This window comes from Aequitasia blattaphilus (genome assembly GCF_024721305.1).
Classification (GTDB): Bacteria; Bacillota; Clostridia; order Lachnospirales; family Lachnospiraceae; genus Aequitasia; species Aequitasia blattaphila.
The window spans coordinates 57,306-114,976 of sequence record NZ_JAMXOD010000011.1; the positions used below are offsets into that span (position 1 = coordinate 57,306).

General features: G+C 39.1%; 60 protein-coding genes and 1 other annotated feature (2 of these 61 cut by a window edge). Of the genes, 49 read left to right on the forward strand and 11 right to left on the reverse strand.

Features of this window, described 5'->3' with window-relative positions; translation table 11 throughout:
- The 15 genes in view from fliR to NHH15_RS08950 are tightly spaced (at most 41 nt apart) and all read left to right on the forward strand, a layout consistent with a single transcriptional unit that may run on beyond the window.
- A protein-coding gene (fliR, locus tag NHH15_RS08880) for a flagellar biosynthetic protein FliR (RefSeq protein ID WP_262066306.1) crosses the window boundary here: on the forward strand, positions 1–243 show its end. Its footprint begins 504 nt before the window's first position; only the last 243 of its 747 coding nucleotides appear in the window; its start codon lies off the left edge, out of view; it ends in the stop codon at positions 241–243.
- Between the two features lie 16 nt (positions 244–259).
- A complete protein-coding gene (gene flhB / locus NHH15_RS08885; RefSeq protein ID WP_262066307.1) occupies positions 260–1,321 on the forward strand; it encodes a flagellar biosynthesis protein FlhB in 1,062 nt (353 codons plus the stop codon).
- 3 nt (positions 1,322–1,324) lie between these two features.
- A complete protein-coding gene (gene flhA, locus NHH15_RS08890) occupies positions 1,325–3,385 on the forward strand; it encodes a flagellar biosynthesis protein FlhA (RefSeq protein WP_262066308.1) in 2,061 nt (686 codons plus the stop codon).
- 15 nt (positions 3,386–3,400) lie between these two features.
- Complete coding sequence (locus NHH15_RS08895; RefSeq protein ID WP_262066309.1) at positions 3,401–4,189, forward strand: sigma-70 family RNA polymerase sigma factor; 789 nt, start codon at positions 3,401–3,403, stop codon at positions 4,187–4,189.
- On the forward strand, positions 4,170–4,919 hold the full coding sequence (locus tag NHH15_RS08900; protein ID WP_262066310.1) for a flagellar hook-basal body protein: 750 nt from the start codon (positions 4,170–4,172) through the stop codon (positions 4,917–4,919). Before NHH15_RS08895 ends, NHH15_RS08900 begins: the two co-directional genes overlap by 20 nt.
- 22 nt (positions 4,920–4,941) lie before the next feature.
- Entirely contained in the window at positions 4,942–5,652 is a 711-nt protein-coding gene (locus tag NHH15_RS08905; protein ID WP_262066311.1) for a flagellar hook-basal body protein, read from the forward strand.
- A gap of 4 nt (positions 5,653–5,656) precedes the next feature.
- Positions 5,657–6,265 (forward strand): chemotaxis protein CheC, encoded by a 609-nt coding sequence (locus tag NHH15_RS08910; protein WP_262066312.1) that lies wholly within the window; start codon positions 5,657–5,659, stop codon positions 6,263–6,265.
- A complete protein-coding gene (locus NHH15_RS08915; protein WP_262066313.1) occupies positions 6,258–6,740 on the forward strand; it encodes a chemotaxis protein CheD in 483 nt (160 codons plus the stop codon). The genes NHH15_RS08910 and NHH15_RS08915 overlap by 8 nt, the downstream gene beginning before the upstream one ends.
- A gap of 12 nt (positions 6,741–6,752) precedes the next feature.
- Positions 6,753–7,700, forward strand: a complete 948-nt coding sequence (locus tag NHH15_RS08920; protein WP_262066314.1) for a chemotaxis protein — start codon at positions 6,753–6,755, stop codon at positions 7,698–7,700.
- Complete coding sequence (locus tag NHH15_RS08925; protein WP_262066315.1) at positions 7,660–8,859, forward strand: EAL and HDOD domain-containing protein; 1,200 nt, start codon at positions 7,660–7,662, stop codon at positions 8,857–8,859. The genes NHH15_RS08920 and NHH15_RS08925 overlap by 41 nt, the downstream gene beginning before the upstream one ends.
- A 12-nt stretch (positions 8,860–8,871) precedes the next feature.
- Complete coding sequence (locus NHH15_RS08930; RefSeq protein ID WP_262066316.1) at positions 8,872–9,639, forward strand: ParA family protein; 768 nt, start codon at positions 8,872–8,874, stop codon at positions 9,637–9,639.
- A 1-nt stretch (position 9,640) separates the two neighbouring features.
- A complete protein-coding gene (locus NHH15_RS08935; protein WP_262066317.1) occupies positions 9,641–10,168 on the forward strand; it encodes a late competence development ComFB family protein in 528 nt (175 codons plus the stop codon).
- A 41-nt stretch (positions 10,169–10,209) separates the two neighbouring features.
- A complete protein-coding gene (gene fliD, locus NHH15_RS08940) occupies positions 10,210–12,579 on the forward strand; it encodes a flagellar filament capping protein FliD (protein WP_262066318.1) in 2,370 nt (789 codons plus the stop codon).
- Positions 12,580–12,594: 15 nt separating this feature from the next.
- A complete protein-coding gene (locus NHH15_RS08945; protein WP_262066319.1) occupies positions 12,595–12,960 on the forward strand; it encodes a flagellar export chaperone FliS in 366 nt (121 codons plus the stop codon).
- On the forward strand, positions 12,957–13,310 hold the full coding sequence (locus tag NHH15_RS08950; protein WP_262066320.1) for a hypothetical protein: 354 nt from the start codon (positions 12,957–12,959) through the stop codon (positions 13,308–13,310). Before NHH15_RS08945 ends, NHH15_RS08950 begins: the two co-directional genes overlap by 4 nt.
- On the opposite strand, the gene NHH15_RS08955 is transcribed toward NHH15_RS08950, so the two are convergent.
- The gene (locus NHH15_RS08955; RefSeq protein ID WP_262066321.1) at positions 13,274–13,900 is read right to left on the reverse strand and encodes a C39 family peptidase; all 627 of its coding nucleotides are present in this window, start codon (positions 13,898–13,900) and stop codon (positions 13,274–13,276) included. The genes NHH15_RS08950 and NHH15_RS08955 overlap by 37 nt on opposite strands.
- A gap of 74 nt (positions 13,901–13,974) precedes the next feature.
- Between NHH15_RS08955 and NHH15_RS08960 the strand changes: the two genes are divergently transcribed.
- Genes NHH15_RS08960 through NHH15_RS09005 form a run of 10 tightly spaced genes read left to right on the forward strand, consistent with a single transcriptional unit; the run spans position 13,975 to position 21,427 of the window.
- Entirely contained in the window at positions 13,975–14,727 is a 753-nt protein-coding gene (locus NHH15_RS08960; protein WP_262066322.1) for a cell division ATP-binding protein FtsE, read from the forward strand.
- The gene (locus tag NHH15_RS08965; RefSeq protein ID WP_262066323.1) at positions 14,699–15,829 is read left to right on the forward strand and encodes a nucleotidyltransferase family protein; all 1,131 of its coding nucleotides are present in this window, start codon (positions 14,699–14,701) and stop codon (positions 15,827–15,829) included. Before NHH15_RS08960 ends, NHH15_RS08965 begins: the two co-directional genes overlap by 29 nt.
- Positions 15,830–15,885: 56 nt before the next feature.
- A complete protein-coding gene (locus tag NHH15_RS08970; RefSeq protein ID WP_262066324.1) occupies positions 15,886–16,197 on the forward strand; it encodes a flagellar biosynthesis anti-sigma factor FlgM in 312 nt (103 codons plus the stop codon).
- Between the two features lies 1 nt (position 16,198).
- Positions 16,199–16,594 carry a hypothetical protein gene (locus NHH15_RS08975; protein WP_262066325.1) on the forward strand — a complete coding sequence of 132 codons (396 nt, stop codon included), beginning with the start codon at positions 16,199–16,201 and terminating at the stop codon, positions 16,592–16,594.
- Between the two features lie 12 nt (positions 16,595–16,606).
- Entirely contained in the window at positions 16,607–18,160 is a 1,554-nt protein-coding gene (gene flgK / locus NHH15_RS08980; protein WP_262066326.1) for a flagellar hook-associated protein FlgK, read from the forward strand.
- A gap of 10 nt (positions 18,161–18,170) precedes the next feature.
- Positions 18,171–19,166 (forward strand): flagellin N-terminal helical domain-containing protein, encoded by a 996-nt coding sequence (locus tag NHH15_RS08985; RefSeq protein WP_262066327.1) that lies wholly within the window; start codon positions 18,171–18,173, stop codon positions 19,164–19,166.
- A gap of 6 nt (positions 19,167–19,172) precedes the next feature.
- On the forward strand, positions 19,173–19,601 hold the full coding sequence (locus NHH15_RS08990) for a DUF6470 family protein (RefSeq protein ID WP_262066328.1): 429 nt from the start codon (positions 19,173–19,175) through the stop codon (positions 19,599–19,601).
- Between the two features lie 14 nt (positions 19,602–19,615).
- Positions 19,616–20,032, forward strand: coding sequence for a flagellar assembly protein FliW (locus NHH15_RS08995; protein ID WP_262066329.1), 417 nt, complete (start codon positions 19,616–19,618; stop codon positions 20,030–20,032).
- 3 nt (positions 20,033–20,035) lie between these two features.
- Positions 20,036–20,266, forward strand: a complete 231-nt coding sequence (locus tag NHH15_RS09000) for a carbon storage regulator (RefSeq protein ID WP_262066330.1) — start codon at positions 20,036–20,038, stop codon at positions 20,264–20,266.
- 42 nt (positions 20,267–20,308) lie between these two features.
- Entirely contained in the window at positions 20,309–21,427 is a 1,119-nt protein-coding gene (locus tag NHH15_RS09005; RefSeq protein WP_262066331.1) for a linear amide C-N hydrolase, read from the forward strand.
- 70 nt (positions 21,428–21,497) lie between these two features.
- On the opposite strand, the gene NHH15_RS09010 is transcribed toward NHH15_RS09005, so the two are convergent.
- From NHH15_RS09010 to NHH15_RS09025, 4 genes are read right to left on the reverse strand one after another with little or no spacing between them, the layout of a single operon-like run.
- The gene (locus tag NHH15_RS09010) at positions 21,498–22,313 is read right to left on the reverse strand and encodes a GDSL-type esterase/lipase family protein (RefSeq protein ID WP_262066332.1); all 816 of its coding nucleotides are present in this window, start codon (positions 22,311–22,313) and stop codon (positions 21,498–21,500) included.
- Positions 22,314–22,317: 4 nt separating this feature from the next.
- Complete coding sequence (locus NHH15_RS09015) at positions 22,318–23,466, reverse strand: DHHW family protein (protein WP_262066333.1); 1,149 nt, start codon at positions 23,464–23,466, stop codon at positions 22,318–22,320.
- Positions 23,467–23,477: 11 nt separating this feature from the next.
- Positions 23,478–24,854, reverse strand: coding sequence for an MBOAT family O-acyltransferase (locus tag NHH15_RS09020; RefSeq protein WP_262066334.1), 1,377 nt, complete (start codon positions 24,852–24,854; stop codon positions 23,478–23,480).
- A complete protein-coding gene (locus tag NHH15_RS09025) occupies positions 24,854–25,348 on the reverse strand; it encodes a DUF4358 domain-containing protein (protein WP_262066335.1) in 495 nt (164 codons plus the stop codon). The genes NHH15_RS09020 and NHH15_RS09025 overlap by 1 nt, the downstream gene beginning before the upstream one ends.
- A gap of 133 nt (positions 25,349–25,481) precedes the next feature.
- Here NHH15_RS09025 and NHH15_RS09030 point away from each other — a divergent pair, with 133 nt between their 5' ends.
- The 6 genes from NHH15_RS09030 to NHH15_RS09055 all read left to right on the forward strand — a co-directional run bounded on the left by NHH15_RS09030 (position 25,482) and on the right by NHH15_RS09055 (position 31,600).
- Positions 25,482–25,736, forward strand: a complete 255-nt coding sequence (locus tag NHH15_RS09030; RefSeq protein ID WP_262066336.1) for a pyruvate formate lyase family protein — start codon at positions 25,482–25,484, stop codon at positions 25,734–25,736.
- Positions 25,737–25,818: 82 nt separating this feature from the next.
- Positions 25,819–27,207, forward strand: coding sequence for an asparagine--tRNA ligase (gene asnS / locus NHH15_RS09035; RefSeq protein ID WP_262066337.1), 1,389 nt, complete (start codon positions 25,819–25,821; stop codon positions 27,205–27,207).
- 17 nt (positions 27,208–27,224) lie between these two features.
- The gene (gene vanR, locus NHH15_RS09040) at positions 27,225–27,917 is read left to right on the forward strand and encodes a VanR-ABDEGLN family response regulator transcription factor (RefSeq protein ID WP_262066338.1); all 693 of its coding nucleotides are present in this window, start codon (positions 27,225–27,227) and stop codon (positions 27,915–27,917) included.
- Positions 27,907–29,043, forward strand: a complete 1,137-nt coding sequence (locus NHH15_RS09045; protein WP_262066339.1) for a sensor histidine kinase — start codon at positions 27,907–27,909, stop codon at positions 29,041–29,043. Before vanR ends, NHH15_RS09045 begins: the two co-directional genes overlap by 11 nt.
- On the forward strand, positions 29,040–30,098 hold the full coding sequence (locus NHH15_RS09050) for a metallophosphoesterase family protein (RefSeq protein ID WP_262066340.1): 1,059 nt from the start codon (positions 29,040–29,042) through the stop codon (positions 30,096–30,098). The genes NHH15_RS09045 and NHH15_RS09050 overlap by 4 nt, the downstream gene beginning before the upstream one ends.
- Entirely contained in the window at positions 30,095–31,600 is a 1,506-nt protein-coding gene (locus tag NHH15_RS09055) for an ATP-binding protein (RefSeq protein WP_262066341.1), read from the forward strand. Before NHH15_RS09050 ends, NHH15_RS09055 begins: the two co-directional genes overlap by 4 nt.
- A gap of 44 nt (positions 31,601–31,644) precedes the next feature.
- On the opposite strand, the gene NHH15_RS09060 is transcribed toward NHH15_RS09055, so the two are convergent.
- The 4 genes from NHH15_RS09060 to murC all read right to left on the reverse strand — a co-directional run bounded on the left by NHH15_RS09060 (position 31,645) and on the right by murC (position 36,324).
- Positions 31,645–32,829 (reverse strand): ribose-phosphate pyrophosphokinase, encoded by a 1,185-nt coding sequence (locus tag NHH15_RS09060; protein WP_262066342.1) that lies wholly within the window; start codon positions 32,827–32,829, stop codon positions 31,645–31,647.
- A gap of 12 nt (positions 32,830–32,841) precedes the next feature.
- Positions 32,842–33,813: an ATP-binding protein gene (locus NHH15_RS09065; protein WP_262066343.1), complete on the reverse strand. Its 972-nt coding sequence runs from the start codon at positions 33,811–33,813 to the stop codon at positions 32,842–32,844.
- A 13-nt stretch (positions 33,814–33,826) separates the two neighbouring features.
- Positions 33,827–34,804 (reverse strand): DnaD domain protein, encoded by a 978-nt coding sequence (locus NHH15_RS09070; RefSeq protein ID WP_262066344.1) that lies wholly within the window; start codon positions 34,802–34,804, stop codon positions 33,827–33,829.
- Between the two features lie 140 nt (positions 34,805–34,944).
- Positions 34,945–36,324: a UDP-N-acetylmuramate--L-alanine ligase gene (gene murC / locus NHH15_RS09075; protein ID WP_262066345.1), complete on the reverse strand. Its 1,380-nt coding sequence runs from the start codon at positions 36,322–36,324 to the stop codon at positions 34,945–34,947.
- A gap of 194 nt (positions 36,325–36,518) precedes the next feature.
- Between murC and NHH15_RS09080 the strand changes: the two genes are divergently transcribed.
- Genes NHH15_RS09080 through spoVG form a run of 3 tightly spaced genes read left to right on the forward strand, consistent with a single transcriptional unit; the run spans position 36,519 to position 39,226 of the window.
- Positions 36,519–37,793 (forward strand): glucose-1-phosphate adenylyltransferase, encoded by a 1,275-nt coding sequence (locus NHH15_RS09080; RefSeq protein ID WP_262066346.1) that lies wholly within the window; start codon positions 36,519–36,521, stop codon positions 37,791–37,793.
- Positions 37,790–38,908, forward strand: coding sequence for a glucose-1-phosphate adenylyltransferase subunit GlgD (gene glgD, locus NHH15_RS09085; protein WP_262066347.1), 1,119 nt, complete (start codon positions 37,790–37,792; stop codon positions 38,906–38,908). Before NHH15_RS09080 ends, glgD begins: the two co-directional genes overlap by 4 nt.
- A gap of 30 nt (positions 38,909–38,938) precedes the next feature.
- Positions 38,939–39,226 (forward strand): septation regulator SpoVG, encoded by a 288-nt coding sequence (gene spoVG / locus NHH15_RS09090; protein ID WP_262066348.1) that lies wholly within the window; start codon positions 38,939–38,941, stop codon positions 39,224–39,226.
- A 95-nt stretch (positions 39,227–39,321) separates the two neighbouring features.
- Here the strand turns inward: spoVG and NHH15_RS09095 are convergent, their stop codons facing one another.
- Entirely contained in the window at positions 39,322–39,948 is a 627-nt protein-coding gene (locus NHH15_RS09095; protein ID WP_262066349.1) for an RluA family pseudouridine synthase, read from the reverse strand.
- A gap of 105 nt (positions 39,949–40,053) precedes the next feature.
- Positions 40,054–40,262, forward strand: a binding site (T-box leader).
- A gap of 89 nt (positions 40,263–40,351) precedes the next feature.
- Between NHH15_RS09095 and proS the strand changes: the two genes are divergently transcribed.
- The 10 genes from proS (at position 40,352) to NHH15_RS09145 (ending at position 52,059) form a co-directional block, all read left to right on the forward strand.
- On the forward strand, positions 40,352–41,791 hold the full coding sequence (gene proS / locus NHH15_RS09100) for a proline--tRNA ligase (RefSeq protein ID WP_262066350.1): 1,440 nt from the start codon (positions 40,352–40,354) through the stop codon (positions 41,789–41,791).
- Positions 41,792–41,887: 96 nt separating this feature from the next.
- On the forward strand, positions 41,888–43,252 hold the full coding sequence (locus NHH15_RS09105) for a CCA tRNA nucleotidyltransferase (RefSeq protein ID WP_262066351.1): 1,365 nt from the start codon (positions 41,888–41,890) through the stop codon (positions 43,250–43,252).
- A gap of 18 nt (positions 43,253–43,270) precedes the next feature.
- Positions 43,271–45,004 (forward strand): phospho-sugar mutase, encoded by a 1,734-nt coding sequence (locus NHH15_RS09110; RefSeq protein WP_262066352.1) that lies wholly within the window; start codon positions 43,271–43,273, stop codon positions 45,002–45,004.
- A gap of 167 nt (positions 45,005–45,171) precedes the next feature.
- Positions 45,172–45,450 (forward strand): HU family DNA-binding protein, encoded by a 279-nt coding sequence (locus NHH15_RS09115; protein WP_262066353.1) that lies wholly within the window; start codon positions 45,172–45,174, stop codon positions 45,448–45,450.
- Between the two features lie 72 nt (positions 45,451–45,522).
- Positions 45,523–45,762 (forward strand): RNA-binding S4 domain-containing protein, encoded by a 240-nt coding sequence (locus NHH15_RS09120; RefSeq protein ID WP_262066354.1) that lies wholly within the window; start codon positions 45,523–45,525, stop codon positions 45,760–45,762.
- A gap of 220 nt (positions 45,763–45,982) precedes the next feature.
- Positions 45,983–46,306: an FtsB family cell division protein gene (locus NHH15_RS09125; RefSeq protein ID WP_262066355.1), complete on the forward strand. Its 324-nt coding sequence runs from the start codon at positions 45,983–45,985 to the stop codon at positions 46,304–46,306.
- The gene (gene tilS / locus NHH15_RS09130) at positions 46,275–47,627 is read left to right on the forward strand and encodes a tRNA lysidine(34) synthetase TilS (RefSeq protein ID WP_262066356.1); all 1,353 of its coding nucleotides are present in this window, start codon (positions 46,275–46,277) and stop codon (positions 47,625–47,627) included. The genes NHH15_RS09125 and tilS overlap by 32 nt, the downstream gene beginning before the upstream one ends.
- Positions 47,628–47,638: 11 nt before the next feature.
- A complete protein-coding gene (hpt, locus tag NHH15_RS09135; RefSeq protein ID WP_262066357.1) occupies positions 47,639–48,169 on the forward strand; it encodes a hypoxanthine phosphoribosyltransferase in 531 nt (176 codons plus the stop codon).
- A gap of 18 nt (positions 48,170–48,187) precedes the next feature.
- Positions 48,188–50,002: an ATP-dependent zinc metalloprotease FtsH gene (ftsH, locus tag NHH15_RS09140; protein ID WP_262066358.1), complete on the forward strand. Its 1,815-nt coding sequence runs from the start codon at positions 48,188–48,190 to the stop codon at positions 50,000–50,002.
- 17 nt (positions 50,003–50,019) lie between these two features.
- A complete protein-coding gene (locus tag NHH15_RS09145) occupies positions 50,020–52,059 on the forward strand; it encodes an alpha-glycosidase (protein WP_262066359.1) in 2,040 nt (679 codons plus the stop codon).
- Positions 52,060–52,061: 2 nt separating this feature from the next.
- On the opposite strand, the gene map is transcribed toward NHH15_RS09145, so the two are convergent.
- Positions 52,062–52,877 (reverse strand): type I methionyl aminopeptidase, encoded by an 816-nt coding sequence (gene map / locus NHH15_RS09150; protein WP_330639183.1) that lies wholly within the window; start codon positions 52,875–52,877, stop codon positions 52,062–52,064.
- A 105-nt stretch (positions 52,878–52,982) separates the two neighbouring features.
- On the opposite strand from map, the gene NHH15_RS09155 reads away from it, so the two are divergent.
- The 5 genes in view from NHH15_RS09155 to NHH15_RS09175 are tightly spaced (at most 20 nt apart) and all read left to right on the forward strand, a layout consistent with a single transcriptional unit that may run on beyond the window.
- Positions 52,983–54,059 (forward strand): 6-phosphofructokinase, encoded by a 1,077-nt coding sequence (locus NHH15_RS09155; protein WP_262066360.1) that lies wholly within the window; start codon positions 52,983–52,985, stop codon positions 54,057–54,059.
- A 20-nt stretch (positions 54,060–54,079) separates the two neighbouring features.
- Positions 54,080–55,642: a DNA polymerase III subunit gamma/tau gene (gene dnaX / locus NHH15_RS09160; RefSeq protein ID WP_262066361.1), complete on the forward strand. Its 1,563-nt coding sequence runs from the start codon at positions 54,080–54,082 to the stop codon at positions 55,640–55,642.
- A gap of 1 nt (position 55,643) precedes the next feature.
- The gene (locus tag NHH15_RS09165) at positions 55,644–55,985 is read left to right on the forward strand and encodes a YbaB/EbfC family nucleoid-associated protein (RefSeq protein WP_262066362.1); all 342 of its coding nucleotides are present in this window, start codon (positions 55,644–55,646) and stop codon (positions 55,983–55,985) included.
- Positions 55,972–56,568 (forward strand): recombination mediator RecR, encoded by a 597-nt coding sequence (gene recR, locus NHH15_RS09170; RefSeq protein WP_262066363.1) that lies wholly within the window; start codon positions 55,972–55,974, stop codon positions 56,566–56,568. Before NHH15_RS09165 ends, recR begins: the two co-directional genes overlap by 14 nt.
- Positions 56,565–57,671, forward strand: partial view of a DUF5711 family protein gene (locus NHH15_RS09175; protein WP_262066364.1) — the 5' portion only. Its footprint extends 126 nt past the window's final position; the window shows 1,107 of its 1,233 coding nt (coding positions 1–1,107); it begins with the start codon at positions 56,565–56,567; the stop codon falls past the right edge of the window. Before recR ends, NHH15_RS09175 begins: the two co-directional genes overlap by 4 nt.

Here is a 57,671-nt window from a genome sequence, read left to right on the forward strand (position 1 = left end):
GTTTTGGCAGTAAAGCTTGCACTTCCGATTATTGTATTTGAATTTTTGATGGAAATTGGGGTTGGTATTCTGATGCGTATTGTTCCACAGATTAATGTTTTTGTTATTAGCATGCAGCTTCGAATTGCAATGGGAATCCTGATTTTGCTCTTTATGATTTCACCGATTGGAAACTATTTAAATGGAGTAATTGATGATATGCTTCGCGGGCTAAATGATGTGCTTGGAATGTTAGCGGCATAAAAAGGAGTGATGATTTATGGCAGCAGAAAATAAAACAGAAAAAGCCACTCCGAAAAAAAGGAAGGATGAACGGAAAGAAGGAAACATCTTTATGAGTAAGGATGTTGTCAGCGTGGTCTTTATTTTTGGATCCTTTTATGCATTACGAATACTCTTTCCTTACACCTATGAGAATCTGAGCCACATTACAAAGAGATTCATCTATTTATCAGGAACGATGACGGATTTAAATCAAGATAATATTGGAAGTCTTGGGCAAGAGTTTTTGACTGCTGCAGCCCAGGGGATTCTGCCTATCAGCTTCGTCTGTTTGGCCATTGGTGTTCTTGCATATGGGGTACAGACAAGATTTATCTTTGTGGGAAAGAGTTTAAAGCCAAAGTTTTCCAAGCTGAATCCTGTGGAAGGCATTAAAAAAATGTTTGCCTTGAAAAATGCAGTGGAATTGTTGAAAAGCTTGATTAAGACAGTGATCTTAGTAGCCATTCTTTATTCCATATTAAAGGATAGTGCAATCAACGTAGTTCGCACGATGGATATGTCAATACAAGACGGAGTGAAATATATGTTTTCTATCATGATGAGCATGATTTTCAGAGTCTGTATATTTTTTGCGGCAGTTGCATTTTTGGATTATCTGTTTCAGCGATGGGATTATGAACGAAAAATCATGATGACCAAGCAGGAAATAAAGGAAGAGCATAAGCAGGCTGAAGGAAACCCAGAGGTAAAGGGAAAAATTAAAGAGACACAACGCCAAAGAGCACGAATGCGAATGATGCAGGCAGTTCCAGATGCAGACGTTATTATAAGGAATCCGACGCATTTTGCAGTAGCATTAAAATATGATCAGGACAAAAACAGAGCCCCAATCGTTCTGGCAAAAGGAAAAAATGAACTGGCTTTTCGAATCATTGAAGTGGCTCAAGAAAATGGAGTCACCTGTGTGGAAAATAAACCATTGGCACGAGGCTTGTATGCTGAAGCAGAATTAAACCAGGAAATACCAATGGCCTACTATGGAGCGGTAGCAGAAGTTCTCGTATATGTATTGAAGTTAAATAAGAAGTTGAGGTAAAACATGAAAAGATTAGCGAACAACGCTGTGGCAGTATTTGTAATCATTGCTGTCTTGCTATTGATTATACCTTTGTCGCCCTTTTTTCTGGACGTCATGATTATTATAAATATTACAATATCGATGGTCGTTCTTCTCGTTAGTATGAACATTAAGGAGCCTTTGGAATTTTCCATTTTTCCATCCCTGCTCTTGATTACCACACTGTTCCGCATTGGGATTAACATATCATCAACGAAGAACATTTTATCGAATCAAGGCCAGGCAGGTGCAGTGATTAAGTCTTTTGGTGATTTTATTCTTCAGGGAAATGTTATTGTAGGTTTTGTCGTTTTCATTATTATTGTTTTGGTACAATTTATCGTTATTACAAAAGGTGCAGAACGTGTTGCAGAGGTTGCAGCCAGATTTACATTGGATGCGATGCCAGGAAAACAAATGGCAATCGATGCAGATTTAAGCGCGGGACTAATTAATGAGGAGGAAGCCAGAGCACGGCGTATTAAAATTCAAAGAGAAGCCGATTTCTATGGAGCTATGGATGGTGCAACCAAAATTGTTAAGGGCGATGCAGTAATGTCGATTATTATTACAGCCGTTAACTTAATTGGTGGATCGATTATCGGTTTGCTGCAGTCAGGAATGGAAATAGGACAGGTTCTGCAGCTTTACTCAATAGCAACGGTAGGAGACGGACTGGTGTCTCAGATTCCAGCGCTGTTAATATCGACTGCAACAGGCATGATCGTTACCAGAGCAGTAGCAGAGGGAAGCTTAAACACAGATGTCACAAAGCAATTTCTGGCACAGCCCAGAGCGTTAATCATGACAGGAGGAGTGCTTCTGGTTCTCTTATTGGTACCGGGAATGCCGAAAGTCCCTTTGGCAGTTGGAGCAACAGCTCTGATTTTGTTAGGGTACCGACTGAGTAAAAAAATGGAAGAAGAGGTCATTGTTCAAGAAGCAACTTCAAATCGGGCCGTGGAACCTTCCGGGGATGTTCCAGAAGAAGAATACTTTAGAGATATTAATAATATCTATTCATTAATAGAGGTAGAGCCCATTGAAATGGAGTTTGGCTACAGCTTAATTCCTTTGGTGGATGAAACCAGCGGTGGCAAGATGATTGACCGTATTGTTATTTTCAGACGACAATACGCTCAGGAAATGGGATTTGTAATTCCATCCGTTCGGTTAAGAGATAGTGTGAATCTTAATACGAATCAATACGTCATTAAAGTACGGGGAGAGGAAGTGGCCAGAGGTGAGATTTTGGTAGATCATTACCTGGCGTTAGAACCCACAGAACCAGGAGGAGATATTGATGGAATTGAAACCTTAGAACCAGCCTATGGTATTCCAAGTAAATGGATATTGCCAGAAAACAGGGATATGGCTGAGGCCTATGGATTTACAGTAATTGACCCGTTATCTGTTATGGTAACCCATTTATCAGAAACAATTAAGCAGCATGCCTATGAGCTGTTAAATAGGAAAGAAGTAGTCAACTTATTAGAAAATACGAAGGTGCAGGCACCTGAATTGGTAGATGAGGTTATTCCGGGATTCATCTCCCATGGAAACTTCCAGAAGGTATTGGTAAGCCTTATAAAAGAGGGGATTCCAATTAAAGACATGGAAACCATTTTAGAAACCATTGCCAATGGAACTGTTCCCGGGGAGGATATTTTAAGCACAGTGGAAAAGATTCGAGGTGCATTAAAGAGAACCATTACAAGGAAATTCTGTGAGGGAGGCCAGCTTCGAGTGGTTACCTTAGACTCGGAACTAGAAAAAGAGTTGATGTCGAGTCTGGCAAAAAATGAGCAGGGAACATATTTGGCAGTAAAGCCAGATGTGATGCAGCGTCTTTTGAGTCAGTTGGGAGAAGAGGTTAAAAAATTCCAGGAGTTATCTCAGGAGTCTATTGTACTGACAAGTCAGGTTATACGAGCACATTTGTATCAGCTTTTGGAACAGTTTTATCCATCCGTACACGTTTTGGCTTTTAACGAAATTGCCGGAAATGTACAGATTCAAGCGATAGATAATATAACAATGTAAGAAAGGGGGAGTTACATGTTAGAGCTTTCAAACGAAGAAGTATTTGCACTGTATCGTCGTACCGGTAATCTGGAACTGAAACAGGATTTGACCATGCGATATCTTTATATCGTACGAAGTATTGCAATTCAGATGCGGGATGTTTATGCAGGATTTAGTCAGCTGGAAGATATTATTAATGAGGGTGTTTTGGTATTAATGGGAGCGATTGATCGATATGACGATAGCAAGAATGCGAAATTTGAAACTTATTTATCCAGACGAATAAGAGGCATGGTTATTGATTTGGCAAGAAAGCAAGATTGGGTTCCCCGCTCTGTCCGTAAAAAGCTGCGGGATATTGAGCTTGTGGGAAATGCCTTTTACAGCGAAAATGGACGGATGCCTACGACCCAGGAATTGGCAGAGCTTATGGAGATTGAGCCAGATAAATTAGTAAGTATTATGGGGAATACAAATTTATCAGCAATTCTTTCATTGGATATGATGATGGAGGAAAAAGAGGAACAACACAGCCGGACTCAGATTGTTTCAAATAATGCGTCAGAGCAGCCGGAAGAGAGTTTTCTCAAAGGAGAGATGAAAGAAATACTGAAAAGTGGAATCCTTTCCTTAAAGGAGTCTGAGCAACTTGTTATTTCACTCTACTATGAACAGGAACTTAACATGAAGCAGATTGCTGAAGTGATTGGTGTAAGTGAACCCCGTGTGTCACAAATCCATGGAAAAGCAATTGAAAAGCTACAAAAGTATATGGCAGGCACTAAGCAGGTAAGGAGGGAATATGTTTCAGGGGTTTTATAATTTAACGGCAGGAATGCTTACAAGAACCAGGAATCTAAATGTAATCAGCAACAATATGGCAAATGTATCAACGCCAGGATATAAAAGAGATCAGTTCGTTGCCACAACGTTTCAGGAAGAGATGATTTACCGTAGTGGGAATAATATTAAAACAGGTTCGGTGCCTTTGGGAACTATGAACCGTATTGTAACGGCAGATCGTAATTATGTGGATTACACAGAGGCAGGGTTTAAAGAGAGTACCAGTGCTATGGATTTCGCATTGAGTGGAGAAGGATTTTTTTGTATACAAGGAGCGAATGAGACCGTCTACACTCGAAATGGTTCTTTCTCCTTAGATGGTGCAGGATATCTTTGTCTTCAAGGAGTGGGAAGGGTACAAGGAGAAAACGGAGCTATTTATCTGGGAACCGATAAAATAAATGTGGATCGAAACGGAAATATATCAAATCAAAGTGGTCAGAACTTAGGGAAAATAAAAGTGGTTGACTTTGAGGACAAAGAAAACACCTTAATAAAGCAAGGAAATGGGGTGTTTCGTGGAACAGGGGCAGAGCAGCAGGTATCCACCTCCATTGTTCAAAATGCCTTAGAACATTCCAATGTAGAAGTCGTTTCCGAGATGTCAGAAATGATGAGTGCCCAACGTTCGTTACAAAGTAATGCCCAGGTTATGAAAATGTACGATCAGCTTATTCAAAAGGTAGTAAATGATTTAGGAGTAAATTAGAGAAATACGGAGGAAGTGATTTATGGATACATCGTTTTATACGGGCATTAGAGGTGCCAAAACCCAGCAGGAAAAAATGAATGTTATTTCAAATAATATTGCAAACGTAAATACATCAGGTTTTAAATCAAAGGATTCCGTCTTTCAGGATCTGATGTACTACAATATGCGGGATGCACAGGGCAAAAATGTTCATTTAGCAGCAGGAGCAGGGGCTCTTCAAAGTCATGTAAATACAAATTTTAGTGGTGCAGGTTTACAAGTCACCGGAAATGGGACTGATTATGCAATTGTTGGAGAAGGTTTTTTCTGTCTGCAGGAGCCAACAACAGGAGAAATAACATACACTCGGAACGGGAAATTTTCACTGTCTCAGCGAAGTGATGGATTTTATTTGGTTTCTGATTCTGGGAAACTTGTGCTGGGAAGCAACAGACAGCCGATTACCGTAAATAATGGGGAAACTTCATCTGAACCTGGGGCATTTACTTTTCAGAATACAGATGGAATGGAGAGTATTGGAAATAATGAGTTTAGAGCAATCGATAAAAATGGTGAGCCAATCTTAAGCGTAGAAGCCAAAATAGAAAAGGGCTATCTGGAACTGTCCAATGTAAATCTTGCAAAGGAAATGGCCGATACAATTGAAGCATCCAGAGCCTATTCGTATGTTTTAAAGATGGTGCAGACTGCAGATGAGGTTGAGCAGACAATTAATGGTTTAAGGGGATAAATGAATGGATATTAATGAAAAGACGTTAGATGTTATCAAAGAAGTCGGAAGCATTGGAACGTCTCATGGGGCAACGGCTGTTTCTTCTCTGTTACAGCAAGAAGTAAAAATCAGCTTGCCGGATGTATGTTTTTTGGATTTTAATGAGGCACTGCAAGCAATTGGTGATCCAGAGGAAGAAATTCTTTGTGTTCTTTCAGAACTGTCTGGTGATTTTGAAGGAATGATGCTATTTCTCATGCGTAAGGATCTAATTAATCAAATTATTGGTCCTATGTTGGGAAGAGAGATTAGTAACTATGAGGAATTGGATGACTTGTCTTTATCTGCACTGACCGAAGTTGGAAATATAGTTATTTCAGCATATATAAATGCTTTGGCTGGGTTGTCTCAAATGGATATTGGTGTTTCAGTACCTGCCATATCAAGAGAGATGTTAGGAGCAATCTTAAGTGTTCCAATGACTATGCTGGGATATGAGATGGATCAAATAATGATGGTTTCAGGAACTTTTATTATTGAGGGCACCGTTTTGGATAGTAGTTTTATTATGGTGCCAGATGCAAAATCTCTGGTGAAACTTACAAATCAATTGGTATCAAGCTATGAATGAGGAAGTGAAAGTGGGAATTGCCGATATGAAACTTCTGGAAAAGGAAGGGAGCTTGATTACCTATGCTTTAGGATCATGCATAGGAATCAGTTTTTATGATCCCCAGATAAAGCTTGCATCTCTTTTACATATTTTATTGCCGGAAGCACAAAATTTAAGCGAGACACAGGTCTATAAATTTGCAGATACCGGCATACGGAAAACCTTGAAAGAATTGCAATTGAAAGGTGGAAATAAAAGGCGGTATTTGTGTAAGCTGGCAGGTGGAGCAGAAATGTTTAAACTTTCGGGAAACAGCCCAGTTGCAAATATAGGACAGCGAAATCTGGAGAGCGTCTGTCACATTTTACGACAGGAAGGAATTTATATTGCCGCACAGGAAGTGGGTGGAAATATTGCAAGAACTATGATCCTAGAGGCAGAAACAGGAGTGGTAAGAATCAGAACCCACGGAGTAGATGAGATACTTATATAGGAGGAATGAAACATGGAAAAAGCAGAAATTTTATTAGAAACCGGAACCAATGAAATTGAAATAATGGAATTTACAATTTACGACGAATTATATGGAATTAATGTGGCAAAAGTAAGGGAAATCATGCGGGCAGATAGGGTCAAGGCAATACCTCACGCTCATCCCTCCATTGAAGGAATCTTCAAGCCCCGAGATGTACTTCTGACCGTAATTGACTTGCCTCATTATTTAACAGGAAGAGAAACCATACAGGATAATCAAGATATTTTTATGGTAACGGAGTTTAATAAAATTAACATTGCTTTTCGTGTGAATTCTGTGGTGGGTATTGAACGAATCTCATGGGAAGATATTAATAAACCGGATACAACCCTTGCAAGTGATGAAGATGGAATTGCAACTGGAATTGCGGAGATTGGAAACAAATTGGTTACCATTCTGGATTTTGAAAAGATTACCGCAGACATTGCCCCGGAAACAAGTATACAAAGTGAGAATGTGGAAATATATCATGGAGATGAGCGTCATAAACATCGCTTACTTTTAGCAGAGGATTCGGTGCTGCTTTCTAAACTAATTGTAGATTCTTTAAAAAAAGCAGGTTATACAAATCTGGTTAAGTTTAATAATGGAAAAGAAGCATATGAATTTTTGGAAGAGAGTAAAGGCAGTGGAGAAATGCCAGCGGATCTTCTGATTACAGACATTGAAATGCCTAAAATGGATGGGCACCGTTTGACGAAACTTGTGAAAGAAGATCAGTGGCTTAAAAAGCTCCCAGTCGTAATATTTTCTTCTTTGATTACACCGGAAATGGCAATTAAAGGGAGAGAAGTAGGTGCAGATGAGCAGCTTTCTAAGCCGGAAATTGGACATTTAGTAGAAGTTGTTGATGAATTACTGCAGAGGGGACAGACGGATGGAGAGATGTGTTGTACGACGGACAATAAAAGAAGCTGAGTCAGGAAGAATCTTTGGTTATGAGATAAATATTGAAGAAGGAAGTAATGAGTCAATTGATTTGATTACCGACTTTATGATGGTTAATAGTAATCGATTTATCAGCGATAAAATGACCATTATACCCTTTGAGTCAGAAGAACTTCTAAGGAATACCGTTCATTTGTTTCAGGCTGAGAAAACCATTATATGTCTTGGAAAGGATGTTCGGGTTACAGTGGCGCTAAAGGAGCTTGTGGAGGAATTAAAAAGGGAAGGATATTTTTTCTCTACCAGTGTAGATTCTTTTGGTAAAGAGCATGTTTCTCTGGCATTCTATATAGACTATATCGGTGTAGATACAAGTAAGGAAAAGGATTTGCAGCTTATCCGTGATATACACCTTTTAGGGAAAAAGTGTATTGCAGAAGGAATCGAAAGCAAAGAGCTTTACCGTGCAGCAGTAGATGCCGGCGCGGATTTTCTAGAAGGTGGATTTATTGCAAAAACCTTAGTTAAAAAAGTAGATAAATTCAAGTTTTTAAAGGGGAATTTTTTTCAATTTATGATTGAGATACTCAATGAAGAGCCTCGTATATCGGTTTTGGAGAAAATTGTAAAGCGTGATGCAGGGATGACGTATGCTCTGCTTCGAATGGCAAATTCCTGCTATTTTGCTTTGCGAAAGCGAACAGAATCCATCCAACAATCCTTAGTCATTATTGGTCTGAAAAAATTAAAGCAGTGGTCTTATATGATGAGTCTTAGACAAAACATTGATGATCCGGCATCGGAAGAGCTTTTAAAGCTTTCATTTACAAGGGCAAAGTTTGCTTCTGAGTTAGTGCATTATATGAAAGGATGTTCTGTCACGTCGGGAGATGCATATATGATAGGAATGTTTTCGACAATGGAGTATATGGTTGACGGAAATATGGAAGAGATATTAGATGGACTTCCGCTGAATGATGATGTGAAAATTGGTCTGATTGACAAGAAGGATGTCCCAGGAGATATCTATAGACTAATTATTAGCTACGAAAGGGCTTACTGGAAACAAAGCAAACAATTGGCAAAGGATCTGGGATTACCAGTCTATTTATTGGCTCAGATTTATATAAATTGTATTGAAAGCGTAAATCAAATTTGGGGAGAGCTGATGGTAGAATACAAGCGATAGGAGGTTGTAGAAGTGGCAAAAGTAATCGTATTGACAAATCAAAAAGGTGGTGTTGGGAAGACGACTTCTTCGGCTGCACTGGTTGCGGGATTGCAAAAATGTGGAAACCAGGTTCTGGCGATCGACTTGGACCCACAAGGGAACTTAGGGTTTAGTCTTGGTGTAAATATTGAAGATGGACACACAATATACGAAGTCTTAAAAGGTGAAATTGCACCGGGAGATGCGATTCGTCATACAGAAGATTATGGAGATATTATCACTTCAAATATCCTTCTTAGCGAAGCGGAATTGTTTTTAAAAGGCGAGGATCGTAAGCTGCGGTTAAAGAAAGCATTGGAAACCCTGAAGCATCGCTACGATTATATTATTATTGATACGCCACCTGCGCTTAATATTTTAACAGTTAATGCATATAGTGCAGCAGATGAACTGATTATACCAATGGCAGCAGAAATTCTAAGCCTGGTAGGCTTAGTGCAGCTCAAAGAGACAATTCAAGCCGTGAAGGAATCTATAAATCCCCGTTTACATGTATTGGGAATTCTCATGACAAAGTTTTTCAAATCAACAACTCTTTCCAAGGATGTATTGGATATGGCAAGCTCTGTTGCAGGTCAAATTGGAACGATTGTATTCGAAACAAAAATTAGAAACAGTGTAAGGGTTGCAGAGGCACCTGCACACGGGATGAGTATTTTTGACTATTCACCAACTTCAAACCCCGCCCATGATTATCGGGTGTTTGTGGCTGAGACCGTAGAAAGGATGGGAGCATAAAATGCCAAAGAAAACAAATAAAACTGATCACGTATTGAACTTATTATCAACAGGAGATGATGGTGGACAGACGGAGGAGAGCGTGGTGACAGTAGAAAAAGAAAGTAACCAGGAGGATTTAGCGGAAACCATAAAAAATACGCTGGAGCAGGAAGCAAGTGTGGAAGAAGCAGAAGTTCCCAAACCGACACCAAAGAAAAGTAAAATCACAGAAAAAGAGTCAGTTCAGGAAAAAGAGCCAAAAGAAAAGCAAGAGGAGTATAAGGTAATTAATGTGATGGATATTCTGGTGAGAGAAAAAGTCCGCTATTATATGCAGACGATGGAAATGTGCAATTGTTCACGCTGTACAGTGGACGTTACGGCCTTAGCTCTTACAAAACTTGGGGCAAAATATGTTGTTGCAAAACAAGAGGAGGTATCTCCCCTGCTAAATTTCTATTCCCGTAAATTTGAAGAAGAAATCACAATAGAAGTTATGAAAGCATGTAGTCGGGTTATGGAATCACCTCATCATGTCGATAAATAAAATAAAAGTATAAAAATATACTGGGAAAGGGGAATTTTATTATGGCGTCAATAGGTGGATTAAGCTCATCAGGTATGGGGAATAGTATTGGAGGCTTTGGAGGTCTTGCCAGTGGTCTTGACCGGGACTCGCTTATCGAGGGAATGACATATGCAACAAGAGCTAAAATTGCTGCACAACAGGGAAAAAAGCAAACAGTATTGTGGAGACAAGAGGCAGTTAGAAGTATTACCTCAAAAATGCATGAATTCACAAATAAATTTATCTCCCTTACGTCTTCCAGCAGCTTACTTTCCGGAAAACTTTTTTCTAGAAATCAAGTAACTGCATTAGGAGCTAACAGTAAGTACATTTCAGTTTCTGGCAGCGGTAACTCCAATAGTCTGTTTTCTATTTTAGGAGTGAAGAGTACGTCTAAAAATGCACAGGCCACATCGAATGGCGTGATCACGAACCAAACATTAGACACCGGAGAAATTGTAAATGATTTGGGGACAGAAATCGAAAGAGATGTCGTTGCTGGTGATACAATGCACATTAAATATGATGGAAAAACTTACGCAATCACTTTGCCAAAAGGAGAGGGGTACGATTATTCTACTCCAGAAAATGCAGCAGAGAGTATCAATAAAGCCTTGGAAAAAATTGAACTTGGAGAAGACAAAACCATGGCAGATGTTTTAAGCGTTTCAGAATCTGGAGGCACATTTACTTTTACGAATAATGATACAGAAGGAAAGGATTTAGAGCTTGTTGGACACAGTGGAGATCTTCTGAATGACCTGGGCTTTTTAAAAGAAGGGGAGAAGCTCAGTGATTTGGAGGATAGCCGTAAGAAAATTACTTCCGAAGGTTTATCTGGAGTAGAGAATGCTGTGTTGACAGAAACAGTCACGGTGGCTTCAGACTTAAGCGGAAAAAGTATCAACTTTACCTATAATGGAACAACCAAGGCCATTAAACTTGGAGAATACGATGAGAACTCGACTATTGATGATGTATTGAAAGACTTGCAAAAGGGATTGGATGGTGCTTTTGGAAAAGGACGTATCCAAGCCGAGAGGAAAGAAAATACGAATGGTGATAAAAGTTCCTTTTCGTTTAAGACCGTATTACCAAGTGGTGAAACAGATTACTCTTCTGTCTTAAAAATCAGTGGTGGGGATCCAGGGCTTCTGGGGAAAGATGGATATTTTGGAGTAGACCCAGGGACATCGAACCGTCTGAATGTATTTGAAAGCATTGGTGAATCAGGTCTCTTAAATGGAAATGTTACGGTTCCTCTGACTTTCAGTAATGGCGACAAAACCATTACCCTGGATCCAGAGAAATTCAACGAAAATACTTCTGTTAGTGCATTAATTGCAGAGCTTAATAGTAATAAAGATTTAGGAATAAATATAAGCTATCAAGAGGGTGCAGATAAGTTTGTAATAAAGTCCACTGAGCCAGGAGCAAGTGGTGAAATCCAGTTGGGAGGAAACCTGGCGGAAGCACTGTTTGGTCAAGCTGGTTCGGATTACAGTGTTCAAGAAGGAACTGATGCAGTGATTCGGGTTCAATATGCAGGAAGTGATGAAGTGGTGGAAATCGTTAGAGGAGAGAATAGTTTTACCTTAGATGGACTCACTGTCAGCCTAAACGGAACCTTTGGATATGACGATGAGGGAAATCCAATTGAAGGAACGGAGGCAATTACTTTCGAGGCCAAGACAGATACAGAGAGTGCAGCGAAAGCTGTGAAGGAAATGGTAGATGCATTCAATGAAATTTTAGAATTAATAGCAAAACAATCGAACACGAAACCAAATCGCAGCTACACACCTTTAACAGATGAGCAGAAGAAGGAAATGTCAGAAACACAAATTGAGCAATGGGAAGAAAAGGCAAAGGAAGGACTTCTTTTTGGAGACAGTGATTTACGTGGGTTAACCAATGAATTACGCTTTACAATCCCAATGAATATGCGAGAAACATTTAAGGAAATAGGGATATCCGTTTCAGGAGTGCACTCAGAAAACGGAAAGCTGCTTTTCGATGAGGAGAAATTTGCAGAAGCCATGGCAAAAGATCCACAAAAAGTCAGAGCAGCCTTGTCAAACCCTCAGGGAGCAGAAGCAGGCACTGGTTTAATGACAGGGCTAAAGACTACAATCGATCGGTATGCTTCGATGACAGGAGTGCCGAAAGGAGTTTTAGTTGAACGGGCAGGAAGTACCCATTCACCATTGTCCCTGACAAATAACGCCTACCAAAGAGAAATAGAAGCTTTCAATGTCTATATTGACCGATTGAATGAGCGGCTCAAGATGGAGCAAGATCGGTATGTAAGACAGTTTACTTCTTTAGAAAGTCTCGTTTCTCAGATGAATTCACAAAGTACCTACTTAAATCAAATGTTTAGCCAATAGAAATAGGGGGAGACGATGAATCGTAATGGATATATGCAATACCGGGAACAATCAATTATGACCATGACCCAGAGTGAGTTAGTGATTGTTCTGTATGACGAATTGATAAAACGGTTAAAAAGAGCTGGGTTTGCTCTTGATAAAGAAGACTATACGGATTTTGAGGCAGCAGTGAGCCGCAGCCGGGATATTATTATTTATTTTAAGGATAGTTTAAACTTCAATTATGAAATCAGCTATGAGCTGGCACGAATGTATGACTTCTTTTTATTTGAGCTGAGCCGTCTTCTTTCAGCACGGAAAAAGGGGATAATAGAAGATTTACTTCCATTGATAGAAGATTTAAGAGAAGCATTTGAAATAGCGGGGAAAACAGCATGATTGAGAACCTATACCAAAGAAAAAGCCGTCATCTAAAAGAAGTGTGGCAACTGACAAAGGATTTGGGGGATGCAATCGGAAACGATGATAAAGTGGTAATGCAAATGATCCTAAGTCAGAGAGGGAAGGAGCTGGAGAAAATCGCACAAGTAGATGAACAGATTCAGCAAATTCTAGATCAATTTAATGATGCACAATTAAAGGAAGCCAAGAAGTTAATAGACAGACATACAAAAAAAATGATGAGAACGTGGAGTGAGACAGTAGAGCTTGACCGCCGGCTGAACAGCCGGCTGGCAGGAAAAGATTCATTTTATTCGGATAGCACCCAGACAGGGCCGCCGCTATAGGCGGTGGTGGAAAGCTGTTGAAGAAGGGTATCGGCTGGCCAGCCTATGTCTGAACGACGAGAGCTGGCAGGGTCAAATATTTTAAAGAGCCCATCTTTAAGATAACCATGGAGAACAATGAAGTGTCCCGTAGCGGTAAAATCTCCAGGTCCCATTAAGAGAATCAGTATTTTGTCGGAGTCCAGAGCCAAACGTATTGCATCTGGAGTCAGATGGGGTAAAAGCTGTACTTTCAATCCATAATGTTTGCCGCCTTCTGGGATTAGACCGTGGATGGAACCAAGGTTCGCTGAAAAAAAACCATTTGCAGCAGACCAATCAGCGGCTTCTGGCGGTAGTAATTCATAAGTTGTTAAAGAACTTACTGCCGTTGCCAAGGCAGCAGGTCCGCAGCCATGGGTTGCAAGGGGATCCACACCACCGTAAAGATAATTGGACCAAGAAGGATTCAGCTGACTATGAGCGTGGAGTGGAATGATGTACTCTTGTCTCGGTGCAGAAGCTATTGGTGCAAGGCTTCTTTGGGCTGGAATCAGTGTACAGGTAAGAATTAGTAGAACTCCAAGTATAAGACGTTTTTTTAGACACATAGGTATTCTCCTCTCGTTATGAATATCGGACGAAATACACAAAAGTTAAGTATAGGGAAAGGGATATAGCGAAAATGGTAAAAGATGTAATATTTAGAGATGTAACGAAAACATATGAGGATGGCAGCATAGGGTTAGAGCGGGCATCCTTTGAAATTGAAAAAGGTGAGTTTGTGTTCGTGGTTGGAAAAAGTGGCTCTGGAAAAAGTACCCTGTTAAAACTTATTAGCACCCAGTTAATGGCATCCTGTGGAGAAATTGAAGTGGGTGGTATTGATTTAGACACGATACCAAAAGGAAAGTTACCTTACTTCCGTCGTCAGTTTGGAATTATGGAAAGAGAATTGGGATTGGTTACTGATTTGGATGTTACAGCAAATATAAGCTTAGCGATGTTTGCAACAGAGCAGCCCTTTCGGCTGATAAAGAAAAGAGTAGAGCAAACACTCACTACTTTAGGAATATCCCACTGTGCAAAGATGTATCCAAGACAGCTTTCAGGCGGGGAAGCGGCTCGAGTACTTCTGGCAAGGGCTTTGGTAATCAATCCTAAAATCTTAATAATTGATGAACCAACGGCCAATTTAGATGAAGATGCTTCCTGGGATTTGATGTGCTTACTACGGGATTTGAATCGTATGGGAGTTACAATGATTGTAGCCAGTCATTCTCGAGAATTGGTAACGATTATGCGAAAGCGGGTTATTACCTTAGTTTCAGGAAAAATTGTCAAGGATGAAAAGCGAGGAATCTATAACGATAAGGCTATGGATATCTTTGCTGAAAAGAGAGTAGAAAATGAGAGAAGATATTACGAGAGAGTATGAGGCGGATTGTTTAATAAAATTGTTGGAAGCACTTGTGAATAAGCAGGAGATTCCAAGATTTGAGAGAGTGCCGGATTGGGAGAAATTATACAAGCTGGCACTTTTTCAAAATGTGACAAATATAGCGTATTACTGTCTTTTAGGTGTGGACGATTACGAGTTGAAGCCCTGGAAGGAAAAGTTTGAAGAGCATTATCATCAGGCCGTTGTCAATGAAGGGTACTATGGAGCAGTTGTACCAGAAATTTTAGAGGAGCTTGAAAAAGGGAGCATCAATGGCGTTCTGTTTGGGGAATATATTTTACGGGGATTTTATCCGAGAGTTGAGATGCGGGAGCTTGAAAGTGTACAGATACTGGTTGGAAAAGACCAAGTAGATAAGATTCGTAAAATAATGGAAAGGCTTGATTTTACAGAGGAGAAAAGCAATAAAAAAGGAGCTTATGTTTTTACAAAAATACCGGGATTGAAAGTGATTTTTTGGACGAAGCTTCATTTTCTGAATAAGAAGTTTACAAAGTACTTTGATATTTCCCTAAAGACATATGAACCTTTTGCTTCCTATCGATGCATACGTGGATTTCAACCGGAGGAATTGTACATCTATTTAATCGCCTCAGCAGCAGAGGATTATGCAAAAAGTGAATTAGATATGTTGAAAATTTTAGATTTGCGTTGTTTTTATCGTGCCTATGTACGAGTATTGGATTGGAAATATGTGACGAAAGAGCTGGATGCTTTAAAGGCAGGAGAGTTTGCAGACTATATTACCAAATTAGCCACTATGTGGTATGATGGTTTGATTTTTGAGAAGGATAATATACTTTTGACAGCTATGGAAGTACATATTTTAACCAAGGGGAGAAAGGGACGTCACGAGAGTGAACGGTTATTAAGTCTGGTCAATGAGGTGGCGGATATATACAGCCGAGACTTGAAAAAACAACAACGCAAGGCGGCAAGAGAATTGCTGTTGCCCTCTCTGGAATATATGCGTGTTATGTTCAAAGTACTACAGAGATATCCGTGTTTTCTCCCATTGTGTTGGGTGGTGCGTCTTTTGCGATTAGGAAGAGATAAAATCTTTCATAAAAAGGCTTAATTTTTTGTGAAAATAGTCGATAATGGGGATAAGAAGACAAAAGGAGGTAAATTGTTATGAGAATTTCTGTAGATGGTTTTAATAGACATTATACGAAGTCTCCTTCTGCTGCCAATAAAAGTAATCAGGAGAATTTAAAAATGGAAAGAGGAAAACAATTCGATAAAATTGTGATTTCTTCAGATCAACCGGTTATTGATGAAGAGAAGATTGTCGAAGAGGCAAAGAAGGAAATACTAAAAGAAGTAGGACGTTCTGCAAATGATGAAAAAATTGCCTCCTTAAAGAGTCAGGTTGCAAATGGCACCTATAAAATTGATGTGGATGAAATAGTGAAGCGGATGCTGCTTCAAGGAGGAAATGAATAAAATGAATAGATTAGGTAAAGTGGTAGAGGAATTAAGCGCACAATTTCGTGAGGTTACATCGATCGAAACTGAAATCATGGAAGCCGCAGCCGAAAATAAAATATCCTTGGTAGAGAAGTGTATTTTAAGAGAACAAGCGGCTGTTATGAAATTACGTGGATTGGAACGGGAAAAGAACGAAGCACAAAGTGCATGTGGCTTTGCAAATATGACATTCCACCAAATTTTAAATGCTCTCGACGAAAAAGAGCGAAAAGAGTATTTACCTATTTTCGAAGAACTGAGTCGTGAGGTACAAGTCTTTCAAGAGATTCATGAGGATGCAGGACAGCTTTTAAACGTGAAGCTTCGTCATCTGAATAATATCTCACAAAGTCAGGTTAACCACAAAGCGTAGGGGAGAAAACAAATGATTAGATCGACATTTTCAGGGTTTACAATGGCACAGCTTGCATTGCTGTCCAGTCAACGAGCAATTGATGTAACAGGACACAACGTAGCAAATATTAACACTCTGGGGTATACAAGACAGAGATTAGATCTTGCCAGTATTAATCCAGTGGGAGCCAGCTTTTCAGGTTCTCCCTTTGATACAAGGGTAGGTCAAGGTGTTATGATGGTGGGAATCAGCCAGATTAGAGATCCATTTTTAGATATTCAATTTCGTAACCAGATATCAAAAGTGGGAACGGCTGATGCAACGGACAAAATTCTGGAGCAAATTGGAAATATTTTTGATGAGACGGACTCTTCAGGAATTGCAGATGCATTCAACGAAGTACTGGCACAGCTAAAGAAGATGTCTGAGACATCAAATGCAGGTGAGAGTAGTGTAGAAGAATTATTAAAGTCAAATATGCAAGTGCTAATGAACTTGATAAATCAGAAAGCAGAAGAGGTCGGTGGACTGAAAAGCGATTTGATAGATCAATTGAAGGATACTGATTTAAAGAACTTAAACTCTTGTATTGAGCAGATTGTAGAGCTGAATTCGGCAATTAAGAACTCACAAGTTTTAGGAAGCCCGGCGTTGGAGCTGCAGGATCAAAGAAATGCCTTGCTGGATGATTTGGCTACTTACCTGCCAATTAATGTTAAATATCGTACGGATGATTCTTCAGGAACTCCTGTAGATGTTATGGAAGTGACATTTCGGGATGCCAATGGGGAAGAGCATGTTTTGATTTCTGACGACAAGGCAGGAGAATTTAGCTTAGATGATAACAACGGTGAGATACCGGTTAGCCTTAGCTTTACAAACAGCGATGGGGAGACCAGTGAAGTTACTGATTTACTACGGAATGGTGTTCTAAAAGGAAAGCTTGATATGCTGAACAAGGCAGGAAGCTTTGATGGAAGTGGAATCAAGGGAGTGGGATATTACGAGAAGATGTTCGATTGTTTTGTGGAGAAGCTTGCAACAGTGATGAACGATATGAATGCCTATACGGACGAAAATGGAAATGAAGTAAGGGCTGACTTGTTTGAAACCACAGACCCCGATGGAAAATTTACGGCAGATAGTATTCGGATATCAGAGAAATGGTTGTCCGGTGAGATTGGAATTACAAAGTCTCAAAATGCGGATCCGGGAAGCACAGAGTATGAAAACGTTCAAAAAATGTTTAATGCTCTTAGCAGTGACAAGTATCAGTTTAAGACCACCACACCAGATGGAAAAGAGGTGGTGGTATTTGAAGGAACGATTGCAGAAAGCTATGACCATCTTGCCGATACCCAAGCGATTGACCGGAAAGCGACCCAGTCTATCTTGAAGAATCATATAACGGTATTGGGGCAGATTGAAAACTCCAGAGACTCTGTTTCAGGAGTGAATTTAGATGAAGAAGTGATGGATTTAATGCGTTATCAACAATCTTATAATGCGGCATCAAGATTAATGACAACCTTAGATCAGATTTTAGATAAACTAATTAATGACACCGGAATGGTGGGCAGATAGGAGGTATAATATGCGTATTACATCCGGTATGATGAGAAGAAATTATATGAATAACCTAGGCTCAACACTGGGAGGATTAGCAAAGTCCCGTCAGCAAGTTGAGACAGGGAGAAAATTTCTCCAGTCTTACGAGGATCCGGCATCAGCAGCAAAGGCCTCTGTGTTAAGAATGCGATATGCCCGTAATGCTGAGAATATTGAGACAGCAAAAAACACGCAGAAGTGGCAGGATAATCAGGAAGATGCGTTACGACAGCTCAGTGACATTGCAACGGAAATTGATAAGAATTATTCGGTACAAGGTGTAGATGATACAAAGGGTGAAGAAGGAAGAAAGGCGTTGGCACAGTCTTTACGAGAGCTGCAGCAATCTATGGTAGCATCCTTAAATGCAAAGTATGGAAATGCCTACGTTTTAGCTGGAAATGATGGACAAAATCCTCCCTTCGAGTTAAAAGATGGAAAAGTCCTCTATCGGGGACTAGATGTCAATGATCCAGACAATAAGGAAGCATTAGAGAAACTTTCCAAAGAAACCTCATATATCGATTTGGGATTTGGCCTTAAATTTGATGAAAATGGTGGGATTATCTCATCCAGTGCTTTTGATTCTGCCTTTCCTGGTATTAACGCAGTTGGCTTTGGACAAAATAAGAATGGAGAAAATCAAAACTTGATTTCCCTTGCAGGAGAGATGGCAGATTTATTAGAGGAAGAGGATTTTGATCATGAGGGTTATGGGAAGTTGTGGGAGTCTTTTAATGAAGGCAGTAATAAGCTAAAGGATCAATTGGCTACCATTGGCTCAAGATCTAAATTCTTAGAAACAACAGTGGATCGTTTGGAGACAGAAAAAATCAATATCACGGAGGAAATTGATGGTACTATTAACATTGATGCTGCCGAAGCAATTACCAATTTTTCTTGGGCAAGTTATGTGTATAACTCAGCATTAAAGGTAGGAACCAGTGTATTAACGCCATCACTATTAGACTTTTTGAAATAGAAGGAGATGATTCATACGAAGACAAATCCAATTCAGTATAATCAAAACGCAATGAAAATAAAGATTACCAGAGAAAAAGGTGGACTAGAAATTGATCATAAACCAATCAAGGTAAGAATGGATAGTTTTGAGATGCGCAATAGTATTTCTCCATCGGTAAAAACCACCGTAGAAAATTTGGCAGAGAAAGGCCGTCAGGCTGCATCTGAGGCAGTAGCGAAATACGCAAGTAGAGGAAAATATCTATTGCCAGCCAAGCCAGGAGATAAAGGGGAAGCCTTACAACAAATGTGGAATGCAGAAAATGCTCCCTCTACAGGTGAGTTTGAACTGACCTTTATTCCAAGAACAGGACCGAAAATTGACTGGGAGGCTCACTCATTAATTATAAAATATCAGATGGACAAACTTCATTTTAGTGCTAAAATGGAATAAAGGAGAGACTACAGATGCAAAAGGCAAAAGATGAAAGAACAATTTATTTTCCAGAAGGAATTCTTGGATTTGGTGAGTTTCATGAATATCTCCCGATACCAATGAGTGAAGAGGATGATGGAGTAATCAACCTTCAAAGTGCAGAGGATGAAAATCTATCCTTTGTCATTATGAACCCCTTCTTTTTAAAAGAGGATTACAATCCACAGATTCTAAAGAGTGACTATAAGAAGCTGGGAACGACCAGTGAGGAAGACCTGTCCTATTATGTCATTTGTGTTGTACGGGAACCAGTAGGTGAAAGTACAATCAATTTAAAGTGCCCTATTGTAGTGAACATAAAAAATCGTAAAGCGCTGCAGGTTATTTTAGAGGATGAACAGTATGCAATGCGTCATCTCCTTAAAGAATTCAAGAAAAAGGGGGATTAGGTGATGCTGGTATTACAACGAAAAAAGGGCGAGGAGCTTCTGATTGGCGAGGACGTTCGTATTTCAATAACAGAGGTAACGGCAGATGGAGTAAAGCTGGCCATTGATGCACCAAAGGATATAAAAATTCTGCGAGGAGAACTGGCAGAAGCAATTGCAGTGAATAAAGAAGCTGCAAAGAAGCCGAAAGAAAATATTTCCAAAGATATTCTCAAGGTTTTACAGGAGAAGTAAGGAAATAATATATTTTATGCTATGTTAAAAAGGGAGATTTGTATGAAAAAGAAGAAAAAAGCAATTATTGGGGTCATAATGGTATCCATTATGACAATGGGACTGTTGGCAGGATGCAAGCAGACGAAAGAGCCAGAAGAACAAAAAGAGCAAAGAGATTCCGAATTCACAAATGAAGAGTATGAAACATTGAGCTCTTTGAAAAAAGTAACGGATAACTATTATACAATGGAATATAAAGTGGACTACGGATTGGATACGGTTTTGGAAAAAGGAGCATCAAATCTTGGAGACTTAGGTGATGACATATCAGAACAAGTTTTAAATGGTTTGCCACATCAGGCGAAAGTCCCGGATTTAGGCTGCTCTGCTTTTACAGCAGTTACACCGGATGGTGACTACATTCAGGGAAGGAATTTGGATATTGCAGATGCTCAAAATACTTTGGTACGTACACAGCCGAAAGACGGGTATGCAAGTCTGTCAACAGCAAGCGGTTTGGCCTTAGGCTACATCACAAGCATGCCTGATAATATGCTTGGCCGTCAAATTCTTTTGGCAGCACCTTATTACCCGGCAGATGGTATAAATGAAAAAGGACTAAGTGTTGCTATGCTCTTAGTATATGGAGCAGAGCCGGTAAAACAAGATACGGGAAGGACAGCAATTACTACATCAATGGCGATTCGAATGTTGTTGGATAAGGCCGCTAATGTTGAAGAAGCAGTCGAGCTGATGGAGCAGTATGATATGTATAGTTTTGCGAATTCAAACATTCATTTCCAAATCGCTGATGCAGAAGGAAACAGCACAATCATTGAGTACGTAAATGGGGAAATGCAAAGATTAGATCCGGAAGAATATGGACAAGCTGTAACGAACCATTACATGAGTAAAGACATTGAAGATAAATATATGGATGGAGAAGATCGCCTCATTTCTCTACAATCGGATTTAAAGAAATATGACGGTGTTGTTACAACGGAGCAGGCAATGGAAATGCTTGAAAAAATTCAGGCAGTAGACGATTATGATGAACTAAGTGGTGTGAATTACAATACCTCTTATAGCATTGTTTTTAATAATACAAAGAAAAGCGTAGATGTTTGTGCCAACAAAGATTACAGCAAAGTATTCAGCTATGATGTGATTGAGAAATAAGAGAGCAATACCCTGAAACAAACCACCTATAGAGGTCTTAACAGACGAAATCTCTATAGGTGGTTTTAAGTTAAAGGAAAAGATTATCCAGATAGCGAAACAAAACAGCATAAAAATAAGGAGTAAAGTGTGTTCCATCCGGTTCATAAAGATCAGGACGGACAATCCATGTGGTATCAATATACGTGGTACCAACCTCATGACATAAGGTTGATAACCCTGCATCGATTTCTGTCGTGTCAATTAGCTTAGGAGTTGCACTCACACCTTCCTCTGTTGCCGGAAGTATCGATAAAACAAATATCGATGAATCCGGAAGCTGAGTTTTTAATGCCTGAAGAAATACGCGGTAACGTTCCAGATATTCTGCTGGAGGTTCCGTTACTGGATGATCGTTTAATCCGGTAAAGACCACCACATTTTTGGGATAAGTGCCTGCAATTTGAGGAATGTATTCTTCCAGCTTTTTGAGGCTTGCACCTCGCTCATAGATGATGCTTGAGCTGTTTACAAGCTGGTAGGAGTAGATAGCCTCTGTCAGAGAGTCTCCAAAAAATATCGTATCAGAAAATTTACTGTTGTAGTGGGTCATTTCTTCATCACTGGTAAGAGGAACCTGTCCTTGATCCAGTAAAGAATTCCATTCATTTATTTTATCTTGAAAATCCTCTGGATTAGCCAATTCCGTTTTCTGCATTTCTTTGACGGTGGCCATAATTGCAGCCACGTCTTTTGACTCTTCTTTTTTTACATAGGATATACCCTTCTTATTTACATCTCTTGAATAGAACGCCTTTCCAATATTACGAAAGAAAAAAAGAAATAGAAATAGTAAGAGAAAGAAGAGGATAAGGATTATTACTTGTTTGAGCACTGTTTTTTTCATAAAATCATTCTTCCTCCATGGATAAAATCTGTACCAAAGAATTATCTTCGCAATAAGTTTCAATATTATACAAGAATAAGATATCGGTGTAGCTTGAGTTTGCCATCAACTGACTGACACTGCCAGCATAATAGCGGGGATCAATCACATCAATCTCTGAGAAATAAGGAATTAGAAAAGGAATCAGAGAGTTGGCATAGGAATCTTTAAAAACAATCAGTTTACGGTCTGTCTTTTGATCGGTGGTTATTTTTATATGAGAATGATTTCCACCAAAGAACACTTCATAAGGATCATCTCCCTCTAAGCCTTCGCTGCTATAAACGGTGGCTGTTTTCTGTTGGGATTCCACATAATCTACAATATAGTTTACATCCATATTCTTTAAAGTATAGATGGAGATCGTATCTTTTTTTCCACTATAGTATCCGCTTTTAGACATTAAGGTGCCCTGGAAATTTGTACAAATTTCTTTTTCTTCCCATTGAATTGGTTCTGCATCCGGGAACATAGCGGAGATAAGAGATTGATATCCAATATAAGCACCTTGGGTGGTCCAATGATGATCCGTTTTGTAGAAAAGGGTATCTTTCTCAGAGCTTTGGAAGGGCTCAAATAGATTCACAACCGTTACATTTTCGCCAGATACCTGAGAGGTATTTTCTTCAAACCACTTTTCCTGGCTATCAACAGGAGCGCCTTTAGGGAGTTTGTCTTTTAATATCTCAGAAGCAGTGGGAGCCAATAGAATATAGCCATTTGCATAATTATTTTCTGCGAGAAAGCTTTGGATGGCCTTTGTGGATTTGGTACTCAGTGTTGAATCCTCTATGTGGAAGGCTTGAATCAAGAATCCATTTTTTCCGTTATACACACCTTGAGACAGGTTGTTTCCAAGAAAGCGATTTATGAGTCCATTTCCATAAACAAGGGTATCTCTTCCGGGAAACTGGTCGGTTAAGTAAGATTCCATATTGGAACCAAAGCTTCCATCCTTCCAGGTTTCAAGATTGAAGGTTGGGCTGGTATCCAGGACTCTGCGTTCCGCTTTTGAATACTTTCTGTCTGGAATCAAAATGCTGAAAAGAGGAAAACCAAGTATGATGATAAGAAGCATAACCGTTAGTAAAGCTTGATAATGATTTTTTTTCATCATGATCTCCTTTAAAATCTGAAATATAAGAAGGGATTATAACTTTGAGAAATCAAGGATACAATACAAAGTAATAATAATCCGGTTAATAAGGTAACAGCTAAAAAGGGAGCTTTTTTCTTGATGTGTTTCCCATATGGATTCAAGAAGGGGAGGCAAGCAAAGGCTCCAATCGCTAAAATGAGGATGCTGGATTTTAAATAGTACCATGTGGTTTGATTTAGAAAAGCAATTTTCCCAAAGCCAAACAAGGCTGAAAGATCTGCGTTCGCAAAAAGCATCCAACTAATTAGAATTAAAAACAAAGTCAATATGCGGTATATTTTAGGAAATCTCTTGATAAAAGAAGCAAAAACAAATTTTTCCAGAATGAGAAGTATTCCGTAGTACAGTCCCCAAAATATAAAGTTCCAGTTTGCGCCGTGCCACAATCCGGTAAGCATCCATACAATTAATATGTTGCGGATTTGAATCAAAGCTCCCTTTCGATTTCCTCCAAGAGGAATGTAAAGATATTCTTTAAACCAGGAGCTTAAAGAGATATGCCAACGTTGCCAAAAATCAGTAATTGATTTCGCAAGATAGGGATAATTAAAGTTTTCAATAAAATGGAAACCCAGCATCCGTCCGATTCCGATGGCCATATCGGAATATCCGCTAAAATCAAAATAAATTTGAAAAGCATAGGAAAGAGCGCCAATCCACGCGGTGATAATGGCCTGATGTGAGGAGTCCAAGCCTTGAATATTTTCGAAAATGATACCAAAAGTATTGGCCAAAAGCACCTTCTTGGATAGACCGATGATAAAGCGTTCGCTTCCCGACGCAAAATCATGAAGTGATAAAGTTCGATTTTTAATCTCTCTTGCCACATCACTGTAACGAACAATTGGTCCCGCAATGAGCTGCGGAAACATAGAGATATAAAGGGCGAAGGAGATGTAATTATGTTGAGCAGGTACTTTTTGGCGATATACGTCAATCACGTAGGAAAGAGCCTGGAAGGTATAAAAAGAAATACCAATTGGAAGGCTTAAATTATAGTCTGGTAAAAGGTCAGGGAAAATTCCATTTACATTTGATACAAGAAAAGGATAGTATTTAAAAAATGCAATTGCAAATAAATTCCAGACAGCGGCTAAAATCAGGTTGGAGCGAGCAGAAAGCATGCGGTTTGATGCTATATTTCTTTCGATTAAAAGCCCGGTGATATAATTGATGGTAATACTTAAAAGCATAAGAATAATATAGACTGGCTCTCCCCATGCATAAAAAATCAGACTAAAAATAAGCAGAATCACATTTTTCGTGTAACGAAATCCTGCATAGTAGAGAATTAAAACAAGTGGAAAAAAGAAAAACAGGAATGAAAAGCTGCTAAATACCATTATTTTTTTCCTCCTGATTTTAGTTGTTCTAAAAAGCTTTCCTCAATTTGAAGAGATTCATTGGCAATCACAAAAAGACAGTAATTTCCCCGAAAAACGATTCGGGATTTTTTGAGGATTCCTAACTGGTCTGTTCCGTACCCATCAAAGTTATTGTGAATGGTATCGATTCTTGAATCAAGAGCCTCCTGGAGAAGCGCTTTCTGGGAAGAATCTGTCATTTCAATCAGAAGAAGTTCTTCAACACCCATGTTTGAAGTTGGTCCATAATAAGCCAAGGCGGCAAAGTCGCCAGGATTTAGCTGGTATCTCTTTTTGAATAACAAGGGATCTTCTATTTGAACGGTACCTTTTATCTCCTTCGATAAAAGTTCTCCCGTTTTTTCTACATTTATCTTTTCTGTCACTTCTTGCTTTATTTGTGTCCAAATAAAAAAGAAAAGAAGAAAAAAGAATAAAATCCATAGGATTGCATTTTTTCTTGATATTTTCATTTTCACCTTACTCCTCATTCTCACCTTACTCCTCATTCTCTGAACTATTATAAAGGGTTCATAAAATCTAGTCAATCCAGTAAGAATAGTATACAATGAAAATATCGATTAATTGTTTGTAAGTGAGGTAAATATGAGTAGTACAAAGAGAATTGAGAAGCTTCGGAAAAGGTATATTGACTCGAAACCATCCATTTGTTATGAGAGAGCACGCATTTATACAGAGTCTCATAAAAAAACAGAGGGTAAGCCGGTTCCGATTCAGCGGGCACAAGCCTTTTGCGATTTTGGGAAAAGAAAAATACAAGGCTCTTGGCTTAGAGAAGCACATCCATTCCTTTACAACACCGACACCTGGGGAAATCGAAAAAGCGTATCAAATATTTGAAAATACCGGAATCCGGAAGGTAGAATATAAGTGAAAAATAGTATATACTGTTAGAAGAATAGAACAAAGGAGATAGAAAAGAATGGAAGTAGTGAAAATAAAAGAATTGTTTCGGAATACGGAACAATATCTGGATAAAGAAGTAACGGTTGGGGGATGGATTCGAAGTATTAGAGATTCTAAAACCTTTGGATTTATCGTGATAAGTGATGGTTCTTTTTTTGAGCCTCTTCAGGTTGTATATGGAGAAAAGCTGGAAAACTTTCAGGAGATAACAAAGCAGAACGTTGGTGCTGCCTTAATTGTAAAGGGAACATTGGTGGCAACACCAAATGCGAAGCAGCCTTTTGAGATACAAGCAGCTTGTGTCGAGATAGAAGGAGTTTCAGCACCAGATTATCCATTACAAAAGAAAAGACACAGTTTTGAATATTTAAGAACAATCTCTCACTTAAGACCACGCACAAATACGTTCCAGGCAGTATTTAGAATTCGGTCCTTATGTGCTTACGCAATTCATAGCTTCTTTCAAGAAAGAGGCTTTGTATATGTGCACACTCCCATCATAACAGGAAGTGATGCAGAGGGTGCTGGAGAAATGTTCCAGGTGACGACATTGGATATGGAAAATGTACCAATGGCGGAAGGTAAAATAGACTATTCAAAAGACTTCTTTGGAAAAGAAACAAATCTTACGGTAAGTGGACAATTGAATGGGGAAACCTTTGCGCAAGCCTTTGGAAATATCTATACCTTTGGACCTACCTTCCGTGCAGAAAATTCAAATACCACAAGACATGCAGCTGAGTTTTGGATGATAGAGCCGGAAATCGCCTTTGCAGATTTAGATGACAATATGGACTTAGCAGAAGATATGTTAAAATATGTGATACGATACGTATTGGAACATGCACCAGAGGAGATGAATTTCTTCAACTCTTTTGTGGACAAAGGGCTAATTGAGCGGTTAAACAATGTTATGAACTCAGACTTTGAAAGAATTACTTATACAAAGGCAATTGAACTATTGGAAGAAGTGAATGACCGCTTTGAGTATAAAGTACATTGGGGAAGCGATCTTCAAACAGAGCATGAACGCTACTTAACAGAAGAGCTTTATAAAAAACCTGTATTTGTAACGGATTACCCAATTGAAATCAAAGCATTCTATATGAAACAAAATAGCGATGGAAAAACTGTTGCAGCCATGGATTGTTTGGTTCCGGGAATCGGAGAAATTATAGGTGGAAGCCAAAGAGAGGACGATCTTAATAAGCTGGTAGCCAGAATGAAAGAGACAGGTTTAAGTGAAGAGGAATACCAATTTTATTTGGATCTAAGAAAATATGGGTCTACCAGACATGCAGGATATGGTCTGGGCTTTGAAAGGTGTATTATGTATTTAACCGGTATGGGGAATATCAGAGATGTGATTCCATTCCCAAGAACAACTGGAAACGCTGACCTGTAAAAAAGGAGGGGAGTAATATGTATACGATATTAGTAGTCGATGATGAGCAAGCAATTGCAGACGTGATAGAGTTATCTTTAAAGAATGATGAGTATGAGGTTTTGAAGTTTTACAATGGAACAGATGCTCTGGAATGTATCAAAAGCACAAAAATCGATTTGGCTATTTTAGATATTATGCTCCCGGATATAGATGGTTTCGAGATTTTACGACAGATTCGGAAGGAATACACCTTTCCAGTTATTATGTTAACGGCAAAAAATGCAGATGTAGATAAGATTCAAGGACTTACACTTGGGGCAGATGATTATATACCAAAGCCCTTTAATATGATGGAGTTAGTGGCAAGAATTAAGGCTCAGCTTCGAAGATACACCCAGTATAATGATTCCGTAAAAGAACAAGGTGACATCATTGATTTTGGAGGTTTGATTTTGAATCGAACCTCCCATGAGTGTACCTATTATGACATGCCTCTTACATTGACTCCGATTGAATTTGATATTCTATGGATTCTTTGTGAAAATCGAGGGAAAGTAATTAGTTCTCAGGATCTTTTTGAAAGCGTATGGAAGGAAAAATATTACAAATCAAGTAATAATACCGTGATGGTACATATTCGGCATCTACGGGAAAAAATGAGCAAACCAACAGGAAAATCTGATTTTATTAAAACAGTGTGGGGAGTAGGGTATAAAGTTGAAGAGTAAATATAGGAAGCTAAAATTCAGTATCCTTTTACAATCTCTTTTGGCGGCCTCCCTGACGATACTGGTAGCCAGTATTATTCTACAGTATATTATTGGAGGAACCTTCAAAGAGGTTGTATCAAGAGCGGTCATTCGCGTGATGGTGCTGTTAGGGATGCGCTATGACAATGCAACATTACTATACTGGAAGCTGATTGGAAGCAACAGAGAGCTATTTATGATTCTGGGGTTTCTGCTTTTATTCAGCTTTTTTTTCTATGCTTCTTTAACCAAAATGACAAAATATTTGGAGCAGGTGGGAGAGGGAATTGAAAATATTATTTCAGATTCTACAGAACCCATTCGTTTAATTACAGAATTAAAGCCGATTGAGCTACGTTTAAATGAGATTAAAGCGACGATTCGGAGGCAAGAAATTGAAGCAATGAATTCTGAAAAAAAGAGGAATGACCTTATCTTGTTTCTTGCCCATGATTTAAAGACACCTTTGACGTCAATACTGGCGTATCTATCCATGCTTGAGCAGCAGGAAAATTTGCCTGCAGAAGAACGAAAGAAATATCTGAAAATTGCATCGGAGAAAGCGATTCGATTAGAAGAGCTGGTAAACGAGTTTTTTGAGATTACCAAACTGAATATGGAAGAGATTGAGATTAATAAAACAGAGGTGAATGTTTCTCTTATGCTGGAACAGATTGCAGATGAGCTTTATGGGGTTTTACAGGAGAAACGGCTTACATGTGAAGTGGAGGTCGAAGACAATTTAATGATTGAAGGGGATCCGGATAAACTTGCAAGAGTTTTTGATAATATTTTAAGAAATGCAATGGCCTACTGCTATGAAGATACTAAGATTCAAATCGAGGGAAAGAAAAAGGACAAGACGGTAATGATCCGCTTTATTAACCAAGGGGATCGTATTCCAGGAGATATGCTTCAAACAATTTTTGAAAAATTTTACCGTGTAGACAATTCCAGATCAAGTGGTACCGGTGGGGCAGGTCTTGGCCTTGCCATTGCCCAGGAAATATTAGAATTGCATAAGGGGAAAATCATGGCAAAAAGTGATGATTTGCAGACCCAGTTTATTGTTTCGCTGCCATTGTTAGAAGGGGAAGAATCATGAAATTTATACATATAGCAGACTTACATTTAGGAGCAAGACCCGAAGCCGGGGAAGCCTATACCCAAAAGCGTCCGGAGGAATTATGGGAGAGCGTCCATAGAATTATTCAGAAATGTAATGAAGATGAAATTGATTTGCTTTTAGTTGCAGGAGATGTTTTTCATCACCAACCAATGCTCCGTGAGCTGAAGGAATTGGATTATTTATTCTCGAAATTAGTGAAAACCCATGTGGTTTTAATTGCGGGAAATCATGACTATATAAAAGGTGATTCTTTCTACAAGAAGTTTCAATGGCAAAGCCATGTACATTTCATTCTGAATGGAGAAATGAGCAAATTGAAGCTGAAGGACATTTCGACAAATGTCTTTGGACTTAGCTACCAAACCAGAAACATTGAGAAAGATATGCTGGCCTATCATGAGCCAAAAAAGGATGGCAATAATATTCTTTTGCTCCATGGTGGTGAAGAAAAATATTTGCCTGTAAATAAGCAAAAACTAGCCTCTTTAAACTATGACTACATTGCTCTTGGACATATCCACAAGCCTATGATTTTGGCAGAGAATAAAATGGCTTATGCAGGTGCTCTGGAACCAATTGACCGAAATGATATAGGGGAACACGGATATATCTTTGGCGAAATTAAAAATCAAAAAACAAAAATTCGTTTCTGTTCGTTTGCTAAGAGAAGTTACGTGCCTCTAAAGCTTGAGGTAGATGTTAGTGATACAGCAGCACAAGTGAAGGATAAGCTGTCTGAAAGAATACAAGAAGGTGGGATCGATAATATATATAAAGTTACTTTAGTAGGATTCCGTGAAGCAGACATGTATTATGATATCGCTGCATTTGATCAGTTTAAGAATATTGTTCAGATTACAGATGAGACAAAGCCATACTATGATTTCAAGAAAATCATGGAAAAAAACAAAGATAATATAATTGGTTTATTCATTAAAGAGCTGATCGATTGTGAAGAAGGAAGTATGGAATACGAGGCTCTTTATCAAGGGGTAGACGCCTTAATGACAACAAGAAGGAATGAAGCATGATATTTAAGGAGTTCGTTTTAAAAAACTTTGGAAAATTTTCAAATAAAAGAATCCAGTTAAAAGAGGGTATTAATTTAATATATGGTGAAAATGAGTCTGGGAAATCAACAGTTCACGGATTTATTAAGGGAATGCTTTTTGGCATGGACAGAGGCCGGGGACGAGCGGCTTATAAAGACGATTTTAGTCGATTTGAGCCTTGGGAAAACAGCGGATATTATGAAGGAAATCTGGAGTTTCAAGTAGAAAATCGAAGTTTTCTGTTAAGCAGAGCGTTCGATAAGGAGCATAAAGGTGCGAAGCTGGTTTCTTTGGATGATCATGAGGTATTAAGTGTTGAGGATGGAGATCTGGAAATTCTGTTAGAAGAACTGACAGAAGATGTTTATGAAAATACAATCTCTATCAAACAGCTGGGGATTGAGACCAATCAAAATCTTGCCAATCGCTTCAGTAATTACGCTACCAGCTATTATATGACTGGAGAAGGGGATATTGATTTAACAAAGGCTCTGAGCTTCTTGAAGGAAAGAAGAAGAGAAGAGGGGAAGAAAATTGATTCCAATATTGAAGAAAAAGCGAGAAAGCGTGAGCAAATCGAAAGTGAGATGTCCTATATATGGAGAGAGAGGCAAGCCCTAAAAGAAGAGAGAGAGGTCTTAGAACTTGAGATAAAGAAGATTGAAAAGAAGCAGGAAGAAGTTCCCTACGTTGTAAAAAAATCAAAGTGGAGAATTCATCCCGTTGAAGGAATAATGTTTTTGATCTTTGTTTTGGGTGCTTTGATTTTGCCGCCTAGACCTTGGAATTATCCATTGGCCATTGTAATAGCTCTTATTTGCATTATTTATTCGTGGAATCGATTAAAGACAGAGAAGAGACAGGAGAATATTAAGGAAGATTTAGAAGATAAAGAGAAAAACCTACAGAAAATGAGATGGGAACACCAACATCTTGAGGAAGATTTGCAGGACAAGCAAGTGCAATATATGAACCTGCAAGAGAGATTAGAGAATTTTAATGAACTTTCAGAAAGTCACATTCAGCAAAAAGAGAAAATTAAGGGAATAGAAATAGCTGAAAACACCTTGATTAATCTGTCTCGGAGAATGCGCCAATCATTAGAAAAGGAGCTGAACCAAAAGACAGGTGAGATATTGAGTGTGATAACGGAGGGGAAATATTCAAAAGTTTTCCTAGACGAGAGCCTGAATTTATCAATCCTGACGGAAGACAAAATTGTTCCGTTAAACCAATTAAGCAGAGGTTGTATTGAGCAGATATATTTTTCTCTTCGCATGGCCGCCACAATGATTATGCAAAGGGAGGAATATCCCTTTATCTTGGATGATACCTTTGCCTATTTTGATGAAAGGCGACTGGAAAAAGTATTAGAATGGCTGGCAAAAAACAAACGGCAGGTGATTCTGTTTACTTGTCAAAAAAGAGAAGAGGAAATTTTGAAAAAAAATGGGATTTCCTATCACAAGGTGGAATTATAGTGAAAAAGGGGAGGATTGCTCAAATGAGCAACCTCCTCTTTGTTTTAAATGTCTTCGCCCCGTTTATAGCGGGCAACTACATTTTGGATTCTTTCAATTGGATTTAAAATACTGCTTAAAGAACCATCGTGATTTAAGGTATCTACAAGTAGTGCTACGTATTTACTCATATCGCAGTTGATATAGTAAGGGCGTTCCAGTAATTCTGGAGTCTGATAAATTAAGTTTGTTGTTAAAATGCCGTTGATAATGCCATCTTCATAAGCCTTGTCAAATTTTTCCAGCCCATTGGTAAAGAGCCCAAAAGTAGCGGCGGCAAATATTCGCTTTGCTTTTCTTTGCTTGAGCTGGCTGGCAACATCGATGATACTGTCGCCGGAAGAAATCATATCATCTAAAATAATAACATCCTTTCCTTCCACAGATGAGCCAAGGAATTCGTGAGCCACAATCGGATTACGTCCATCTACAATCTTTGTATAGTCTCTTCGTTTGTAGAACATTCCCATATCAAGATTCAGGACATTGGCCAGATATACTGCACGTTCCGTTGCTCCTTCATCAGGGCTGATGGCCATCATATGCTCTGCGTCTATTTGCAAATCTTTTACGTGTCTTAAAAGACCTTTTATAAATTGGTAAGTAGGGCGTACCGTTTCAAATCCGCTTAAAGGAATTGCATTGGAAACACGGGGATCATGAGCATCAAAGGTGATAATGTTTTCAACACCCATATGTACCAATTCTTGTAACGCCAATGCACAGTCTAAGGATTCTCTGGAACTTCTTCTATGCTGTCTGCTTTCGTATAAAAATGGCATAATTACATTGATTCTACGACCTTTACCGCCGATAGCAGCAATGATGCGCTTTAGATTCTGATAATGGTCATCAGGGGACATGTGATTGACCTCTCCGGTGAGAGAGTAGGTAAGGCTGTAATTGCATACATCTACCATCAAATACAAGTCCATGCCTCTAACAGATTCGTTTATAATACCTTTTGCTTCTCCCGAACCAAAGCGGGGTACTTTTGCATCAATGAGATAGGAATCTCTTTCATAACCGTTAAAGATAATATCATCTTTGTGCTTATGTCCTTCCTCTTTTCTCCATTTTACCAGATAATTATTTACCTTTTCACTCATTTCTCTACAGTCTTCAAGGGCAATAAGTCCCAAAGATCCTACAGGAATGTTATCAAGGTTTCGCTCACTACGACGCAGCATTTTCATTTCCTCCTACTTTAACAATTTCTTTTTTATCCGAATATCCTCACCAGTCAGCCGGAGCAATGTGTAATTACTGCTCACCCGGGAAAAGACGCGTTCAGAATAGTTGTGTTTTATTTCTTCCAAGGATAAATTGGTTGAAATTATGGTCGGCTTTTTATTTAGCAGACGCTCATTTATACAGACAAAGAGCTGTGAATTTGTAAAAGAGTTGGAAAGCTCGGTTCCTAAATCATCAATGATTAGTAAGTCACAATCATAAATATGATGTTCATCCTCTTTTTTTTCAAACATTTTCTTTGCTAATATATCAAACAAATCACTAGCCGTCACATAGACGACAGAAAAAGAACGATCGATCAGTTCTTTTGCAATACAGTGGGTTAGAAAAGTTTTTCCTGTTCCTGTGTCCCCGAAAATAAAAAGATTCCGGAAGTCCTGTGGAAAATGGGTCACAAAATCTTGGCAGTTATCTACAGCGATTTTAAAAGATTCTTTGGGGCTGCGGTTTGTAACCTTATCTACTTCTGAGTCGGAATGCAAATCCCAGCGTAAAGAATCGAAGTTTTCTTGTTCTAAAACATCCCGAAGATTTGAATTCGCATAAAGAAGTTCAATCTCAGCCTGCTTGAAGCAATGACACTTTTTGTTATGAATGTATCCACGATCTTGACAATCTTTGCAAGTATATTGAAGTGACAAGTAATCATCTGGATAGCCGGCGTTGGATAAAATCTCTTTTTTCTTCATAGAAATAAGATGAAGATTCTTATGTAGCGTGTTAAGAGCATCCTCATCTCCATCTAAATATGCCTTTGCCTTTTGTAAACTTAGAGAGGATATTTGGTTCTCCAAGTCCTTAATCTGGGGTAGTTCTCTATAGATTTCTTCATACCGCTTTTGCAAACGGTACTGATTGTCCAGCTGCTTTTTTTCATATGTACGCATGATTTCATTGTACAACGAATTGGAAAGTGGCATAGGTATCTCCTTACTATTGAATTAATTTTCTCTCAAGCTCTTCCATATCGTAGGAACGCTCTTTGAAATTATTAAATGCATTTTTAGATGCATTTTTGGGTTCAGGCTTTACCTTTTTTGCATTTTGGTAAAGAGCATCTGCTTTTTCCACAGCCTCAAGAGTATGGTATTTTTTCTCATGCCAGCCTTTCAGTATTTTTTCTGCATAGTCAAAACTGGGTTTGTGAATCGCATTAATTGTGCGATCACATGCAGCTAAAATCATCTCCATAGAAAAACCGTATTCTTCACACCAACGCTTGATGTAGGTGGCTTCAGCAGAAGCAGGCGCCCGGTCAGTAATACCAAATGCCTTTAGGATAGAATAACATTTCTTATTATGAGGAATGACCTTTTCTTTCGCATCTTCAACAGTCTTGATTCCTTGTTCGGACCAGTTAATTGCCACCTTTTTTACGTAATAGATGCTTTTGTTCCCGTTTTCAACGCAAAAGACAATCAGATAATCAATTAAATCGGTTGGGAAGCTTAACTCTTCATAGATGAAGGCAATGACCTCTGCCTCAGCATGAGATAAAGTTTTCCCGAAATAACTTTCCGCTAAAAACAAAGACGATTTCAGACCGTTTTTTTCTTTGCGGTTGCGGTACTGTTCAATTTGAGGAACATCTTTTGCGATTGGAGGAACTGCCTTTATCTCCGGTTCCGGAAGAGGATCCTCATCAATTTCCTCGGATTCAGATTCGAAGTCAAGCAATCCTTGTTTTTCCCAATATTTTAAAGCACGCTTCACATCTTTCTCGGTTATTTCTAATATATCTGCTATTTTTGAAATCGATAATGCCTTGGAAGGATTGGAAAAATGACGCAATAAAAGTAAGTATACTTTTACAAATTCCCCATTTGCCTTAGGCATGTAATGATCGATAAAATCATTATTTAAAACAACGGAATATCCTTGGATATTTCCTTTCAAATTAATACGCTTCATTCTTGGTGTAACCTCCCTCATACCTGCTTGAGTATTTAATCGTAAAGGTATTATAGCATCCAAGAACTGCGTAAACAAAGAAGTTTTTTTACCAAAAAAGAAGTTTTTTGTGGATAAAAAACTGTGGATACTGTGGATAACTAATGATTCAAAATGGATTCCCCAATGGTTACAACATTTCCGGCACCCATAGTTATCAACATATCACCTTTTTTACAATTCTCAATGCAAAAATTCTCTATTTCCTCAAAAGTTTCAAAGTAGTATGCATTTTTCCCTTTTTTCTTTATTTGTTCAGCCAAATCCTCTGAAGAGACCCCTAAGGTATCCGTTTCTCTTGCAGCATATATTTTTGTCAGAATAATATGATCGGAAAGTGAAAGTGTATCTGCAAATTCCTGAAACAAGGCTTTCGTTCTGGAATATGTATGGGGTTGAAAAATACACCATATTTCCCGATGAGGATATGCGTTTGCTGCTTTTAGTGTGGCTTTGATTTCAGTTGGATGATGGGCATAATCATCAATAATCGTGACGCCATTCCTCTCCCCTTTTTTTTCAAAACGCCGATTGGTTCCAGTAAATGAGGTGAGTCCCTTTTGAATTTCATTCCAGGGGGTATCTATAAGTCTGGCGGTAGCAATAGAGGCTAAAGCGTTTCCGACATTATGTTCCCCATGAACAGATAATGTAATATGCTTCGGAGCCTCATCCTTATAATAGGCATCAAAGGAAGGACAGCCCATTGAATCAAAAACAATATTTTTTGCGTAACAATCATAACCTTCGCCGATACCATAGGTCAGAAGAGGCGCTGATACGTTTCCAGTGAACAGACTAAGACCTTCGATATCTCCGTTTATGACCAGGGTTCCATCTTCGGGAAGGAGTTTTGAAAACGCAAGGAAAGATTGATAAATATCATCTAAATCTTTGAAAAAGTCCAAATGATCCTCGTCTATATTAAGAATAATGCTGATTTTTGGAAAAAAGTGCAGGAAGCTGTTTGTATATTCACAGGCTTCTGTTAAAAACAAATTATTTCCGCCTACCTTAATATTACCATTTATTGAAGGAAGAATCCCGCCTACAGAAATAGTAGGATCTTTTTCACCCTCCAGCAAAATATGGGAAAGCATGGAAGTCGTCGTTGTCTTCCCGTGGGTACCGGCTACTGCAATAGGAACGTCATAATTTTCCATGAGTTGACCTAAAAGTTCGGCACGTGACAGCATAGGCAAGCCTTTATTTTTCGCAGCAGCGTATTCTTCATTATCCTCATGTACAGCGGCAGTATAGACTACAAGATCAATGCCTTCCCGTATATTAGAAGCTTTTTGACCAATATCAATCTGTACGTTTTTTCTTCTGAGTTCATCTAAAAGAGAAGAGTCCTGATTATCGGATCCGCTTATTGTGAAATTTTCTTTTAGTAAGATTTCAGCAAGACCGCTCATACTGATTCCGCCAATTCCGATAAAATGAACGTGAATCGGCTCTTTAAAATTTATTTTATACATAGTAATCCTTCCTAAAACTGATTTTAATATCGTAATTATTATATACTTATAATGGCAAAAAAGCCAATATCTAATTTTTTAGGCACATCTTACAAAAAAAGAAATAAATCTGGGTTTGTTGATGTAAATTATTCACTTAAAAAATAAACTATGATATACTGTAATGGAATCATACCGAAAAGAGGTGACGTACTATGGCAAAAAAAGAAATGATAGCGATGCTGCTTGCCGGAGGGCAGGGGAGTCGACTCGGTGTTCTGACATCAACAGTGGCGAAACCAGCAGTAGCGTTTGGAGGGAAGTATCGAATTATTGATTTTCCACTGAGCAATTGCATCAATTCTGGCATTGATACGGTAGGCGTTTTAACTCAGTATCAGCCCTTAAGATTGAACGCTCATATCGGAATCGGAATCCCTTGGGATTTGGATCGTAACGTAGGAGGAGTGGCAATCTTACCCCCTTATGAAAAGGGAAAAAACAGTGAATGGTATACCGGAACAGCAAATGCTGTATACCAAAATTTGAATTTTATTGAAACGTACAATCCGGACTATGTTTTAATTTTATCAGGTGATCACATTTATAAGATGGATTATGAAGTAATGCTTGATAATCACAAGGAAAAAGGTGCAGATGTAACGATTGCAACGATGCCTGTTCCTTTAGAAGAAGCTTCACGCTTCGGTGTTGTAGTAACCGGAGAAGAAGGAAAGATTGAGTATTTTCAAGAAAAACCAAAGGAACCAAAGAGTAACTTAGCATCAATGGGAATTTATATTTTTAACTGGGAAACATTAAAAGAAGCACTCATGGTGAATAAAGAGGAAGCAGGATGCGACTTTGGAAAACATGTAATTCCTTACTGTCATGACCAGGGAAAAAGCCTATATGCTTATGAGTTTAATGGGTACTGGAAAGATGTTGGAACTCTCCAATCCTATTGGGAAGCCAATATGGAGCTGATTGATATCGTTCCAGAGTTTAACTTATATGAAGAGTTTTGGAAGATTTATACAAATAGTGAGATTATTCCACCACAGTATATTTCCGAAGAGGCAGTTACCGTAAAGAGCATTATATGTAATGGGTGCGAAATTTATGGAGAGGTCTACAATTGTGTTATTGGTTCCGGAGTTACGATAGAGGCAGGAAGTATTGTAAGGGACTCTATTATTATGAAGGGTGCAAAGATAGGAAGCGGCTGTGTGATTGATAAGGCTATTATTGCAGAAGAGGCAAAGATAAGTAATAACGTTACCATTGGCATTGGTGCCGACATACCAAATCGTGAGAAACCTCATATTTATGGAGATGGTTTGGTGGCAATAGCCGAAAAATCAGTTATCCCAGAAGGTGTTCAAATCGGGAAAAACACAGCAATAAGCGGCTATACGAAAGCGGAGGATTATCCGGAAGGAGCTATTGGAAGTGGAGAGACATTGATAAAGGCAGGTGAGCAGTTATGAGAGCATTAGGAATCATCTTAGCTGGTGGAAATCCGGTTAAAATAAGAGACTTGACTAAAAAGCGTGCAGCAGCTGCTCTTCCCATCGCAGGAAGCTATCGTGCGATTGACTTTGCTCTAAGTAATATGTCAAATTCATCGATTCAAAAAGTGGCTGTCCTGACTCAATACAATTCCAGATCCTTAAATGAGCATTTGAACTCGTCAAAATGGTGGGATTTTGGTAGAAAACACGGTGGGTTATTTCTTTTTACGCCAACGATTACTGCAGATAATGGCTATTGGTATAGAGGAACAGCAGATGCAATTTATCAAAATTTAGATTTTTTGAAAAAGAGCCATGAACCCTATGTTGTGATCTCATCAGGGGATGGAATATATAAAACTGATTATTCTAAGATTTTAGAATATCATATTGCGAAAAAGGCAGACATTACTGTTGTTTGTAAAGAAATACCTGAACAGGAAGACGCGACAAGATTTGGTGTCGTAAAAATGGACAGCACGATGCGAATTACTGACTTTGAAGAAAAGCCAATGGTGGCAATGTCAAACATTGTGTCAACAGGCATTTATATAATACGTAGAAGACAGTTAATTGATTTAATCGAGCACAGTGCAGAAGAAGGAAGATATGATTTTGTAACCGATATCCTGGTTCGATACAAGAACCTGAAAAAGATATACGGATATAAAATAAAAGACTACTGGAACAGCATTACTACAGTGGATGCCTATTACAAGACGAATATGGATTTTCTAAAAAAGGATGTGAGAAATTACTTCTTTAAAGAACAGCCTGACATTCGTTCAAAGGTATCAGACCTGCCACCAGCAAAATACAATCCAAAGGCGAATGTAAAGAACAGTTTGATTGCCAGCGGGTGTATTATCAATGGTACGGTAGAGAATTCGATTCTTTTCAAGAAAGTATTTGTTGGCAATAATTGCGTCATAAAGAATTCTATTATATTGAATGACGTATATCTGGGGGACAACATCTATATTGAAAACTGTATAATTGAAAGTAGAGGTACTATCCGTGCAAACACGCGTTTTGTAGGAGAAGATGGTGTGAAGATAGTCAACGAAAAAAACGAGAGGTATGCACTGTAAGGTGTAGGCTTGAAGAAAGGAGCGTAAGCTATGCAAATCACAGATGTGCGAATTCGCAGAATCACAAAGGAGGGCAAGCTGAAAGCAGTTGTCTCAATTACCATGGATGAGGAGTTTGTTGTTCATGATATTAAAGTAATAGAAGGAGAAAAAGGGCTTTTTATAGCTATGCCAAGCAAAAAAACATCTGATGGAGAATATCGAGATGTGGCACATCCAATTAATTCTGGAACAAGAGAGCGTATCCAACAAATTATCTTAGATAAGTTTGCTGAGATGCCAGATGAACCGAACGAAGTTGGAGAAGGAATAATATAGAGCATATGCTTAAGCAAACAAGGCATGCACGGGGATAAAAGGACCTCAAATGAATCGATTGCGATTTGTTTGAGGTTCTTTTTTGCAAAGAGGAATTATGAAATCGAAAAAGAGAGCCGCTTTCCAGTAGCAGGATGAGGGAAAGAAAGCTTGTATGCAACCAGTTGGATATTTTTCCCAGCATCAGTGGACTGGCCATATTTGCGGTCACCAACGATTGGATGTCCAATGTGGGAAAGCTGGACACGAATCTGATGGTGTCGTCCCGTTTCAAGAGAGACTTCCAGCAGGGAAGTGTTGCCCTCGTTGTTAAAGTCCAGCAATTTATAGGAGAGAGAAGCACGCTTTTGTCCAGGAGTTCCCGGTGAAACAACGGAGGAAGTATTGCTTTTTTTGTCTTGTAAAAGATAATCTGTTAATGTATCTGTATCCTTGGCTGGCTTTCCATGAACGGTTGCCAGATACAATTTCTGGAAGGAGTTTGCTGTTAAAGATTTCGATAAATTTTTAGATGCCAAAGGAGTCTTACCAAAAACCATAATGCCTTTTACAGGTTGATCCAATCGATGAATCAATCCCAGGTAAGGAGAGTTTAAATAGTTCTTTAAAAGACTTACCATGTCCTTGGTCATAATGCTCTTGCTTTGGGTAGGAACTCCGTGAGGTTTTACACATACAATAATATCTTTATCTTCATATAAAATTTCTAGGTCTGGGTACATTTTTATAACTCCTGTTCTCTTTTTCTTCTGTTTATTTAGTGTATAGTGTATTTCACATCTTGACAAGACATTTTAAATTCGATAATATAAGGAAAGATTTTCTATATTTTGACGAAGAAGAGGCCCAGTAGATGTAAGCTGTCCAAAGAGAGAGGATTAAGTGGTGAAAGATCCTTGATATGAACTGCGTTGAACCCACCTTGGAGTCACTGTATCAAAGTACAGCGTATTGCCAGCGTTAATGGCCAATGAAGAGAGCTGCGAGAGGGTCGCAGTTAACTAGGGTGGTACCGCCGAGCATTTCGGTCCCTTTTTGGGATTTTTTGCTGGGTGTTTTTTTATTTATTCAGACAGATATCCCAGGTGAAGTAAGAATGAGTTTTAAGAAAAAAGGAGACAAAAAATGGCAAAAGAAAAATTTGTAAAAAGCATCACAGCCCGTGACGAGGATTTTGCACAATGGTATACGGATGTGGTAAGAGAAGCGGAACTATGTGATTATTCAAGTGTAAAGGGATGTCTGAATTATCTTCCAAATGGATATGCGATTTGGGAACTGATTATGAACGACTTAGATAAAAGATTTAAAGACACCGGTGTGGAAAATGTATCCCTTCCTCTTTTGATTCCAGAATCACTTCTGGAAAAAGAAGCAGACCATATTGAAGGATTTGCGCCGGAAGTTGCATGGGTTACTCACGGTGGTATGGAAAGACTACAGGAAAGATTCTGTATTCGTCCTACTTCTGAGACTCTATTCTGTGATTTGTGGGCAAAAACAGTCCAATCATACAGAGACCTGCCGAAGGTATGGAATCAGTGGAACTCGGTGCTTCGTTGGGAAAAAACTACAAGACCTTTCCTGCGTTCCAGAGAATTTTTATGGCAAGAAGGCCATACGATTCATGCAACTTATGAAGAAGCTGAGGAAAGAACCATACAGATGCTTCATGTATATGAAGACTGTTATAAAGAAACACTTGCAATTCCTTTTGTATCAGGAAGAAAGGCAGAAAACGAAAAGTTTGCCGGAGCACAGGATACTTACACAATAGAAGCTTTAATGCATGATGGAAAAGCATTGCAATCTGCAACCAGCCACTTCTTTGGAAGTGCTTTCCCGGATGCGTTTAACATTAAGTATATCGATAAAGACAATCAGCTTAAGAGTGTATACGAAACATCATGGGGATGGTCCACAAGAAGTATTGGTGCTCTTATCATGGTACACGGTGATGACAGTGGATTAGTACTTCCTCCTCACGTTGCACCAGTAGAATGTAGAGTGATTCCGATTGCACAGCACAAAGAAGGAGTATTGGATCGAGCAGGTGAGCTTTTTGATGAATTGAAAAAAGCAGGATACCGTGTGAAGATTGATGATTCAGACAAGAGCCCTGGATGGAAGTTTGCAGAGCAAGAGATGCTGGGAATTCCGACACGTATTGAAATTGGACCAAAGGATATTGAAAATAATCAAGTTGTTGTGGTAAGAAGAGATACAAGAGAAAAGATTATTGTATCCTTAGATGAAATTGCAACAAAGCTAAGGGATATTCTTGAAACGATACAAGAAGATATGTACAATCGTGCAAAAGACTTCTTGAATGAGCATATTTATTCTGCTACAACCATTGAAGAAATGACAGAGAAATTCAAATCAAGCAAAGGCTTTATTAAGGCTTGCTGGTGTGGAGATCCAGAGTGTGAAGGTGAAGTGAAGTATGTAACCGGTGGTGCATCTACCAGATGCTTGATTGAAGATGAAGAAATGAATTCTGACAAGTGTATCTGGTGTGGAAAGCCTGCTAAACACATGGCATACTGGGGAAAATCATACTAATTTAGATTATGTGAAAATAGCGTTTCGTAATAGTGAATAACTTGCGGAACGCTATTTTTATGGAAATTAAATCCAATACTGTGTATAATGTGAGGTATGAAAAAGTTTGAGATAAAAATACCAAGACAAGTAAAAAAAGTGATTCGACAGCTTCAGGAGAATGGATATGAAGCCTACTGTGTCGGAGGCTGTGTAAGAGATGCCATATTGGAACGGGAGCCGGCAGACTGGGATGTAACAACCAACGCTACACCCCAAGAGATTAAAAAGCTGTTTCAGAAAACGGTTGATACTGGGATTAAGCATGGAACGGTGACAGTATTGGTGGATAAAGGCGCTTATGAAGTCACAACTTATCGGGTAGATGGTGAGTATGAAGATGCAAGACATCCCAAAGAGGTGACTTTCACAAAAAACCTTAGGGAAGATTTGCTGCGGAGAGACTTTACAATTAATGCCATGGCATATAATGAAGAGGAAGGTCTGGTGGATTTATTTGGAGGCATTTCAGACTTGAAGGGAAAGGTAATTCGATGTGTAGGCAATGCTGCAGATCGTTTAGAAGAAGATGCGCTTCGGATATTACGTGGGATTCGCTTTGGGGCACAGCTGGGTTTCGAAATCGAGAAGAATACGAAAGAGGCGATGAAAGATATGGCGCCAAATCTCCGATTTATCAGTGGAGAGCGTATACAGGTGGAACTTATTAAGCTGGTGGTATCAGCTCATCCCGAACTCTTATTAGAGGCTTATAATCTTGGAATTACAAAGGTCATTCTGCCAGAGTTTGACCGTATGATGCAAACGACACAGGAAACACCCCATCATATGTATGATGTGGGAATCCATACGATAAAGGCAATGGAGTATGTGAAAGCAGATAAGGTTCTCCGGCTTACCATGCTTTTTCATGATATGGGAAAACCAGAGTATAAAACAATCGATCAAGATGGAAGGGCTCATTTTAAAAAGCATGGAATTCGAAGCGAAGAGATTACGAAGAAAGTAATGAGAAGGATGAAGTTTGACAATGATACGATTTACAAAGTAAGTAAATTAGTATATTATCATGACTATCGGATGCCGGCTAAGGCTCCGAATGTTCGAAAGGCAATAAACAAAATAGGAAAAGAACTGTTTCCTTATTACCTTGAAGTTCGAAAAGCAGATGTTTTAGCTCAGAGTGACTATTTAAGACAAGAAAAACTGATGAATATCTCGCAAATAGAAGAAGTTTATGGAGAGATTTTGAAAAAGCAAGAGTGCACCTCTCTAAGAGAGCTGAACTTGAATGGAAAGGATTTAATTGCACTGGGCGTAAATCAGGGCAAGATGATAGGTGCTGTCCTAGAGGAATTGCTTGGAATTGTTATCGAGGAACCCAAAAAGAATGATAAAGATATACTCAAAGAAGAAGCAAAGCGTATTCTAAGAGAGTCTTTTCAGATAGAAATCAAATAAAGTCAGGAGGAGAATTAAATGGATTATAAAAAGCAATATGAGGAGTGGATTTCCAATCCCTTTTTTGACGAAGACACAAAGAATGAACTTCTTGCAATTAAAGACAATGAAGAAGAGATAAAGGACAGATTTTATAAAAATCTGGAATTTGGTACAGCGGGACTTCGAGGTGTAATAGGAGCTGGAACCAATAGACTCAATCTATATACAATCAGAAAAGCAACACAGGGTCTTGCGAATTATATTAACAAGCAAGGCAAGGGAAGCAAGGGAGTGGTCATTGCTTATGATTCGAGACATATGTCTCCGGAATTTGCAAAAGAGGCGGCACTCTCTCTTGGGAAAAACAATATTAAGGCCTATATATTTGAATCTTTAAGACCGACACCAGAACTCTCTTTTGCAGTAAGAAAACTGGGATGTATTGCTGGAATTAATATTACTGCAAGCCATAACCCACCAGAATATAACGGATATAAGGTGTATTGGGAAGATGGAGCCCAGATTACGCCGCCTCATGATCAAGGAATCACGGATGAGGTGAATGGAATCACGGATTACAGTACATTATCCATCATCTCAGAGGAAGAGGCCAGAAGCAAGAATTGCTACGAAGTAATTGGACAAGAGCTGGATGATGCTTATATTGCAGAGCTTAAGAAGCAAGTGTTGCATCCGGAAGCAATTGAACAATATGGTGATCAGCTGAAAATCGTATACAGCCCTCTTCATGGAACTGGAAATGTACCGGCGAGAAGGATTTTAAAGGAGTTAGGATTTAAAAATGTATATGTGGTAAAAGAACAAGAAGAGCCAGATGGTGATTTCCCTACAGTTTCTTATCCGAATCCAGAATCAAAAGAAGCTTTTGAACTTGGATTAGCACTGGCAAAAGAAGTGGATGCAGACTTGGTTTTGGCAACGGATCCGGATGCAGATAGATTAGGAGTCTATGTGAAGGATGAAAAGAGTGGTACGTATCAGGTGTTGACCGGTAATGTATCAGGTTGTCTGCTGGCAGACTATGAAATTGGACAGCGCAAAGAATTAAAGGGGCTTCCAGAGGATGGCTTTTTGATTAAGACCATCGTAACTTCCAATTTGGCAGATGCAATTGGAAAATCCTATGGTGTGGATGTTGTGGAAGTGCTGACTGGATTCAAATACATTGGACAAAAAATTCTGGAGTCTGAAACGACAGGAAAAGGAGCGTATCTCTTTGGATTTGAAGAAAGTTATGGTTGTCTCATTGGAACTTACGCAAGAGATAAAGATGCTATTGTTGCTACGATGGCTCTTTGTGAAGCGGCAGCTTACTATAAAACACAAAACAAAACTCTTTGGGATGTAGTTTTGGAAATGTATGACAAATACGGTTATTATAAAGACGAAACGACAGCTGTTACGCTAAAGGGAATAGAAGGACTTCAAAAAATTCAGGACATTCTAACAAGCTTAAGAAGCAATCCCCCCAAGAAGTTTGGGGATGTAGAGGTGCTCAGAGTCCGGGATTATCAAGTTGGTACCATCACAGATTGTAGAACAAATAAGGAAGAAAAGACCACCCTTCCAACTTCGAATGTATTGTATTATGAATTGGAAAATGATGCATGGGTTTGTGTGAGACCATCTGGGACGGAGCCGAAGATAAAGTTCTATTTTGGAATCAAAGGAACATCCATGGAAAATGCGAAAGAATGCTCGGAAAAAATGGAAAAAAATATACAAGACTTGTTGAATGACTTATTATAGAAGATAAGGATATTAAAAAAGTGTAAAACCCTTGAAAATAGGGGATTTTCCCTTGACAAACAGTACGAAAACAGGTATAACTTTAACTAAGGGCTGAGCCAAGTGCAAGTTGGGAGGCCCAGAGAAAATAGAATACTATTCTATACATAGACAAGGAGGATTTATCCATGAACAAGACAGAATTAGTTGCAGCTATTGCAAAAAGCGCAGATTTACCAAAGAAAGACTCTGAGAAAGCATTAAAGGCATTTGTTGATGTGGTAACAAGCGAACTAAAAAAGGGTAATAAAATTCAATTGGTTGGCTTTGGTACTTTCGAAGTTAGCGAAAGAGCAGCAAGAGAAGGTAGAAACCCTCAAACAGGAAAAACTATGAAGATTGCTGCAAGCAAGGCTCCAAAGTTTAAAGCTGGAAAAGCATTAAAGGATGCTGTAAATACAAAATAGTTATTACGGTATGGGGAAGATGGGATAGAGAGCGTATGCTCTCTATTTTTCCATTCTATGAAGGAAGGTAGTATGAGACTCGATAAATTTTTAAAAGTTTCTAGATTAATTAAAAGAAGAACCGTGGCAAACGAAGCATGTGATGCAGGGCGGATTTTAGTGAATGGTAAGGTGGCGAAGGCTTCTCTCAAGGTGAAGGAAGGCGACCAGATCGAAATTCAATTTGGAAGTAACACAGTACGGGTTGAAGTGTTAGATATAAAAGACACAACGAAAAAGGACGAAGCAAAAGAGTTGTTTCGTTATTTATAAAGAAGAAAATGTACGTATTGTGCAAAATCACCATACAATAATTTGAGGTGCTCGACAGATAAAACACAAGGGGTTGTGGGAAAATAGTGGCAGGTAAATTTTTTTGATGAGACAAATTCTAAATGGAAATAAAAAATATACATTATGCCCAATTGATTATTGTGCAAAAAACATATATTATTAAGTAGTGTAAATATAATCTGATGGGGTGAGTGATTGTATGGGAAGTATAAAGAAAAAGCAGGAGAAGAGACGCATTCGAAATAGACGACGGGTTAATCGGGGAAGCATGGTTCTGGTAAGTGGAGTCTTGTTGCTTCTGACAGTGGTTATGTCTGTAAGTGGATATAACATGAAAGTGAAAGCCGATGCAAATACAGCGACAAAAGTCGAGCTGGAGGCGCAGATAGAAGAAGAAAAGAAGCGTTCTGCAGAAATCGAAGAGCTGGGTGAGTACGTGGGAACAGATGCCTATGTTGAGGATGTTGCCAGGGAGAAGCTTGGTCTTATTTATGAGAATGAAATTATTTTCAAAACAAAATGATATTGTAAAAGAATATATTAAGAAGAATAAGTTACTGATAAAAAATGACAGAGTAGTGATTGGTCTCTCAGGGGGGCCGGACTCCATCTGTCTTTTTTCTGTACTCTTAGAACTTCGAAAGGAATTAAATCTGACTTTGGTAGCGGTTCATATTAACCATGGAATTAGAGAAGAAGCAGGGGAAGATGAAAAATTTGTCAAAATACTCTGTGAAGAAAACCAAGTCCTATTTAAAGTTTTTCATGAGGATGTAAAAAAATATCAAAGGAAAGAAAAGCTATCTGAAGAAGAAGCAGGACGGATTTTGAGAAAGAAAAATTTTCAAAAGATATGTGAGGAAGAGGGGTGCAATAAGATTGCGCTCGGTCATCATAAGAATGATAATGCAGAAACTTTGCTCTTTAATTTAGCCCGTGGGACAGGTCTAAAGGGAATGGGCGGGATGAAGCCAATGGAAGGAAAATATATCCGGCCCTTGCTTTGTCTTGAAAAAAAAGAGATTTTAGACTATTTAGATAAGAAGAACTTGTTTTACTGTGAGGATCGAACGAATCATACGGATGATTACACACGAAATAAAATCCGCAACCATATCATGAACTATATGGAAGAGGAAATAAACGTTAAGGCAGTCGCACATATTGCAGGAACAATGGAAAAGATTCAAAAAACCAACGACTTTCTGGAAGAGCTGACGAATCAGTATATGGAAAAGGTCGAAAAGAATGACAGGGGATTGTTTGTGACAGAAGATTTTTTCAATCATCTGCCAGAGGTGATGAAAGAGCATGTTTTATACGAGAGCCTGGTTCAAGTGTGTGGCGAAAAGAAAGATATTACCTCTTTTCATGTATATCAGCTGGAGGAGCTTTTTGCCAAGAAAGTTGGGCGAAAAATCGATCTTCCATATGGAGTAGAGGCGCAACGAGAATACAAAGGGATTCTAGTTGGAAAACCACAAAAGGTAAAGGCGGCAGAAGAGCCGGTCCCCAATATCAGTATGCGCACCTTCAGCAGAGAGGATGCAGGGACAGAGTTTCCTGGAAGTCACTACACGAAATGGTTTGATTATGATATAATCAAGAACAAGATTGAAATCAGGCATCGAAAACAAGGTGATAAAATTGCTCTGTACAAAGACAAGAGCAGTAAAAAACTGAAAGACTATTTTATAAACGAAAAAATTCCTCGTGAAGAGCGGGATAAACTTTGGCTGATTTGCGATGGGGAAGAAGTAATGTGGATTCTTGGGAATCGACAAAGTAAGGCTTATCAGATTAATGAAAATACAAAGAAAGTGCTGGAAATTACAGTAAAGTAGAGGAGTAAAAAGTGAAAGAGAAAATTGATGTATTAATCTCAGAAAAAGAGGTGGATCAAAGAATACGTGCATTGGGAGCGAAGATTAGTGAAGATTATGCTGGAAAAGAAGTGCATCTTATTTGTGTATTAAAAGGTGGTGTGTTCTTTATGTGCGAGCTGGCAAAGAGAATTAGTGTGCCTGTGTCTATGGATTTTATGAGCGTCAGCAGCTATGGCGACGGAACAACCTCAAGTGGTGTGGTTAAAATAGCAAAAGATTTAGATGAGTCACTTGAGGGAAAAGACGTGTTGATTGTTGAGGACATTATAGATTCAGGAAGAACATTGTCTTATCTGATGGAAATATTGGAAGCCAGAAACCCAAAGTCCATGAAGTTATGTACGCTTTTGGATAAGCCAGACAGACGTGTTGTAAAAGGGGTAGAAGTAGATTATTTGGGGTTTGAAATCCCAGATGAATTTGTAGTGGGTTATGGGTTGGATTATGCGCAGAAATATAGAAATCTGCCATATATCGGCGTGATAAGTGTCGAAGAATAGATAGAGGGAGAGAAAAAATTGGAAAATCGAAAAGGCAGAGGATTTAATGGTTTGACTCTTTTGCTGGCTCTCATACTGATATTTGTTATTTTTACTGTAACAAATCAGGTGGGGGAAAAACAAAGTCAAATCTCAACGGATGAATTTGAAAAAATAGTAGCAGAAAAGAGCTACAGTGAAATTGTTATTGTACAGAATAGAGATATACCTACTGGAAAAGTCTTGGTTCAATTAGGTGAAGGGGAGCAAAAGCACTTGGTTGTATCAGACGTTAATGCTATTCAAGAGTATTTGACGACGAAAAATGTTAAGTATACAATGAATGATGTACCCCAGGAACCTTGGTTTCTGACTACTTTACTGCCCATTCTTTTAGTTGGCGGCGGGGCACTTTTTATCTTTATGATGATGAACCGGCAAGGGCAAGGAGCAAATGCGAAAGCAATGAGCTTTGGTAAGAGCCGTGCAAAAATGACAACAGATAAAGATAAAACCATTACCTTTGAGAATGTAGCAGGTTTGGATGAGGAAAAAGAAGAATTAGAAGAAATTGTTGAATTTTTAAAAACACCGAAGAAGTTTATGGAAGTGGGAGCGAGAATACCGAAAGGAGTTCTTTTGGTAGGGTCTCCTGGTACAGGAAAAACGTTGTTGGCAAGAGCGGTAGCAGGTGAGGCAGGAGTTCCTTTCTTTACCATATCGGGTTCCGATTTTGTGGAAATGTTTGTGGGAGTAGGTGCTTCAAGAGTTCGTGACTTGTTTGAGCAAGCCAAGGAAAATTCTCCCTGCATCATTTTTATTGATGAAATCGATGCGGTGGCAAGACGGCGTGGAACTGGTATGGGTGGCGGACATGATGAAAGAGAGCAAACATTGAACCAGCTGCTGGTTGAGATGGATGGATTCGGAGTGAATGAAGGAATTATTGTCATGGCAGCAACCAACCGTGTGGATATTTTGGATCCTGCAATTTTGCGACCAGGCCGATTTGATCGTAAGGTTGTTGTAGGCCGACCGGATGTAAAGGGAAGAGAAGCAATTTTGAAGGTGCATTCCAAGGGCAAGCCTTTAGGAGATGATATTGACCTTAAGGTGATTGCTCAGACTACAGCAGGGTTTACCGGAGCAGATCTGGAAAACTTATTAAATGAAGCGGCAATATATGCGGCGAAAAGTGAGCGTACCTATTTGATGCAAGAGGATGTTAACAGAGCCTTTATTAAAGTGGGTATTGGAGCGGAGAAAAAGAGCCGTATCATCTCAGAAAAAGAAAGAAAAATTACGGCATATCATGAAATGGGACATGCAATACTATTTCAGGTACTTCCTGATGTTGGACCAGTTCATAGTGTTTCGATTATTCCCACAGGCCAGGCAGGAGGTTATACGATGCCTTTGCCGGAAAAAGATGAGATGTTTAACACAAGAGGTAAAATGATTCAAGATATTACAGTTGCTCTTGGAGGTCGTGTGGCAGAGGAAGAAGTGTTCGACGACATCACAACAGGAGCCTCTCAGGATATTAAGCAGGCGACTGCAATTGCCAAAGCCATGGTGACAGAGTTTGGAATGTCAGAGGCGGTAGGACTGATTAATTATGGAGAGAATGGTGATGAGGTCTTTATTGGAAAAGATTTAATGCATTCTTCAAGAGGATATGGAGAAAATGTGGCATCAACCATTGATAAAGAAATTAAGCGTATTATTGATGAGTGTTATACAGAAGCGAAAAAGATTATTCGAGAAAATAGTAAAATTCTTCATTCAGGAGCAGAATTGCTTTTGGAGAAAGAAAAAATTACTGGGGAAGAATTTGCAGCATTGTTTCACTAAATAAATGGGGTATTATTATGAATAAAGAAGCTTTATTCTGTGATGGAACATCACAATATGTTCTGCCTGCGGAACCGGAGAAAAACCAAGAAGTAACCTTTTGTTTTCGTAGTGCTACAGGTGATGAAATCCAGGTGTATCTCGTTACAAATGCAGTAAGTTATCCTATGAAAAAAGATAGAAGTGATGAGGTTTTTGATTATTACGTAACAACACACAACGTAGGAGAAGAAATTTTCAGATACCATTTTTTCGTTGAAGATGAAGAGGAAATGGTGTTTTATGACCAGTGCGGTGTATCATCAAAGTTAATCCCGGAATATGCCTTTGAGATTTATCCGGGATTTTCCACACCGGAATGGGCGAAGGGTGCTGTGATGTATCAGATATTTGTAGATCGCTTTTATAATGGCGATCCTACAAATGACGTACAATCCTATGAATATTTTTATCTTGGAGACTATAGCAAGCAGATTACCGATTGGAATAAGTTGCCGGAAGCAACGATGGGCATTCGGGAATTTTATGGGGGAGATATACAGGGGATAATTGAAAAATTGGATTATTTGGAAGATTTAGGTGTAGAGGTACTCTACCTAAATCCTATTTTTGTGTCTCCGTCAAACCATAAGTATGATATTCAAGACTATGAAGGTGTGGATCCCCACTATGGAAAAATTGTTGTGGATGATTACACGCTATTAGGCGACGGAGATACCAATAATCAAGATGCGAAAAAATATATTGTTCGAACGACAAATCAAGAAAATATAGATGCCAGTAATCAACTTTTGGCAACTTTGGTAGAGGAGCTGCATAAACGAGGGATGCGTCTTATTTTAGACGGTGTGTTTAATCATTGTGGTTCCTTTAATAAATGGTTGGATCGTGAGCGGATTTATGAAATGAATGGGAATTATCCCCCGGGAGCTTATATGGATTACGAGAGCCCATACCATGACTTCTTCTATTTTCATGAGGGCGAACCTAATAAATGGCCTAAAAATGGAAGCTATGATGGGTGGTGGGGACATGACACTTTGCCCAAATTAAATTTTGATGAGTCCCCTGGATTGGAAGAAAAGATTTTATCAATTGGGAAAAAATGGATTGATCCACCTTTTTATGTAGATGGTTGGAGATTGGACGTAGCAGCTGATTTAGGCGGAAGTAAAGAAACGAATCATGATTTTTGGAAAAAGTTCCGCAAAGTAGTAAAAGAGAGTAATCCAGAGGCGATTATTCTTGCGGAACACTATGGAGACCCAAAAGAGTGGCTCCAGGGTGATGAGTGGGATACAATTATGAATTATGATGCGTTTATGGAGCCGGTATCCTGGTACCTTACGGGAATGGAGAAACACAGTGAGGAAAGCCGTCCGGAACTTTTGGGCAACTCCCAGCATTTTATAAATTCGATTAAATATCATATGACACGGGTACCAACACCGGCGTTGTATACCGCGATGAATGAACTGTCGAACCATGATCATTCCCGATTCCTAACGAGAACGAACCATGTAACAGGACGTGCAGAGAAACAAAAGCCTTTTAAGGCTCAAAAATACGTTAATTATGGCGTAATGCGCCAGGGGGTTGTTCTCCAAATGACGTGGATAGGAGCGCCTACGATTTATTATGGTGATGAGGCAGGGGTATTTGGGTTTACGGATCCGGATAACCGACGGACTTATCCGTGGGGAAATGAAAATGAAGGGTTGATTTCTTTTCATAAGGAGATGATTCGAATTCACAAAGAAGAGACTGCTCTTAGAACGGGAAGTTTGCTGCCGCTATATTGCGAAGGGCAGATGATTTCTTTCGGACGTTTTGATAAGAAAAGTCAGATTGTTGTTGTGATTAATGCAGGAGAAAAGGCCTCATCCTATACAATTCCGGTATGGAAATGCCATGTACCTCTCAATGGGAGAATGAAAAGAATTCTCTACAGCTATGAGGAGGGATACGTTGTGGATGAGGATGAGTATTTAGTCGAAAATGGAGAAGTATCCCTTAATATGGGAGCGTACTCCGCCATTTTGCTAAAGCCAGTGTGAGTTTAACAAGTTAAAATTTGAAGATCAGTCTCTGTTACTAAAACCATATATTCTATTTGAGCAGACAGCAGGTTATCCGTTGTATAAACGGTCCAGTCATTTTCGGCATCAATGTAAAAGTCTGCACTGCCTTCGTTAATCATAGGTTCAATTGTAAAAATCATACCAGGAACTAAAACCATCTCACTGCCTTTTGGAGTAACGTAACTGACAAAAGGCTCTTCGTGAAACTCAAGACCGATACCGTGTCCCCCTATCTCAGCGACAACGCTATATCCGTTTTGGGTGGCGTGGGTTTGGATTGCATCCGCGATATCCCCTAAATGCCCCCAAGGCTTAGCTGCCTTTAGACCTCGTTCAACACACTCTTTGGTGGTATGAACTAGTTTTTTTGCGTTTTCTGAGACTTGACCGATGAGAAACATGCGGGAAGCATCAGAGAAGTAGCCGTTTAAGATAGTGGAAACATCCACATTAATGATATCGCCATCTTTTAAGAGTTCATCTTCCTGTGGAATGCCATGGCATATTACTTGATTAATAGAGGTGCAAACACTTTTTGGAAATCCATTATAATTCAGAGGAGCTGGTATACCACCATTTTGAGTTGTATAATCATACACAAGGGTGTCGATTTCCTGCGTACTCATACCTGCTTTGATGTGAGCGGAAACGTGGTCAAGAACGGCGGTGTTTAAACGAGCGCTCTTTTTAATCATTTCAATTTCTTTGTCGCTTTTTAAAAGTGACATGCTTGGGACAATTTCCCCCTCTAAAGCAAGGGCATCTAAGCGGTTCATAAGTTCTTTTTTATTCATGTAATCAACCTTCTTTCGTCTATGGCATTTAGTATAGCACATATATTGTGAAATTTGCTAAAATAAGGTATAATCGAACAAGGATTTAAGAAAGGACGGATCATTATGCTACGTATTGGAATGTTAACAAGCGGTGGTGATTGCCAAGCTCTTAATGCAGCGATGCGAGGAGTAGTAAAGGCAATTCATAACAAACGGGATGATGTGGAAATATATGGATTTCAGGACGGATATAAAGGGTTTATCTATTCGGATTTTAAGATACTTGAATCCAAGGATTTTTCGGGAATTCTAACCGATGGAGGAACGATTCTTGGGACTTCGAGACAACCTTTTAAGCTTATGAGAGTTCTGGATGAGAATGGACTTGATAAAGTGGAAGAAATGAAAAGGACGTATTATCGCCTGCATTTAGATTGTGTTGTGATTCTAGGGGGGAATGGAACTCATAAGACTGCGAATCTGCTTAGGGAAGAGGGGCTAAATGTTGTGACGCTGCCGAAAACCATTGATAATGACTTGTGGGGTACGGATATGACGTTTGGATTCCAAAGTGCAGTCGATATTGCGACAGACACCATTGATAAAATCCATACCACGGCTACCAGTCATGGACGCGTATTTATTGTAGAAGTAATGGGACATAAAGTGGGATGGGTGACTCTCCATGCAGGAATTGCAGGAGGTGCAGATGTTATACTGTTGCCGGAGATTCCCTATGATATAGATTCTATCGTAAAGGCAATTAATAGAAGAACGAAACATGGAAAGAAGTTTACCATTCTAGCTGTTGCAGAGGGTGCAATTTCCAAAGAGGATGCTGCCCTTTCGAAAAAGGAAAGGAAAGCCAAGAAAGAAAAAAACACATATCCTTCCGTGGCTTATGAGATTGCAGATCGAATTGGCAGCAGAACGGATAAGGAGATTCGAATAACTGTGCCAGGACATACGCAAAGAGGAGGTTCTCCTTGCGCCTATGACCGCGTGCTTGCAACACGTCTTGGAGCGGAAGCGGCGGCAATGATTTTGGATCAGGATTATGGAAAAATGGTTGCAGTAAAGAACCAGGAAATTACAAGAATGAAATTAGAGGATGTTGCCGGAAAGCTAAAATATGTAGATCCGGATTCCAGTATTATTAAAGAAGCAAAGCTTATGGGAATTAGCTTTGGAGACGATTAAGCAGATAAGGAGCGCAATTCATGTCCTATACGGCACTATATCGTAAATTTCGCCCGGAAACATTCGAGGATGTAAAGGGACAGGATGCGATTGTTAAAACATTAAAAAATCAAATACAAGGAAATCGAATTGGACACGCATATCTTTTTTGCGGAACAAGAGGGACTGGAAAAACCTCTGTAGCAAAAATAATGGCAAAGGCAGTAAACTGTGAAAATCCACAGGAAGGGAGCCCCTGTGGTGTGTGTGAGACGTGTAAATCCATTGCGGCAGGAACGTCTATGAATGTCATAGAAATTGATGCAGCATCGAATAATGGTGTGGATAATATTCGGGAAATTCGAGAAGAGGTATCCTATCGTCCCACAGAGGGACGTTACAAGGTTTACATTATTGATGAGGTTCACATGTTGTCCATAGGAGCTTTTAATGCTTTGCTAAAGACGCTGGAAGAACCCCCGGAATATGTGATTTTTATTCTTGCTACCACAGAGGTGCATAAAATACCGATTACGATTCTGAGCAGATGTCAAAGGTACGATTTCAAACGAATATCTATTGACACAATCAGTGAACGCCTTCACGAACTGGTCGGGATGGAAGGGATTGATGTGGAGGATAAGGCGATTCGCTATATTGCAAGAGTTGCAGATGGAGCGATGCGAGATGCTTTAAGTTTGCTGGATCAATGTGTGGCTTTTCATTTTCACGAGAGACTTACGTATGACCATGTTTTGGAAATTGTGGGAACGGTGGATACGAGCACTTTCGGGAAACTCTTTACCAGTCTTGTTTCTTTTGATGTGGCAGCAGTTTTAAACTGTGTAGAGGAGCTGGTGATGGAGGGAAAAGAGTTGTTTCAATTGAGTACAGACTTTATTTGGTATCTCAGAAACTTGCTCTTGGCTAAAAATTCTGATAATCTAGATGAGGTTTTGGATGTATCCTCAGAGAGTCTTTTGCACATGAAAGAAGAAACTTTACTTGCAAGTAGTGAAACCTTGATTTATTATATACGAAGACTCTCGGAAATGGCGAACCAAATGCGTTATTCATCCCAAAAGAGAGTTCTTTTTGAAGTCACATTGATTAAATTGTGTAAGCCTCAGATGGAAGAGGGACAGGAGTCGCTGCTGGAACGCATACGCGCCCTGGAAGAAAAGGCAGATAAGGTACCTGAGACACAGGTGATTGAAAAAAGAATTTACGGTGGGACTGAAGAAAAAACAGTGAAACCACCAGTTCTTGCAAAAGCCCTTCCGGAGGATGTCAGAGAAGTGGCGGAAAACTTTCGGGGAATTACAATGGAATTAGATGGACTGGTAAAAGGGTATTTGAAAAATGCCCGTATCAGTGTAGGAGATAGGGATGAACTTTTGATTGTAATGCCGGATGAAATTGGAGCAGATGTTTTGCGTCAGGAGAGCCACATAAATGAAATAAAAAGGGCGATTGAGGAAAAAACCAATAGAGCTATGGAAGTATCGATCCGTTATATGGAGGAAGGCAGAAACTTTGAGGATCAGTACGTAGACATAGAGAAACTTATTAATATGGAAATCGAAATAGAGGAGGAATCATAAAATGGCAAAAAGAGGTGGATTTCCCGGAGGCGGTATGCCAGGGAACATGGCAAATTTAATGAAGCAGGCACAAAAGATGCAGAAGCAGATGGAGGAGCAGGCAAAAGAGCTTGAGACCAAAGAGTTTACTGCGGCAGCAGGCGGAGGCGCTGTTGAAGTTGTAGTAAGCGGTTCGAAAAAGGTGTTAAAGGTAAAATTGAATGAAGAGGTAGTGGATCCAGATGATATTGAGATGCTGGAGGATTTGATTGTGGCCGCTATGAATGAAGCTTTTGAAAAAGTGGATGAAGAAAGTAGTAGTGCGATGGGTGGCCTGACTGGAGGAATGGGTGGATTACTATAGTAATCAGATTAGTAAGCTAATCGAAGAACTTTCTCGTCTGCCTGGTATTGGATCAAAGTCTGCAAGCCGTCTGGCATTTCACCTGATTCATATGAAAGAGGAAGATGTGAAGAGACTGGCAAACACCATGATTGAAGCAAAAGAGAATGTGAAGTATTGTAAAGAGTGCTACACTCTTACAGACCAGGAATTATGTCCTATTTGCAGGAATGCAGCCAGGGATCATAAGACGATTATGGTAGTGGAGCATACGAGAGATTTGGCAGCCTATGAAAAAACAGATAAATATAATGGTGTGTACCATGTTCTTCATGGTGCAATTTCGCCGATGCTAGGAATTGGTCCGGAGGATATCAAGCTGAAGGAACTGATTAAACGATTGGAAAAAGACATTGATGAGGTGATTATTGCAACGAATTCAAGCTTGGAAGGTGAGACGACGGCGATGTATATTAGTAAGCTCATTAAGCCAATCGGCGTAAAGGTTAGTAGGATTGCCAGCGGCGTACCGGTAGGTGGAGACCTGGAATATATAGATGAAGTGACTCTTCTACGAGCCTTGGAAGGCAGAACAACATTATGACAAAGAAGAACAAAGAACTTTTTGTAATTGAAAATGAAGAAAAAAAAGACGCAGTAAAGTGGAAAGATAATGAAGGGTTTACCTTGATTGAGGTTGATTTAGAAGAGCAAGTGCGCACCCGAAGACGACGAGGAAAGATTCGTCGTGTGATTATCATAACCCTTTTATTTGCGTCTATTCTTGGTGTTTATCTTTTTGTCACCAGACAAACCTTTACGACCATACGTGTAATCAACACAGCAGAAAATAAAAGCAAAAGTGAAAATTCATACCAGTCCGTCTCTTTTGGGATGCTTAAGATTAGTAAAGAAGGGGTATCTCTTTTGGATTTGAAAGGAAGAGAAAAATGGAATCAACCCTATCAAATGCGTGAGCCTATAACAGCAGTCAATGGAGAAACGGCAGCAGTGGCCGATAAAGGTGGGAATGATATTGTAGTGGTCTCGGATTCTGGACTGATAGGAGAGATTACAACTCCTTCACCCATTGAGCAAATTACGATTTCTCAGCAAGGAATCGTATGTGCTGTCATGAGAAGCGATGATGTTCCAGAAATGACATGTTATGATTTGTCCGGCAATGTTCTTGTTAAACATAAGACCTCTATATCACATACAGGTTATCCAGTGGGAAGTGTTATTTCAGATGATGGAAAAGGAATGATTGTTTCCTATGTTATGGTCGAAAACCCCAAAATGACCAGTAAAATCATTTACTATAGCTTTGCAGGTGAGAAGGATACAACTGAGGGAGTAAAGCAGCAAGAGATTGTAATGGAGGATACGATTGCGCCGTCCATCTTTTTGATGGATAATGATCGCTTCGGGGTAGTGGGAGATCATCAACTTGCTTTTTTCAAAGGAAGAGATACTGTAAAGGAGATAAAAACAGTCGAGATTAAGAATGAGATTGTAAGTGTGACGGCGGATCGAAGCAGAGTGCTTTTGGTGGTGCGGCAAAAAGATGGTTTTTCCTTGAACTTGTATGATAGTTCCGGAAGACTTCAGCTTGAGCAAGAGATTTCTCGGAATTATGGACATATAAAACTTGTAGATGAACAAATTATTATGTATGATGGTATCAAATGTCAAATTTACTCGACG

Excerpts from the sequence above, each read along its gene's own strand:
- NHH15_RS08985 (WP_262066327.1), top strand. The coding sequence starts at position 18,171 with ATGCGTATTACATCCGGTATGATGAGAAGAAATTATATGAATAACCTA.
- NHH15_RS08910 (WP_262066312.1), top strand. The coding sequence starts at position 5,657 with ATGGATATTAATGAAAAGACGTTAGATGTTATCAAAGAAGTCGGAAGC.
- NHH15_RS09060 (WP_262066342.1), bottom strand. The coding sequence starts at position 32,829 with ATGCTGCGTCGTAGTGAGCGAAACCTTGATAACATTCCTGTAGGATCT.
- vanR (WP_262066338.1), top strand. The coding sequence starts at position 27,225 with ATGTATACGATATTAGTAGTCGATGATGAGCAAGCAATTGCAGACGTG.
- spoVG (WP_262066348.1), top strand. The coding sequence starts at position 38,939 with ATGCAAATCACAGATGTGCGAATTCGCAGAATCACAAAGGAGGGCAAG.
- NHH15_RS08935 (WP_262066317.1), top strand. The coding sequence starts at position 9,641 with ATGCCAAAGAAAACAAATAAAACTGATCACGTATTGAACTTATTATCA.
- proS (WP_262066350.1), top strand. The coding sequence starts at position 40,352 with ATGGCAAAAGAAAAATTTGTAAAAAGCATCACAGCCCGTGACGAGGAT.
- NHH15_RS09105 (WP_262066351.1), top strand. The coding sequence starts at position 41,888 with ATGAAAAAGTTTGAGATAAAAATACCAAGACAAGTAAAAAAAGTGATT.
- NHH15_RS09145 (WP_262066359.1), top strand. The coding sequence starts at position 50,020 with ATGAATAAAGAAGCTTTATTCTGTGATGGAACATCACAATATGTTCTG.
- NHH15_RS09000 (WP_262066330.1), top strand. The coding sequence starts at position 20,036 with ATGCTGGTATTACAACGAAAAAAGGGCGAGGAGCTTCTGATTGGCGAG.
- NHH15_RS08945 (WP_262066319.1), top strand. The coding sequence starts at position 12,595 with ATGAATCGTAATGGATATATGCAATACCGGGAACAATCAATTATGACC.
- flhB (WP_262066307.1), top strand. The coding sequence starts at position 260 with ATGGCAGCAGAAAATAAAACAGAAAAAGCCACTCCGAAAAAAAGGAAG.
- NHH15_RS08975 (WP_262066325.1), top strand. The coding sequence starts at position 16,199 with ATGAATAGATTAGGTAAAGTGGTAGAGGAATTAAGCGCACAATTTCGT.
- fliD (WP_262066318.1), top strand. The coding sequence starts at position 10,210 with ATGGCGTCAATAGGTGGATTAAGCTCATCAGGTATGGGGAATAGTATT.
- NHH15_RS08920 (WP_262066314.1), top strand. The coding sequence starts at position 6,753 with ATGGAAAAAGCAGAAATTTTATTAGAAACCGGAACCAATGAAATTGAA.
- NHH15_RS09020 (WP_262066334.1), bottom strand. The coding sequence starts at position 24,854 with ATGGTATTTAGCAGCTTTTCATTCCTGTTTTTCTTTTTTCCACTTGTT.
- dnaX (WP_262066361.1), top strand. The coding sequence starts at position 54,080 with ATGTCCTATACGGCACTATATCGTAAATTTCGCCCGGAAACATTCGAG.
- NHH15_RS09005 (WP_262066331.1), top strand. The coding sequence starts at position 20,309 with ATGAAAAAGAAGAAAAAAGCAATTATTGGGGTCATAATGGTATCCATT.
- NHH15_RS08995 (WP_262066329.1), top strand. The coding sequence starts at position 19,616 with ATGCAAAAGGCAAAAGATGAAAGAACAATTTATTTTCCAGAAGGAATT.
- NHH15_RS09050 (WP_262066340.1), top strand. The coding sequence starts at position 29,040 with ATGAAATTTATACATATAGCAGACTTACATTTAGGAGCAAGACCCGAA.
- NHH15_RS09055 (WP_262066341.1), top strand. The coding sequence starts at position 30,095 with ATGATATTTAAGGAGTTCGTTTTAAAAAACTTTGGAAAATTTTCAAAT.
- NHH15_RS08950 (WP_262066320.1), top strand. The coding sequence starts at position 12,957 with ATGATTGAGAACCTATACCAAAGAAAAAGCCGTCATCTAAAAGAAGTG.
- NHH15_RS08965 (WP_262066323.1), top strand. The coding sequence starts at position 14,699 with ATGAGAGAAGATATTACGAGAGAGTATGAGGCGGATTGTTTAATAAAA.
- NHH15_RS09110 (WP_262066352.1), top strand. The coding sequence starts at position 43,271 with ATGGATTATAAAAAGCAATATGAGGAGTGGATTTCCAATCCCTTTTTT.
- NHH15_RS09080 (WP_262066346.1), top strand. The coding sequence starts at position 36,519 with ATGGCAAAAAAAGAAATGATAGCGATGCTGCTTGCCGGAGGGCAGGGG.
- NHH15_RS08925 (WP_262066315.1), top strand. The coding sequence starts at position 7,660 with ATGGAGAGATGTGTTGTACGACGGACAATAAAAGAAGCTGAGTCAGGA.
- murC (WP_262066345.1), bottom strand. The coding sequence starts at position 36,324 with ATGTATAAAATAAATTTTAAAGAGCCGATTCACGTTCATTTTATCGGA.
- NHH15_RS09115 (WP_262066353.1), top strand. The coding sequence starts at position 45,172 with ATGAACAAGACAGAATTAGTTGCAGCTATTGCAAAAAGCGCAGATTTA.
- NHH15_RS08900 (WP_262066310.1), top strand. The coding sequence starts at position 4,170 with ATGTTTCAGGGGTTTTATAATTTAACGGCAGGAATGCTTACAAGAACC.
- map (WP_330639183.1), bottom strand. The coding sequence starts at position 52,877 with ATGAATAAAAAAGAACTTATGAACCGCTTAGATGCCCTTGCTTTAGAG.
- NHH15_RS09120 (WP_262066354.1), top strand. The coding sequence starts at position 45,523 with ATGAGACTCGATAAATTTTTAAAAGTTTCTAGATTAATTAAAAGAAGA.
- NHH15_RS08990 (WP_262066328.1), top strand. The coding sequence starts at position 19,173 with ATGATTCATACGAAGACAAATCCAATTCAGTATAATCAAAACGCAATG.
- flhA (WP_262066308.1), top strand. The coding sequence starts at position 1,325 with ATGAAAAGATTAGCGAACAACGCTGTGGCAGTATTTGTAATCATTGCT.
- NHH15_RS09125 (WP_262066355.1), top strand. The coding sequence starts at position 45,983 with ATGGGAAGTATAAAGAAAAAGCAGGAGAAGAGACGCATTCGAAATAGA.
- NHH15_RS09010 (WP_262066332.1), bottom strand. The coding sequence starts at position 22,313 with ATGAAAAAAACAGTGCTCAAACAAGTAATAATCCTTATCCTCTTCTTT.
- NHH15_RS09165 (WP_262066362.1), top strand. The coding sequence starts at position 55,644 with ATGGCAAAAAGAGGTGGATTTCCCGGAGGCGGTATGCCAGGGAACATG.
- asnS (WP_262066337.1), top strand. The coding sequence starts at position 25,819 with ATGGAAGTAGTGAAAATAAAAGAATTGTTTCGGAATACGGAACAATAT.
- NHH15_RS09155 (WP_262066360.1), top strand. The coding sequence starts at position 52,983 with ATGCTACGTATTGGAATGTTAACAAGCGGTGGTGATTGCCAAGCTCTT.
- NHH15_RS08895 (WP_262066309.1), top strand. The coding sequence starts at position 3,401 with ATGTTAGAGCTTTCAAACGAAGAAGTATTTGCACTGTATCGTCGTACC.
- NHH15_RS08970 (WP_262066324.1), top strand. The coding sequence starts at position 15,886 with ATGAGAATTTCTGTAGATGGTTTTAATAGACATTATACGAAGTCTCCT.
- NHH15_RS08955 (WP_262066321.1), bottom strand. The coding sequence starts at position 13,900 with ATGTGTCTAAAAAAACGTCTTATACTTGGAGTTCTACTAATTCTTACC.
- NHH15_RS08915 (WP_262066313.1), top strand. The coding sequence starts at position 6,258 with ATGAATGAGGAAGTGAAAGTGGGAATTGCCGATATGAAACTTCTGGAA.
- tilS (WP_262066356.1), top strand. The coding sequence starts at position 46,275 with ATGAGAATGAAATTATTTTCAAAACAAAATGATATTGTAAAAGAATAT.
- NHH15_RS09095 (WP_262066349.1), bottom strand. The coding sequence starts at position 39,948 with ATGTACCCAGACCTAGAAATTTTATATGAAGATAAAGATATTATTGTA.
- NHH15_RS09065 (WP_262066343.1), bottom strand. The coding sequence starts at position 33,813 with ATGCCACTTTCCAATTCGTTGTACAATGAAATCATGCGTACATATGAA.
- NHH15_RS08905 (WP_262066311.1), top strand. The coding sequence starts at position 4,942 with ATGGATACATCGTTTTATACGGGCATTAGAGGTGCCAAAACCCAGCAG.
- NHH15_RS09070 (WP_262066344.1), bottom strand. The coding sequence starts at position 34,804 with ATGAAGCGTATTAATTTGAAAGGAAATATCCAAGGATATTCCGTTGTT.
- flgK (WP_262066326.1), top strand. The coding sequence starts at position 16,607 with ATGATTAGATCGACATTTTCAGGGTTTACAATGGCACAGCTTGCATTG.
- NHH15_RS09015 (WP_262066333.1), bottom strand. The coding sequence starts at position 23,466 with ATGAAAAAAAATCATTATCAAGCTTTACTAACGGTTATGCTTCTTATC.
- NHH15_RS09025 (WP_262066335.1), bottom strand. The coding sequence starts at position 25,348 with ATGAAAATATCAAGAAAAAATGCAATCCTATGGATTTTATTCTTTTTT.
- NHH15_RS08960 (WP_262066322.1), top strand. The coding sequence starts at position 13,975 with ATGGTAAAAGATGTAATATTTAGAGATGTAACGAAAACATATGAGGAT.
- glgD (WP_262066347.1), top strand. The coding sequence starts at position 37,790 with ATGAGAGCATTAGGAATCATCTTAGCTGGTGGAAATCCGGTTAAAATA.
- NHH15_RS09030 (WP_262066336.1), top strand. The coding sequence starts at position 25,482 with ATGAGTAGTACAAAGAGAATTGAGAAGCTTCGGAAAAGGTATATTGAC.